We start from the raw sequence: 57,438 nt of genomic DNA on the forward strand, positions 1-57,438 counted from the left end.
CCGGTGACCTCGTCGGTCGGCATGGGGCTGCCGGCGTGGTTGGCGCTGGTCACCACGAGGGGGCGGCGCAGCGCGTCGAGGAGGAGGTGATGCAGAGGCGTGTACGGCCGGAGGACCCCGATGTCCGGCATGCCGAGGCAGACGTCGGGCGACAGCACGCCGTGCCGTCGCGGAGCCAGCACGATGGGCGCGGACGGGCCGGTGAGCAGGGCGCGATCGGCGTCGGAGAGATCCGCCAGCGCGTCGGCCATGATCGTGTCGCGCACCATGACCGCCAGCGGCTTGCCGTCGCCCGCCTTGATCTCGCGCAGCCTGGAGACCGACGCGTCGTTGATCGCGTCACAGACCAGGTGGAAGCCGCCCAGCCCTTTGACGGCCACGACACCGCCGTCCGCGATGGCCGCCGCGGCCGCCCGGAGCGCGGCGTCCCCGGTCACGGCCCGCCAGCGCAGCCGGGGGCCGCAGGACCGGCAGGCGATCGGCTCGGCGTGGAAACGCCGGTTGGCCGGGTCGTGGTACTCGGCGGCGCAGGCCGGGCACATGGCGAAGCCGCGCATCGACGTGCGTTCCCGGTCGTAGGGCAGGCTCTCGATGATGGTGGCCCGGGGTCCGCACGCCGCGCAGATGATGAACGGGTAGCGGTGACGCCGGTTGGCCGGGTCGAACAGCTCCCGCAGGCAGTCGCCGCAGGTGGCCAGGTCGGGCGGGATCTCCACGTCGCGGGGGTGCGCGGCGCCGGGCTGCCGGGTTCGCAGACCGGCGACCGAAGCCTTCAGCGCGTGCGGGCGGCCGGTCAGGGTGGTCGCGAGCCGCTTCACGGCGGCCACGAGATCGGCGGATGACGCGTCCTTCGACCCGGTTACGACGACCCGCCCCATGACGACCACCTCGCTTCCACGTCCCCCCACGCTCCCGTACGGCGGCCGGCGCGGTCAGCGGCGAACGTCCCCGATGTGCGGGCCGTAGGTCCCGGAGGGGCGGCCCGCGGGTGAGCCGCCGGCCGTGATGCCTGCGAGTTCCTCCCGCAGGAGGGCGGCGAGCGCGTCCAGGTCGGGCACGTTGTCGGGATCGGCGATGAGCGTGATGACGATCGTGCCGTCGTACGAGAGGATCTCGAAGCTCACGGTCACGTTGCCGCTCTCGGCGACCGCCACGGGGATGATCTCCCGGATGGCGGCGTCCGCGAAGGTCAATGTCCGGTCCGGGCCGCGTACGTTGCTGACCAGGGTGTGGATGCGTAGCTGGCGGCGCAGATACCGGCGGTACAGCCCGAGTGCGGCCAGCAGCCGGAACAACGGGCCGAACAGGTTGGCGGCGGACGCTTGCCCGGCCGCCTTCTTGCGTTCGGCGAGCAAGGAGGCGATCCGCCTCATCCGCTGCCCGGCGTCGCCGACGACGGGCAGGGCGGCGATCAGCACGCCGAACCGGTTGCCGAGTTCGCCGGAGGTGGTCGTGCTCCTCGCCGACACGGGCACGGAGACCGACAGGGCCTCGACGTGCTCGCCTCGTCGTCGCAGCAGCTCGCGCAGCGCTCCGGTGACGGCCGTCAGGAGGGCGTCGTTGACGGTGCAGCCCTCGCGATGAGCGGCGTCCCGTACGGCCACCAGGTCGGCCCGGACGACGGCGAACGTCCGGCGCGGCCCGGTCGGCCGCAGCAGCGAGCACCGCGCGACGGGAGCCGGGCGCAGTCCGCCCGAGGCGGTGAGAGCCGTCCTCGCGTCCTGCCAGTACGCCCGGACGCGGCCGAGCGCGCGCAGCCGCTCGGCGAAGGCGTCGGCGGCCAGGCGCGGCAGGGACGGCGGAGGCTGGGGGAAGCCGCCCGGCTCCGGCCGTCGACCGGGGTCGGCCAGGGCCGCGAGCAGCGCGAGACCGCCGATCCCGTCGGCCAGCACATGGTCCAGCACGACGATCAGCGCCACCGCGCCGTCGCTCAATCCGGTGACGAAGACCGCCGCCCACCGCGACGGCGGCGACGGGCCGACCAGCACGGCCGCGGCCACGTCGAGCAGCGCGCGCTCGTCGCCCGGCGCGGGGCAGGCCATCTCCCGTACATGCAGGCGGACGTCGAAGCCCGGGTCGTCCACCCACACCGGGCGTCCGCACCCGAACGGCACGCGCACCAGCCGCCGTCGCAGTCTCGGCACGGAGCGGATCCACGCGGCCAGGAGTCGTGACGCCCGCGCCACCTCGAAGCCCGGCCGCGGCTCCAGCAGCAGGATGGCGCCGGCCCGCTGCGCCAGGGAGCCGCGCGTCCCCATGGCGAGCATGGCGACGTCCGAGGGGCCGGCCCGGTCGATCACCGTCGCTCGCACTGGCTGCGTGGCACGATGCGCGCGTCCGGCCCGGGGAAGACGAGACTCTGCCGCCCGTCGTCAAGCCAGCGAACGAGATAGGGCGGCGTGCCGTCGGTGTGTTCGACCTGCACGACGAGGCCTTCCCTCCGGTTCCCGGGGCCGTACGTGCCCTCCACGATCAGCCGATCGCCCACGGTCGCTCTCATGATGAGCTCCTCGCCTCGTCTCCGCTGCGCGGGATGGCTCTCATCCCGCCTCCAGACTCCGGCCACCGGCTCGGGGACGGCAGTGCCGGAGGTCTTCCAAGAGGCGGGACGTTCGTCACCCCATCCCCTGAATTCAGCTCAAATAAATGATCTTCATTGATTTTCACCAGAGCAGTTGACGTCCCACAAAGCGCAGTTATGTTCACTTCACTGCTATCAACTCATATAAATCCAAGAAGGAGCACCGAAGCGGTATGCGCAAAGTCAGCAAGGGGATGCGGGCCTTGGTCTCAGCCGGCGTCATGACAGCCACCATCAGCGCCGTGCTCGCCACGGCTCCTCCGGCGTTCGCATCCGTCTCCGGGTGCCAGATCAGCGGCAGTGACATCGCCTGCCAGACCGCCACCCTCTACGCGAACCCAGGTCACTGGATCAGGTTCTCGGTGTACGTGCCGCGCAGGGGAACCGTGACCTGCCGGGTGCACGACGCGGTCAACGGAAGCACGGTCGGCCAGGCCAGCCGCAGCTGGACCAACGCGTCCGGCACGGGCAAGACGATCAACGGTCTCTACGGACGCTACTTCCTCGTCTGCGTCAACAGCAGCCACTCCGGCGGCGGGGAGATCGCGAACTAGCCAGAACGCCCATGACCATCCCAACGCCGCGCGAGCGGCCGTTCTCTGGAGTATCAGCATGCGCAAGTCAGCCCGAGGAATGGTGATCGCGAGCGCGGCAGTGCTCGCCACCAGCACCGCACTGATGCTGGCGCCGCCGGCGTCGGCCTCTTCGACGCACTGCTCGATCACCTCTCCGTCCACCAGTTGCCAGACCGGGACGCTGGGCGCCTCCAGCGGGCACTGGATCAAGCTCAGGGTCAACGTGCCGTTGTACGGCACCGTGACGTGCCGGGTGCACGACGCCGCCAACGGCGTCACCGTGGGAACCGCCAGCCGCAAGTCTTCACTGCCGAGCTGGGCCTACACGGAAATCACGATCAACGGTCTGTACGGCAGCTACTTCGCCGTCTGCATCAACAGCAGCAAAACAGGACGGGGGACCATCAGGAATTCCTGACACCGACACCGGAGACGAGCGTCCCCCGCCCCTCGCCGGGATCGCCTCCTCAAGATCTCCCGGCCACTCCGGCCGTCCCGTGGTCCATGGTGGCGTCCACCGGAACCTCCTCGCCGGCGTCCGGGATTCGTCATCCGCGCCGAAGAGTCCGCGAGAAGGGGACGTTCGCCCGTGTCACACGGCGATGAACGGGCGCACAGTGGGATCAGGAGCACTCACGGGGAAAGAGATGATCATCATGCTCCCGATCCGCCCCCTCGTCGCCACCGCGATGGTGGCCACCACCACCGGCCTGCTCGCCGTACCGGCGCAGGCCACCGTTCAGCACGTCGGCCCGCCGGTCCTGACCGGCATCCGGGCCGCCCACCACCGGGGACTCGATCGGCTGGTCTTCGAGTTCCGCGGCCGCGTGCCGGCCCAGCGCGACGTCCGTTACGTGTCCCGCCTGCTGGCCGACGGGTCCGGTCGAACCGTGGACGTGGCGGGCGGCGCCCTGCTGCGCGTGCGCTTCGACCGGACCGACGGCCATGACCAGCGGGGCCGCGTCACCTACGGGCCGACGCGCAGGACCTACGCGCTGCCAGGGGTCATCCAGGTCGTCAACGCCGGCGACTTCGAGGCGACGCTGACCTTCGGCGTCGGGCTGGCCAGGCGCGCGCCCTACCGGGTCTACACACTCAGCCGCCCCAGCCGGGTGGTCGTCGACATCGCCACCCCGTACCGAACCGTGCCGGTGCGCGCCTGCTTCCTCGACACCACCGCCTACACGACCGGCCGCACCCCGTACATCAGGGCCGTGCGTCGGCCCGTGATCCCGCCGGCCACCGCCCACGGCGCGCTGCAGCGCCTGTTCGCCGGTCCCACCCAGGCCGAGAAGGCCCGGGGCCTGCGCTTCGTCTCCTCCAAGGCCACCGGCTTCAGCAAGCTCACCATCAAGAAGGGCATCGCCAGGGTCTACCTGACGGGCCGGCTCACCAGCGCGGGATCGACCTTCACCGTCGCCGACCAGATCATCCCGACCCTCAAGCAGTTCCCCACCGTCAGCTGGGTCAAGATCTACGACGCCCGCGGGCACACCCAGCAGCCCCACGGCCCGTCCGACTCCGTCCCGGCCGGCCTGGAGCCGTGACGACGTCATCTCACAGGGACACCGATCGGTTCACCGGAGCCGCACCCGGCCGAAGCCACCGGGTGCGGCTCTTCGTCGCGCAGGAGCATTTCTGCGGACATTTTCCATGAAGGGTATATACATATCTGTACGTGTCATCGCCCGCCACTTTCGAGCCGAATCGGAACACAACCAGACAAAGGTCTGCCCCAGAAGTCGTTCCCCTCGATCGACTCGGCGACCATGTCATCCCGCACAAGGGCTTTGTGCTGCGATTCCCGGTCCTCGGCGGCGATCAAGCCGTATACCTGAAGGGCGACTGGGACGACACCGCCGAACATTCGAGCCATCACTGCTATCGTTCTCGATATAGGGTCTACAGACCCTCGGAAGGATTATGCTGTGACCACCCCAAAGCCACCGATTCGTCTCACGTTGGCTACCTGTCGTGTCCTGGACCTGTTGCTGGAAGCGGACTCCGAAGACCCCCACTGGGGTTACCGTATCTGCGATCAGGCCGAACTCGGGCCAGGCACAGTTTATCCGATCTTGGAACGACTCGAGGAAGTCGGGTGGATCACCGGAGAATGGGAGCAGATGACGCCCGCGAACAGACCACGCCGCCGCGTATACACAATCTCCGACACCGGATGTCGGGAATACAGCAAAGCTCTGGCCCGCAAAAAGAATCGCGGGATCTTTCCCGCTCGACTTCGCACGGCGGGAGACACCTAGTGAGGTTCAGTGACGAGGCAAGAATCCTACTCCCGCAGGATGCGCCGCCAATGGATAGTGGCTGTTATCTCCATCATCGCAGGCCTGATCCTCATGGGCGCAGGCGTCTTGAGCCTCGTGCTCACCGATGCCGACCCCTTCGCGTTCATCATCGCCCTGCTGCTGGGCCCCAGCGGGCTGGCCATCAGCCTGACCGGCTTCCTCGCCGCTAATCACGCCCGGCACATCTCGTGGCACGAGCGCCACTGGGAGATCGCGGCGCCTGCCCGCGACCGGCGTACCCCTGGAAAGAAGGTCAAGAAAAAGAGAAAGAAGACCAACCCCCGGCACGCGCAGAACGACTGGATCATCACTGACCTCATCCACATCGCGGCCGTCATCAGCGGCCCGTCCCGGAATTTCCGCTCCCGGGAGTGGAAAACCGACCTGCACGGCAACCCCGAGAACATCCGTTACGCTCTCGGCCTGATACAAGCGGCACTCGCGTTCCGCATCAAAGACCTGGGCAGGCTCCACTGGCGGGCCGCCTGCTGGGTCCTGGCCAGCGACCGTCGCACCTGGATTCCCATCCTGGGCGTCCTGTTCTGGTGCGGCCTGGTATCGAGCCGGTCCATCGGACTCGAACCCACGATCGTCGGAGTGATCGGAGCAGGAGGAGCAGCCAACGGCCTCGTAGAAATGCTACGAAAGCGCTGGGGCGTGACAGTCGGCCCCAAAGAAGACCCTGTGCGCAAGTAGGACGACCACTTACATACCACTCGACACCCCCGGTGAAGGACAAGCGCGCGGTGCGGCAGCCGCGCGCTTCATTAATGTCCCCTTCTTCTCGGTCGGGTCGCCGTCCCCTCAGGCCTCTCTCGGTCGAGGCCGGACCACGGCGACCGAGCAGACCGCGTGCTGCAGCACCGTACGGCTCACCGAGCCGAGCACCGCGGAGGCGAACCCACCCAGACCGCGCGAGCCCACGACCACCAGATCGGCCGTTTCAGCGGCCTTGACCAGCGTCTCCGCCGGATGACTGATGACTTGCTCGCCCTCGATCGCGATGTCCGGGTTCTTCTCGCGCCACGCCGACAGACGTTCGGTCGCCCTGCGAAGGTCCTGCTCGCAGAAGCTCGCGCGCACCGCTCTGTATCCCGCCGGGTGCGACACCGTCACCGGCATCTGCCAGGTGTACGTGACGTGCAGGGGCACGCCGCGGGCACGGGCCTGCTCCGCGGCGTAAGCCACGGCGAGCTGAGCGCATGGGGAGCCGTCGTCGCCGACGACCACCCGGCCGTGCGGTGCGCGGGAGGACCCGCGCACGATCACCACCGGACAGCTTGCATGGCCGGCGGCGCCCATGCTCACCGACCCGATCATGAGCCTCGCGAAGCCGCCGAGCCCCCGGCTACCCAGCACCATGCTGTCCGCGACGGCCGACTCGCCGACCAAGGCATCGATCACCTTGCCGGTCAGCAGCTCGGTGGTGACCTGAACGCCGTCCGTCAGAGCACGCACCCGATCATGGGCCGCCTCCAGCGTCTCGGCACAGGCGTCCGTTACCTCACGGCCGAAACCCGCCTGCTCGCACACATGCACGAGCCGCAGGCCCAGCCCTCTCCGCTGCGCATCGGCGACCGCCCATTCCAACGCCTCCATCGACGATGCGGAGCCATCCACACCGACCACTACAGATTTGACCATCACGCAACCTCCCCCGCGTCTTCCATCCATACCCGGAGGATCATCCGTAGATCAGGCGAAACGTTCCAGGCATGGGCCAAGAGCGCGCCATGCTTGGTAGATCCCGGTCTTGGTCCGCTCAGCGTCCGTCCGGTCCCTGATGGCGCGGCCGCCTCGGCGTCGGCCATATATCTGGAAAAGATAAGTCAATTCCCGGTCATCGGCGTGCGAGAGGCCGGCGTTAGGCGATGAATCCAGGAGGGTAGGCACGTCATCAGCCGGTGCCGTTTCCAGCAAATCACGGCATTGTTGTGACTCGCGGCGTTCACGCGAAGCCCGCCGTACGAGGCGGCCGCCGTTCCCCGTTCACGGGAGCGGAAGCGTCGGTGAACACACGCGGAAGAACGAACCGGGGGATGACGTGAAAGCGTTTGTGATGAGGGAGATCGGGCGTGTCGGTTTCATGGAGAAACCGGTCCCGGAACCGGGCCCGCTCGATGCCGTCGTGCAGACGACAGCGGCCCTGATCTGCACGTCCGACTCTCATACCGTCGCGGGCGGCATCGGTCCCCGGGAGAATCTGACCCTCGGGCACGAGGCGGTCGGCGTGGTGCGCGACGTGGGAAGCGAGGTGAAGGAATTCCGGCCCGGTGATCGCGTATTGGTGGGCGCGATCACTCCTGATTGGGGCGACCTCGCCTCGCAGAGCGGGCATCCTTCCCAGTCGGGCGGGCCACTGGGCGGATTCAAGTTCGCCAACTCCAAGGACGGGGTATTCGCCGAATATTTCCATGTGAACGACGCCGACGCCAATCTGGCGAAAATCCCCGACGCGGTTCCCGATGACCTGGCGGTCTACTGTGCCGACATGCTCTCGACCGGATTCATGGGAGCGGAGAACGGGGACATCCCGATCGGCGGTACCGTGGCCGTGCTCGCCCAGGGCCCGGTAGGGCTCATGGCCACCGCGGGGGCCAGACTCCGCGGCGCCGGCCTGGTCATCGGTGTCGAATCAGTCCCCAGCCGGCAGCATCTCGCACGCATGTATGGCGCCGACGAAATCGTGGACTTCACCGCCGTGGACGTCGTCGAACGGGTCCACGCGCTGACCCAGGGGCAGGGCGTGGACACCGCCATCGAGGCCCTCGGCGCGGACGCGACCTTCCAGACAGCCATCAAGATCACTAAGCCGGGAGGAACGATCTCCAACACCGGCTATTACGGGAAAGGCGAATTCGTGCACATTCCCCGCGTCGAATGGGGCGTGGGAATGGCCGACAAGACGATCACCACCGGCCTGTGCCCAGGAGGGCGACTGCGCATGGAACGGTTGCTGCGCATGCTCGTGACGGCACGGCTCGACCCCACCCACATGACGACCCATACCTTCCGCTTCGACGAGATGGAGCGAGCCTTCGAGGTCGCGGACAAGAAGCTCGAAGATGTCGTGAAGGTATTGATCACCTTCTAGAGCGACGGCGCGGAGTTCACCTCAAAGGAGCAGCGCCTCGGCCGGCGCTCTTGCAGAAAGAGTTCAGCGATGCTCGATACCGATCCGCCCTCTCGCCCCGTCCGCCGTCAGGAGGGCTATCTGCCGTTGGAGGACCTGGGCCTCATCGGAGACGGCGAGACAGCGGCGCTGGTCGGCCTGGACGGTTCGATTCCATGGCTGTGCCTGCCCCGCTTCGACAGCGAGCCGCTGGTGTGCGGTCTGCTGGACCACGAGCGGGGCGGGCACTTCACGCTCACGGTGGAAGACCTGCAGGAGGCGCGCCACTTCTACGAGCCCGACACCGCCGTGCTCGTGACCGAACTGCGCGGCCCGACCGGCTTGGTCAGGATCACCGACGCGCTGGCCCTGCGCGCCGGGGCAGACCTCAGCGATGACGCGGGGGCGGGCAGGTCCGAACTCGTCCGTTCCGCCGTCGTTCTGCACGGCACCGTGCGCCTGCGGGCGGAGCTGGAGCCGCGCGGCGGCGGACAGGCCCGGGCCCTCGGCAGCGGCCTGGAAGTACGGGCTCTGCGGCGGCCGGATCTGCGTCTGCATCTGCGCTCCAACCGAGTCCTGACCGGTCTGCGCACCGTACATGATCTGGAACAGGGCGATCGGCTCGATCTGGTGCTGTCCTGGGGGCGGATCCACCGCCACCATCGGTTCGCCCCCGAGGCGATGCTGGAGGAGACCGCCGACGCGTGGCGCCGCTGGATGACGAAGTGCGGCTACGACGGTCCGGAGGCGGCACTGGTCAGGCGTGCCGTGATCACCTTGAAACTGTGCGACGACTGGGTGAACGGGTCGCTGGTCGCCGCCCCCACCTCATCGTTGCCCGCGCCGATCGGCGGTGTCCGCAACTGGGACTACCGCTACACCTGGATCCGGGACGCGGCTTACGCCGTGTTCGCGCTGCGTCGCGTCGGTTTCGGCGAGGAGGCCGACGCCTTCCTCGGCTGGGTCCTGGACGCCTTCGAGCAAAGCCGTAGCCCCTGCATCATGTACACCCTCGGTGGCGACCCCGTACCCGAGGAGATTCAGGACTCCGGGTTGGAGGGCTACCGGGGCTCGGCTCCGGTCCGATGGGGCAACGGCGCGGCCGATCAGCGCCAGCACGACGTGTACGGCGAGGTGCTGGACTGCGCCGACCAGTGGCTGCGGGCCGGCCGTGACCTCCAGCCCGCGTTGTGGTCCCGTCTGGCGGAGCTGGCCGACACCGCCGTGAGCGCGTGGCGGCAACCGGACCAGGGCATCTGGGAAGTACGCAGTGAAGGCAGGGTCTTCACCTACTCTGCGGGAATGTGCCAGGTCGCCCTGGATCGGGCTGCGGCGATCAGCGAACGGCTCGGCATACCAGGACAGACTGCGAGGTGGCGGGAAGAAGCCGAGAAGCTGCGCCGGATGATCCTCGACCGGTCCTGGAACGAGAAGGCGCGGTGTCTGAGCGAGGATCTCGACGGCGGTGGCAGTCTCGACGCCAGCCTGCTCGCGCTCCCGCTGCGCAAGGTCATCCCGGCCGACCACCCTCGGATGGCCGCCACCACCGCCGCCATCAGCGAACGCCTGTCCGCCGGTGACGGCCTGCTCTACCGGTACCTGCACGATCGCTCCCCCGACGGCCTGCCCGGCGACGAAGGAGCCTTCCTGCTGTGCAGCTTCTGGCTGGTCGACAACCTGGTCCTGCAAGGCGAGATCGGACGAGCCGAGGACCTGTACACGTCACTGTGCGCCCGCGCCAGCCCGCTCGGACTGCTGCCGGAGCAGATCGATCCGTCGACGGGCGCGTTCATGGGCAACTTCCCCCAGGCGTTCAGCCACATCGGGATCATCGTCAGCGGCGTCAACCTCGCACGAGCGAAAGCGGATACCAGAACATGATCAACCGGCTCGTCGTCCTCGGCGCCACAGGCGACCTCAACGGCCGCTACCTCCTGCCGGCCCTGGCCGCCCTGCGCGCGGCCGGACATCTCGGCGACAGGTTCGAACTCACCTGCGCCGACCGGGGGGACAGGACCGACGAGGAGTTCCGCCGCTGGGTGTCCGACCGGCTCGACCAGCACGCCGCGACGGAGCCCGCCGACGTCAGGAAAGCGATCGCCGCATCCGCCCGGTACCGGCGGGTGGACGCCACCGACGCCGCCGACATCGGCTCGCTCGTCGCCGGTGACGGGCCCGTCGCCGTCTACCTCGCCCTCCCGCCGGTGATCTTCCCCGCCGTGGTCGCCGCACTCGGCGCCGCGAACCTGCCGCCCGGCAGCCGGATCGTGCTGGAGAAGCCGTTCGGCGAGGACCTCGACAGCGCGGTGGAGCTGAACCGGCTCCTGACGGGGGTCGTGCCCGAGCAGGCGGTGTTCCGCGTCGACCACTTCCTGGCCATGACGACCGTCCAGAACGTGCTCGGCAGCCGGCTGGCGAACCGCGTCCTGGAGCCCATCTGGAACAGCGCCCACATCTCCGACGTGGAGATCGTCTGGGACGAGACCCTGGCCCTGGAAGGCCGGGCCGGCTACTACGACGGGGTCGGGGCGCTCAAGGACATGCTGCAGAACCACCTGCTCCAGGTGCTGTGCCTGGTAGCCATGGAACCACCGCTCAGCCTCGGCGAGCGCGACCTGCGGGACCGGAAGGTCGACGTGCTGCGCTCGGTACGCCCGCTCACCGACGACGACGTCGTACGCCGCACCCGCCGTGCCCGCTACCTGGCCGGCCGGATCGGCGATCGCGACGTTCCCGCGTACGCCGAGGAGGACGGCGTGGACCCGCGCCGCCGCACCGAGACCTTCGCCGAAGTAGAGCTGGAGCTCGAAAGCTGGCGCTGGTTCGGCACGACCTTCCGGCTCCGCACCGGCAAGGCGCTCGGCCATGACCGCAAAGAGGTCGCGGTACGTTTCCGGCCCGTACCGCACCTGCCCTTCGGCTTCGAGGAGGAAGCCGCGACCAACGTCCTGCGCTTCGGGCTGGAGCCGGAGAGCATGACCTTGGCGCTGACCGGCATCGGCACCGGCACGCGCACCCTCGCCCCGATGACCCTCACCGCGCAGCCGGCGCCCCCCGAACTGCCTGCCTACGGCCGGCTGCTGCTGGACGTGCTGCACGGGAACGCCGCCCTGTCCATCCGCGGCGACGAGGCCGAAGAGTCCTGGCGGGTCCTCGCACCGGTCATGTCGGCCTGGTCCAGGAACCTGGTGCCGCTGGACGAATACCCCGCCGGATCCGACGGACCCGCCTCCGTGAGGAGCAGCCGATGATGCCACCGACGGAGCGGGCCGGCGGGCTGCGCAGCCAGGCCTGGTGGGACAACGCGGAAAATCCGGCGATGACGGCTCTCTATCTCGAACGCTTTCTCAATTTCGGACTGACCCCGGCCGAACTCCAGTCCGGCCGGCCGATCATCGGCATCGCCCAGACCGGGAGCGACCTCGTACCCTGCAACCGCCATCACCTCGCCCTGGCCGACCGGATCAGGGACGGGATCCGCGACGGTGGTGGCATACCGCTCGAGTTTCCCGTCCATCCGCTCCAGGAGACCGGTAAACGCCCGACTGCCGCGCTGGATCGCAACCTCGCCTACCTAGGGCTGGTCGAGGTGCTCTACGGATATCCCCTCGACGGAGTCGTGCTGACGACGGGCTGTGACAAGACCACGCCCGCGTGCCTGGCCGCGGCGGCGACGGTGAACATCCCGGCGATCGTCCTGTCCGGAGGGCCGATGCTCAACGGCTATCACCAGGGCGAGCGGATGGGCGCGTCGGGCTCGGGCCTGGTGATCTGGCAGTCGAAGCGCCTGCTGGCCGCCGGGGAGATCGACTACACCGAGTTCCTGGCACGCGTGGCCGCTTCCGCGCCCAGCATCGGCCACTGCAACACGATGGGCACCGCCCTGTCGATGAACAGCCTGGCCGAGGCGCTGGGCATGTCCCTGCCCTGCTGCGCGGCGATCCCGGCCCCCTACCGCCGGCGAGCGCAGATGGCCTACGACACAGGCTGCCGAGCGGTGGACCTCGTCCGTGAGGACCTCACCCCGCGCAAGATCATGACCTTGCGGGCCTTCGAGAACGCGATCGTGGTCGCCTCGGCCATCGCCGCCTCCACCAACGTGCCCATCCACATCAATGCCATCGCGCGCCACGTCGGGGTCCCCCTGTCCATCCAGGACTGGCAACGCGTCGGAGCCGACATCCCGATCCTGGCGAACGTCGCGCCCGCGGGCGAGTTCCTCGGCGAGGACTTCTACCGCGCCGGCGGAGTGCCCGCCGTCATGCGGTCGTTGCTGACCGCCGGGCGCCTGCACGGAGACGCCGTGACCGTCTCCGGCCGTACCGTGGCCGAGAACCTGGCCGACGCCCCGCCCGCCGACCCCACGGTGATCCGCCCGTTCGACGACCCTCTCGCCGAGCGCGGCGGGCTTCTTGTCATGACGGGCAACCTGTTCGACTCCGCGGTCATGAAGACATCGGTCCTCGCCGGCGACCTCCGCGCGGTGTCGGAGTATCGCGCCGTCGTCTTCGACGGACCCGAGGACTACCACGCCCGCATCGACGATCCCGACCTGGGCCTGGACGAGGGCTGCATCCTCGTCATCCGCTACACCGGGCCGATCGGCTATCCGGGATCGGCCGAGGTCGTGAACATGGAGGTCCCCGCCGCGCTGATCCCGAGAGGCATCACCACGCTGCCCACGCTCGGCGACGGCCGCCAGAGCGGCACCTCGGACGCCCCGTCCATCCTGAACGCCAGCCCCGAGGCCGCGGCCGGCGGCAATCTCGCGATCCTGCGCACCGGCGACCGCATTCGCGTCGACCTGGACAACGCGCGCGTCGACGTCCTGCTGCCCGATGAGGAGATCGCCGCGCGGTGGGCCCGCTACACACCGCCGGCGTTCGACAACCAGACGCCCTGGCAGGAGATCTACCGCGCCACGGTCGGGCAACTGGACAGCGGAGGCTGCCTGGAGCTCGCCCTGCACTACCAGGATCTCGTCCACACGAAGGGGATTCCCCGTGACTCGCACTGACGCCAGAGGCACGATCATGATCGCCGACTCCGACTTCGGCGACGTGGACATCGAACGTGCGATCATCGAGGGCGCCGGATTCGAGCTCCTCGCCGCCCAGTGCAAGAGCGAGGACGAGGTGATCGAGAAGGGCCGGGACGTCGACGGCGTGCTGACCCAGTACGCCAGGGTCGGGTCCCGCGCCATCGACGCGTTCACCCGCTGCCGGGTGATCGCCCGCTACGGCACGGGCGTCGACATCGTCGACGTCGACGCCGCGACCCGGCGGGGCATCCAGGTCACGAACGCGCCGAACGACTGGTGCGCCGACGAGGTCGCCGACCACGCCGTCGCGCTCTGGCTCGCCGCCGCCCGCAAGATCTGCACGTACGACCAGGCGACCCGGCAGGGCGACTGGCGGTGGCAGAGCGGGGAGCCGATCTTGCGGCTGCGGGGACGAGTGTTCGGGCTGCTGTCCTTCGGCGTCATCGCCCAGCTCATCGCCGAACGCGCCAGAGCGTTCGGCGTCGAGGTCTGGGCGCACGACCCGTTCCTCGACGAGTCCGAGATCCGATCGCGCAAGGTGCTGCCGGTGTCCTTCGACCGCCTCGTGGAAGGGGCGGACTACCTCGCGATCCAGGCGCCGCTCACCCCCCAGACCCACCACACCTTCGACCGTACGACGCTCCGCAGGATGAAGCCGACCGCCGTCCTCATCAACACCGCTCGTGGCCCGATCGTCCAGGACGAGGCGCTCCACCAGGCACTCACCGAGGGATGGATCGCCGGCGCGGCGCTGGACGACCTGGAGGAGGAGCCCGCGAAGCAGCGCGACTGGCACCCCCGCAACCCGTTGTTCACCCTGCCCAACGTGATCATCACCCCTCATGCCGCCTACTACTCCGAGCAGGCCGTCGCCACAGTGCGGCGCATCGCCGCAGAGGAGGCCGTACGGGTCCTGACCGGGCAAGCTGCCCGTAGCCCGGTCAACGACGTGACGGCCGCCCTTCCCTGAGGACCAGCTCGGTGAACGTCGGCCGCGGGCAGGACGCCCTGGACGCAGCACCAGCGCCGTTCACGCGAGCGCAGCGCACACCGCCGAGCCGCCATCGGTAGGTCCCGCGGGCGGGTGGTCACCCATTCCTTCTTCCTGATCGCGGGCACCCCGCACCCAGGGCTGCAGCGGGCGCGTACCGATGAGTTTCTGCTCGGTCGACAGTCATAGCCGGCAACGGTCGGTCCGGACTCGGCAGAGGAGCAGCACATGGTGATCGTCGCGGGGCATATCGTCGTCGACCCGCAGCAGCGCGAGCGCTATCTCGCGGACTGCGTGGGCGTCATCGAGCCGGCCCGCCGCGCACCCGGCTGCCTTGACTTCGCCATCAGTGCGGACCCGGTGGATGTCCGCCGTATCAACATCTTCGAGCGCTGGGAGTCGCAGGCGGCCGTCGAGGCGTTCCGCGCCGGCGGCCCCAGCGACACCCAGCGCGCTGCGATTCTCGCCGCCTCGGTGGCCGAGTACGACGTCGCGGACATGCGCTCGCTGACCTGAACCTGGTGCGGGCGCCAAGCTAGCGCTGTGACCGGGGGTAGGGATCTCAGGCTGCCGGTGTGAGGGGTCGGCGACCTCCCCAGCGGCTGCTCGGCGTTCGGGCGGAGCGGCGCCCTGGACTTCTGGGCCAGGCGCACGGGGACGGACGATCCTGCCCAGATCTGCTCCGCCGGGCCGGGGCGGCCGTGGGGTGGGCCGCCCTGATCCTGGCCATCGCCCTGGAAGTCGGCGTGGTGAGCGACGCGTTCTTCATGATCTCCCCGTTCGCCCCCGTCCACTACTCCACGCTGGCCGACCCGGGTCCGGGCTCACGCTGGTGGCGTCCGGCCTGGCCGCCGTGGGCCTGTACGGGCTGCGCCGCCGCGACCTGACCCTGTAAACCCTGACGCAGGACCAGAGCCGAACCCGCCCCTGGTGGCGCCCATCCCGCGCTGCTACGGTCTTGGCGGAGCGCCGGGAAGCCTGGTCGGCATCGTCACATCCGTCGAATTCAGCGGAGGTGCCCATGCCGGGCGATCCAGCGGTGCTCATCAGCGGTTTGACCAAGCGTTTCGGCCGCGTCCACGCCCTGGACGGGCTGGATCTGGAGGTCCGCGCCGGGGAGACGCACGGCTTCCTAGGCCCCAACGGCGCGGGCAAGACCACCACCCTGCGCGTCCTGCTGGGGCTGCTGCGCGCCGACTCCGGTCACGCCGAGCTGCTCGGCGGCCATCCCTGGCACGACGCGGTCGAGCTGCACCGCAGGCTCGCGTACGTGCCTGGCGACGTCGTGCTGTGGCCGAACCTCACCGGCGGAGAGACGATCGACCTGCTCGGCCGGCTGCGCGGCGGGCTCGACCGGCGACGCGGGGCGGAGCTGATCGATCGGTTCGCCCTCGACCCGTCAAAGAAGGCCCGCGCCTACTCCAAGGGCAACCGGCAGAAGGTCGCCCTCATCGCCGCCCTCGCCGCCGACGTGGAGTTACTGCTGCTGGACGAGCCCACCGCCGGGCTCGACCCGCTCATGGAGGCCGTCTTCCGCGCGTGCGTCGCCGAGCAGCGGCGCGAGGGCCGCACCGTACTGCTGTCCAGCCACATCCTGGCCGAGGTCGAGGCCCTGTGCGACCGCGTCACCATCATCCGCGACGGCCGGGCGGTCGAGAGCGGCACGCTCGACGAACTGCGCCACCTCCAGCGCACCACGGTCGAGGCTCGGCTCGCGCGTCCCCACGTTGGGCTGGACGCCCTCCCGGGCGTGCACGACCTGGAGGTGAACGGCACGCGGGTCCGTTTCGAGGTGGACCCCGACCGGCTGGACCCGGTCCTCCGGGCGCTCGCCGAAGCCGGGGTACGCGGCCTGACCTGCCACCCGCCCACGCTGGAGGAGCTGTTCCTGCGCCACTACCAGGACGGCCCGCGATGAGCGCCGGCACCGGCACGCTGGTGCGGCTGGCGCTGCGCCGCGACCGGCTGCTGCTACCGGTCTGGATCGTGCTGGTCGCGGGCGTGGTCGTCGCCACCGCCTCGGCGATCGCCGAGCTGTACCCGTCGCTGCCCGGACGGCGCGAGCTCGGCGTCATGATCAGCGCGAACCCGGCGCTGCGGGCGCTCACCGGGCCGGTCCTCGACCCCGAGTCGGTGGGCGGCCTGACCGCCTGGCGGGTGACGACGATCGCCTCCGTCCTGACCGCCTTGATGAGCGTCTTCCTCGTCACCCGGCACACCCGGGCCGAGGAGGAGTCCGGAAGGGCCGAACTTCTCGGCGCGGGCCCGACTGGCCGCCACGCCCCGGCCACGGCCGCGCTGCTGGTCGCCGCCCTGGCCAACACCGGCATCGGCGCGCTCGTCGCGCTCGGCCTGGCCGGGCAGGGGCTCGCGGTGCCCGGCTCGCTCGCGCTCGGCGCCGCGATCGCCCTGACCGGGTGGCTGTTCGCCACGCTCACGCTCGCGATCGCCCAGCTCACCGAGTACGCGCGCGCCGCCAACGCCGGCGCCGGCGCCCTGCTCGGCCTGTCCTTCCTCGTCCGCGCGGCCGGGGACGCCACCGACGCCGAGGCGCTGTCTTGGGCCTCGCCGCTCGGCTGGGCGCCGCGGGTGCGCCCGTTCGCGGGCGAGCGGTGGTGGGTGCTCGCCCTGATGGCCGCCGTCTCCGTGATCGCCGTGCTCGCGACGGTGCTGCTGGTACGCAACCGCGACCTCGGCTCCGGCATGCTTGCGCGCCGGGCGGGTCGCGCGACGGCGGCGCCGTACCTGCGTGGCCCGCTCGGCCTGGCCTGGCGTCAGCAACGCGGCGCTCTGCTGGGCTGGACAGCCGGCTTCGTCGTCGCCGGGGCGTTGTTCGGCACCCTGGCCGAGAGCGTCGCCGACATGGTGGCCGCCAACCGGCAGATCGCCGATCTGATCGCCCGGATGGGAGGCGGGGACGCCCAGGTGGACGCCTTCATCGCCACCGCGATGGGCATGCTCGCCCTGGTGGCCGGCGGCTACGCGGTGCAGGCCGCCTCGCGCCCGCACGGTGAAGAGGCCGCCACACGCGCCGAACCGGTGCTGGCCGCGGCGGTGCCGCGCCGGCGCTGGCTGGCCGGACACCTGGTGTGGGCGCTGACCGGCAGCGCCCTGCTGATGGCCGTGGCCGGGCTGGCCGCCGGGCTCGCGCACGGATGGCGCGCCGGGGAACCGCTCGCCCAGGCCGCCCGGGTCCTGGCCGCCGCCCTCGTCCAGGTCCCGGCCGTGTGGGTGCTCGTGGGCCTGGCGGCGTTCCTGTTCGGGGTGCTGCCCCGGCTGGTGGCGCTGGCCTGGGCGGCGCTGGTGGCCTTCGTGCTGCTCGGTCAGCTGGGCCAGTTGCTGCGGATCGATCAGCGCGTACGGGATCTGTCGCCGTTCGCCCACCTGCCGCAGGTGCCCGGCGACGACATCACCCCGGCGCCCTTCCTGTGGCTGCTCGGCGTCACGGCCGCGCTCCTGCTGGCGGGAACCGTCGCCTTTCAGCGCCGGGACCTGCGTACCGAGTGAAGAATGAGACGATTGCCCCGATGTATCCCTACGGAGATGACCTATGGCGCTGCTGACGGCATTCGCGTGTCTGCTGCTGCTGGCGGTGCTGCTGTCCAGCCTCGCCCACCGCACGATTCTGTCCACGGCCGCGCTGTTCCTGGTGGCCGGGTTCGTGCTCGGCGACGGCGTGCTCGGCGTCGTGTCGATCACGGCCGAGGACGAGCTGGTGGGCACGCTGGCGGAGCTTGCGCTGTTCGCGGTGCTGTTCACCGATGGCATGCGGGTCGGCTGGCAAGATCTGCGCTCGGCGTGGCGGCTGCCGGGGCGCGCGCTCGGCTGGGGGCTGCCGCTCACCCTCGCGGTCACCGCACTGGGCGCCCACTACCTGCTCGGCCTGGGCTGGATCGAATCACTGCTGATCGGCGCCATCCTGGCGCCCACCGACCCGGTGTTCGCCGCGGCCCTGGTGGGCAACGAGAAGGTGCCGCCCCGGCTGCGGCACCTGCTGAACGTGGAGTCGGGCGTCAACGACGGGCTCGCGCTGCCGTTCGTCATGGTGTTCCTGGCCATCGCGGCCGGCTCGGGCGACCTGCACCTCGGCGATCTGGCGCTGGAGCTGGGGCTCGGGGTGCTGATCGGCGTCGCGGTGCCGTGGCTGGCGATCAAACTGGAGCGCACCCGGTTCTTCGCCGCCTCCACCCAGTACGAGTCGCTCAACGCCTTCGCCATCGGCCTGCTCGTACTGGCCCTGGGCAAGGTCACGCACGGCAACCTGTTCCTGGCCGCGTTCTCCGCCGGCATCACGGTGGCCACCTTCGGGCCGCGCCAGCGCGAGTCGTTCGAGCACTTCGGCGAGCTCATCGCGGAGCTGTTCAAACTGGCGGCGCTGCTGGTGTTCGGCGCGCTGATCACGCCTGCCCTGCTGGGCTCGGTCGGCTGGACGGGATGGCTGTTCGCGATCTTGGCGCTGGTGCTGGCCCGGCCGCTGGCGATCTGGATCTCCTTCCTGGGCGCCGGATTGTCGGTGCGAGAGCAGGCCGCGGTCGCCTGGTTCGGGCCGAAGGGGTTCGCCTCGGTGGTGTATGGGCTGATCGTGCTCGCCTCCGGCATCGCCGCCTCCCAGCAGATCTTCCAGCTGGTGGCGGTGACGATCGTGGCCTCGATCCTGCTGCACTCCTCCACGGACGTGCCGGTGGCCCGTTGGTTCGACGACGAGCGCGACGTACCCGCCTGGTATGGCCGAGCCCGCCGGCTCCGCGACCGCGTCCGACCGCCGTCCGACACCTCCACGCCGCCGATCGCCCCAGAAGCTGATCACCATAGTCGCTGACGGCTCCCGCTGGCGACGCCGGACAGCAGGTGCCGAGCATGCAGACCGCTTCGTACCGTCGCAAACGCGCGGATGGACACGTACGCAACCCCCGATGTTCAGTAGGCAGAGGAGGCCGACCACGGGCCCCGGCATCACCTACGTGGCCATCTACCGGCGGTGTAGGTGCGACAAGGCATCGGCCATGATCAACAGCTCCGTGGCCTTCAGTGTTTGCGGGCCACACCGCCCAAACCCGCACCCGCCCCGGGGTGAAGTCATCGGCGAGGCCGTCCGGTTGCCGGCGCTGCACGTCCACCAGGCCCGGCGGCAGCAGGTCCCGGTCCGGCTGGTCGAAGAAGAGAGCGATCTCCTCCGCCGTCCGGTACGTGATCGGGTTGCTGAGGTTGTCGGCGTTGGCCGCCAACAAGATCTTGTACAGCTCAGGATCCACATCGGTCCTGCTGACGTGGGAGAGCAGGTAACTGCCCGCCGGCGCCGCCTCCATCAGCCGATACACCGCCCCGTACGGATCGTCGGTGTCGGCTGACCGAGGAGGCGTCGCTGCGGCTGGGCGAGCCGGAGGTCACCCCCATGCTGGTGCACGCCCGCTCGTCGAACTTCGACCTCACCCTTCAGGTGGAGCGGCTACTGGACGGGGCGTTGTCGGCGGAGCCGGAGTACGCGACGGCGGTGTTCGACGAATCTACCGCGCGGACGATCCCGCGCCGGTACGTGCGGCTGCTGCGTGAGGTGTGCACCCGCGACAGGGCCTTGTTCTGATTCCCTTTCTCCGGCTCCGGAGCGCCCCGTCCCGCGATTGCCCGCGGAAAGGTGGCGAATAGCGGCATCGTGATGCTGAGGAGGAGAGCCTCCTCGAGCAAAGGTGCGCAGTCATGGCGATCACCAGCACGGCACCCGGTCCCGCTGTCGACGCGCGCCGGCCCACCGGTCCGGCCACGCGGATCTTATCCAGGGCAGTGATCAATCGCCCGTACCCTCCCAGAGGGCCGTCCGCTTTCACCGCGGGTGGCCTTCTCGCATGCGGGCACAGAGACCGCGCCCTCACCAGCGCGCCAGTGCTGTCAGCAGCGGTGAGGAAGAACGGGTGCGGCCCAGCCCCACCGAGATGTTCGCCGAGGGCTGGGCCGATATCCGGTCGTGAGGTCACGCGCTAGTGCAGGTGTGTCCGGATGGCAGGGCCGTGTCGCCGTTGGGGCGGCTGGCCTGGAAGCCGAAGGTGGTGGTGGCTCCGGGGGCCAGCGTGCCGTTGTAGTTCACATTCTTGGCCGTGACGGTCTGCCCGCTGGTGGTGATGGTGGCGTTCCACGAGCCGGTCAGTGTGTGCCCGGCCGGGAGCGTGAAGGTGACCGTCCAATTGGTGATCGTCGAGGTGCTGGTATTGGTGATGGTCAGCGGCTGGATCACATAGCCGGTGCTCCACTGGGTCTGCACGGTCGGCGTCGCCGAGCAGGTTTCGGTGGTGGTGCCGCTGGTGGTGACCTGGACGGTGTCGGACACCGGCGAGAGGTTGCCGGCGGCGTCCCGCGCGCGGACCTGGTAGCGGTAGGTGGTGTTCGGGGTCAGGCCCGTGTCGCTGTACGAGGTCGTGGCCGAGGTGCCGACCTGGGTGAAGGTGCCGCCGGTAGCCCCGGGTGCGCGCAGGATGTCGTAGCCGGCGACCCCCACGTTGTCAGTGGAAGCGGCCCAGGACAGGTTGGTGCCGCTGGCGGTGGTGCCGGAGGCCGCCAGTCCGCCCGGGGCGGTGGGTGGCGTGGTGTCGTCACCGGTCGAGGTCGTGGTGAACGTGACGGACGCGGAGTTGGCCGACAGGTTGCCCGCGCCGTCGCGTGCTCGTACGTAGACCTGGTATTCGGTGTCGGCGCTCAGCCCGGTCAGGGTGATCGAGTTGGTGGTGGACTGGCCGAGCTGCGGGTCGGTGGCGCCCTGCTCCCGGTAGACGGTGTAACCCGCCAGGCCGGAGCCGCCCTGGTCGGTGGATGCCGTCCAGGTCAGGGTTGCGCTGGTGGCGGTCACGCCGGAGGCGGCGGGAGTGCCCGGAGTGGTCGGCGGGGTGGTGTCGTCCGTGCTCTGGAACTGGTTGAAGAAGTTCCACACCACTTGCTTGGTCCAGGTCCGTGCGCCGTCCTCGGCGGTGGTCCCGTCCACTGGGCCAGGGGTGTGCCCCCCGTCGAACGCCGCCCACACGACCGGGTATCCAGATCGGCATCCCGAGTAGGCGGTGACGACGTGCGACAGGCTGCCCTGTGCCGGCTCGGGCGGATTCTGGGCGGTGCACCCGTTGTTCCTGACGAACGTGTCGCGCAGCGACCGGCCCTGCGAGATGTTGAGCACGTTGTCCCTGAGACCGTGGAGCCCGATGTAGGCGATGGGCTGGGTGCCGCCGCTGCATCCGCTGAGCTGTGCGCCGGCGTAGACCGCGACCGCGCGGAACACCGTCGCCCGGGCGCAGGCCAGGGCGTAGCTCATGCCGCCGCCGTAGCTGAAGCCTCCGGCGAACCGCTGCGTGGTGTCGACGCACAGGTCTGCTTCGATCAGGCTGATCATGTTGTCGACGAAGGTCAGGTCTTGCCCGCCGGAATTGGCCCAGCCGTTGTTCAGGCCCTGGGGGGCGACGAAGATCGCGGTGTTGTTCGCCAGTTGCCTGAGCCCGTAGTAAGACCAGGTGAATCCGCTGCTCCCGCCTGAGTCGACGTCGTTGGCGGTGCCGCCCAGCCAATGGAACCCGAAGATCAACCGGTAGGGGTTGGTGTTGTCGTAGTTGTCGGGAATTCTCAGGATGAAGGAGCGAGTCTGGCCGCCGCTCTGGATCGTATGGGTGCCGCTTCTGAGCGTTGGAGTCTTGCCGCATCCTGGCGTCGTGGCGGCGGCGGCGCTCGCCGCGCGGGACGTGGTCTCGCTGCTGCCCAGCGCCGTACCACCGGTGGCCATTGCGAGAAGCGCCGCCGCGATGACAGCGGCGAGGACGGATTTACGCCGTATCATCACTCACCTGCCTGTGGCACCACTGGGAGGTACGGTGCCAGGGCGTCAGTTAGCGTTAACATGAGCGAATCAGTCCTCTCATCTGTGCGGAGCCGGCGTGATGGGAGGACACGGCGGAGGAACCGTGTCATCGTTCACATTGCTTTGCCGCGCCCCGTTCCTGCCGATGGGTGGTGGTGCGACGGAGCAAATACGAGGCATGCGGGTACCGTCAAGGCGCGGCTCGCTCCCCTGAAGGGACGGGGCGGCGCCCCCATGCCGTTTTACTGGCACGTGTCGCGTCGTTCAGTCTGAAAACAGATTGAAAATTTCAGGGCAAGGCTCCCAGGAAGCCATAGGGCCGAATTCCACCCTTCCCTGCCCTTGGCCGCGCTGCTTCCGAAGCCCTGAACGAGAAAGCGGCTCGGCTCGTCGGCCTTCGGCGACGCGTGGAACTCCTTGTCTCCGGATCCCCATCATCCGGTGCTCAAGGTGTCCACACCTCGGGGGAGGTTCCTGTCATCGATGTGCGGCACAACGCGGGCAGGAGCCGATAGGCGCTCCCCACCGCGTGTGCGGTGGATCACATATCAGGGATCGTGTCACTTTCGCAGCCTCGCGCCTTCCCAAGGGTCACGGGAACACGTCCCCGGCTTTCTCGTCGGTACGGCGGAGCAGATCGCCGACAAGCTCCGGCAGAACCGCGAGCGCTACAGGTCCAGCTACGTCACGCTTATCCAGGGAGTGGTGGGAGACGGCATGCGTGCCATGAAGCCCGTCATCGAACTGCTCCGCTGACCTGCCCGTATCCCGGCCGTCGAGCTCGACGCCCTCCACCACCCCGCCCTGCCCCCGGCCTGAACCGCACGGGCCGCGGCCGGCCCGCGAGGTCCGTCAGCGTCCGGCGCCCGCGCGGGTGTGGCGCCGGGCGAAGACGATCCAGGCCGCGACGGCCGCCAGCGCCGCGAGGACGATGATGCCGATCTTGAAGGGCATCCCCGTCGCGCCGTCGTCGTCCCTCTCGGTCGTCGCCGCGGCGGCCGTCGCCTGGCTCGTCGTCCGGTCCTGTGCGGGGAGGGCCGCGACGGCGGGCGGGGCGGCGACCACGCCCGCCTTCACCCGTACCGTCTTCTTCGCCTTGGACGGTTCGGTCGCGGTCACGGTGACCCGCCACTCCCCGTCCGGCAGCGGCTCGGCGGAGTGGTAGAGGTTCTGGCCCTCGGGCGCCGACCTGAGCGGCACCGGCCCGAAGGACCGGCCGTCGGCCGAGGTCGCCTTCAGCGTCGCCTCCACGATCTCCGTGACGGGATGGCCGTCCTTCTTGTACGTCACCAGCACGTTGACGTTGTCGGCGCCGTCTCCCGTCACCTCCAGCTTGATCGGCCCGCCGTGGGCCGCGGCGGCCGGTGCGCCGAGCACCAGCGCGAGCCCGGCCAGCAGGACGGTGAGGACGTATGCCGGTGCCTTTTTCACTGGTGGTGACTCCCCTCGGGTTCGGTGTCGGGGGTGAGCGCCCCTTCGCCGGGTGATGTGGGCAGGAACACATGCTGGTGGCCGTTGCCTGCGTCGACGTTCACGGCGTCGAGCGCGGTGGCCCCGATCGACCAGGCGAAGAGCGCGTCGGCGCGTTGCCGTGCGGCCAGGTCGAGGGCGGCGGCGCGGGCCGGTCCCGTGAGGTCCCGCGCCATCGTGTAGGTGTCGACGGCCGTGGCGAACTGCCGCACGGCGGAGGCGAGACTCGACCGCGCCACGTTGGTGGCGGTCTCGCCGGACGGCGGGTCGGCGAAGCCCTGGACGGCCGCGTCGGCGGCCTGCCGCCACGCCTCGACGTCGGCGGCGGTCACCGCGACGGGTCCCGCGGGGCCGTCGCCGGGCAGGGCCGGGGCGAGCCCGTCGAGCACGGGGAGGAGCCGGGTCCGCGTGTCGCGGGCCAGCTCCGTCAGGGTCCTGATCTGTGTCCGGTCGCGCAGCGCGGACTCGGCGCGGAGGCGGTCGGCCGCCTGCTCGATCGAGCTCGGCCGGGTCACGCCGAACACCACTCCGCCGGCGACGAGCGCGCCGAGCGCGAACGCGAGGGCGAGGGCGAGCACGCGGCCCCGCGTCGCGGGCCGGGCCGGGGCCGACTGCCCGAGCCGGGTCGAGGCCGGCTGCTGGGGTCGGGTCGGGGCCGGCTGCTTGGGTCGGATCGGGGCCGGCTGCTTGGGTCGGGTCGGGGCCGGCTGCTTGGGTCGGTTGATGGTGGTCACCTCCTGGGAGCGGTTGCCGGGAGCGCTCACGCCTCCGCAGACGCTTCCTGGCGGGCGAGCATGATCAGCTTTTCGATGCGCCTGCGGCGCCTGGCGGCGTTCAGCCGGATGGCGAAGAAGGCGAGGACGAGGAGGGCGAGGGAGCCGAGCTGCGGCCAGGGCAGCGCCCACACCGTGGTGCCGACCGCCGCCCGCCGGACGGCGACGCCGGGAAGCTGCTCCCCCGCGGGCGAGGGGACCGCCGTGACGGTCGTGCCGATGGGTCCCAGCGGCCACGCGCCGGGCACCCGGGCGACGAACGTGCGGCTGCCGCCCGGCATGAGCTCCCTGGCCCTGGCCGCGGACGGGTCGTTCCAGCCGCCCTCCCCCACGAGCGTGGACGTCAGCACGTGGTTGTCCGTGACCAGCCGGACGTTGCCTTCGTTGGCCACGGTGTAGGTCACCTCGACGGATCCGGCGGCGAACGGGTTCCACGAGCCCACGTACTCGGCCCGTACGCCGGTCACGGCCAGCTTGGCCACGTAGTCGCCGGTGACGCGGATGTTCAGGCGGACGCCCACCCGGTTCTGGACCCGTACCTGGCCGGAGACGGTTTCCAGGGAAGCGGTCACACCCGCGGGGTGGTCCCCCGGCGTCGCGTTCCGGGGGATCGACACCGTCACGGGAACGACGGAGGTGGCCCCGGCGGCGATGGTCACCTTCTCGGGGACCGTGATCCAGGCACCGCCGTCGGCGGGCTCGGCGTCGGAGGGCCGCATGTCGAAATAGCCCTTGGCGGTCAGGTAGCCGTCGTTGGCGTCGATCGCGAAGTCCACCGGCTCGGTGGAGCGGTTGATGACCGCCACGTGCTCGACGACCTGCTGGCCGCCGGCGAGTTCGAGGTCGATGACGCTGCGGCCGTCGGGACCGCCGGCGTTGGCCGGCACGACCGACCAGGTGGTGTCGGCGCCGGACGGGGTGGCGAACGCCACCATGGCGGCCAGCAGCGCGACGCCGAGAGCGGGGAGGACGGCGAGGCGGGCGGGGACGTCTCGCGGGCGGCTTGCGGTCAACAGAGGTCTCCAGTCTCGTCGTGGCCGTCCGGGGCCCGCGCCGGGCGGGCGCGGGCCCCGGACGGCCGGAGCGGGCGATGGCGTCCTGCCTCCGGTTCAGGACCAGGTGAACGTTCGGGACCGGTTGCCGTTCAGGACTGGTTGAACAGGGAGAGCGTGAGGGTCGAGTGGTATTCGCCGGCGGTGACGTCGGTGGGGGTACGCAGCATGAGGTCGGCGTTGACCTGCCAGGTGCCGATCTCGTCGGCGGAGTTCGCCGTCGAGACCAGCAGTTCCTGGCCTTGCAGACCGACGGCCGGCGCTCCCGAGCCGTCCGAGATGACACTGGAGACGGGCTCGCCGGCCTCTACCGCCCCGGAGGAGGAGTCGGTCAGCAGGCGCGGCCGCCAGCCCAGGTACTGCGGGCCGATGGGCGGCGCGGAGCCGCTCGTCGCGGTGAACTCGCCGGCCTGGCCGACGACCGCCCAGAAGTCGCCGGCGGGGATCTCCTCGGGCCGGCGGGTGTCGGTCACTGTGACCGTCGGCAGGGTGCCGACGAACTGGCGGGCGGCGGCGTTGGAGCCGTCCTCCTGAAGGGACACGCCGCCGTTGTCGGCGACGGTCATGGACACCTGGCCCGGGGTGCCGGGCTCGATCGTCACCGTGACGTCGATGCCCTCCTCGGGGTCGTCGGCCGCCACCGCGGGACCGGCCACGCCGACGCCCGCGAGCGCGACGCCGAGCACCGCCGCGGCGAGCAGTTGCGTGGTCCTGTTGATTCTCATGTCTTCGCTCCATCGCTGGGGGGTGGGGCCGGCCGGCCGATCGGCCGGCCGGCCCCGGTTCTGCTGGGGGCGGTGACTGCGGTCGCGCGGACCGTGGTCACCGCCGGTGCGGTCAGCCGCAGCTGAGCGCCGGGTAGTCGGCGTCGTACGACGAGGTGACCTGCTCGCCGCCGATCGTCGCGACTCCCTTCACGGTCACCGTGCCGGCGTCGATCTGCCCGGCCCGGCTGTTGAAGGACTGGTACGCCTGCTTGCCCGGGGTCACGTCGGCCACGGTCTTCGAGCCGAACGGGGTGGTCAGCGTCACCGTCACCGGCACGTCGGAGCCGTTGACGGCCGTGAGCGCCACGTACGCCGAGGTGCCGATGCAGCGGGACGAGGCGGAGACCGCCAGGTCGACGGCCGCCGCCTTGGCGAGGCGGAAGTAGTCGAACGTGACCTTCTTCGACGCCGACTGATTGGTGCCGATCGTGTAGACGCCGACCTTGGCGTCGGTGGCCACCGCGCTGTTCTGCACCGCGGCGGACAGGTCCGTCCAGGTCTCCCCGTCGGCGGAGTAGGAACCGGAGTAGGTGTCGCCCTCCTTCTTGAGGCGCAGCCACCAGATGCCGGTGGTGAGGTTGTTCACCTGCGGCTGCGGGTTCTGCACGGTGCCGCCGACCTCGCTGCGCAGCTCGATGCTCCGCGCCGCTGTCGACCCGGCCGCGTTGGTGGTGAGGAAGTCGAGCTTCACGTAGTCGTCGTCGCCGGTGTACACCATGAGGCCGCCCTGCTGGTACCGCTCGTTGAGTGCCGAGGCGTCCACCTTGGTCTCCAGCGTCCAGTCGCCGTTCGGGGCCGGCTGCAGGATGAGGTTCTTCGGGCCGGTGTTGTCGGTCCCGTAGATGTCACCGGTCGTGGTGTCGAGCTCCAGCTTGCCGTCGCTCACGCGCACCGCCGTGGCGTCGGGGCGCACGATCGCGGTCCAGCGGCAGGCGTCGAGCGCGGTGCCGTCGAACTCGTCGTCCGGGTCCGCCCCGGTCGCGCTGTCGTCCGGCGTGATGTGGAACCAGTCGAAGGACGCGTCCACCACCGGGTGGTCGGCCCCCGCCAGGGAGATCATGCCGATCTTCGGGTCGGTGATCCCGGCGAGCGGCTTGGTCTGCGGCATCGCGGTGAACGTGGTGCCGTCGGCGGAGTAGTGGGCGGTGATGTTCGTTCCGTCGCTGATGAACCGCACGTACACCGTGTCGGGGTAGGCGTCCCCGAGAGTGGCCGTGTTGCTCTGCGACACCTCGTTGGGGCTGCCGTTCTCCTCCCGGATGAACTGGAAGATGCGGTCGGCGTGGTTCGGACCCGAGGTGGAGCGCGCCTGCAGCACCATCTTGGCGTAGTTGTCGTCGTCGCCGTAGATGATCAAGCCCGCCTGCTGGTACGCGTCCCTCGCGTCCAGCGTGAGTTTGGCGGTGGCGGTCCAGGCGCCCGACGGCGCCGGCTGCACCACGATGTTCGGCGTGTTGCCGCCCGTGCTGTAGATGTCGGTGGTCGAGGTCGGGATCACCAGCTTGCCGTCGGCGACCCTGAGGTCCTGGTTCTCCCTGATGACCGACCAGCGGTCCCGGTCGAGCTGGCCGCCCAGGAAGTCGTCGGAACGTCCGGTGAAGCACACCGCGGCCGGCGCGTCCACCTTGACCTGGACCTCCGCGGTGGCCGACGCGCCCTTGTCGTCGGACACGGTCACCACGGCCGTGTAGTTGCCCGGCGCGGTGTAGGTGTGGCTCGCCTCGGCCGTGGTGGGCTCCGGCGCGCCGGTCACGCCGAAGTTCCACTTGTAGGTGATCGGGTCGCCTTCCGGGTCGGTGGCCGTCGCCTCGAAGTCGACCGTCAGCGGGGCGACGCCCGTCACCGGCGTCGCCGTCGCGGTCACGACCGGACGCTGGTTGTCCGTGGCGCCCTGGCCGACGAAGTCGACCCAGTTGAAGTTCGCCAGGTCGGCGTCGTTCGCCGCGCTCGCCGGCTTGCGTACGACGAAGTACAGCGGTCCGCTCTCCGCCGGCGCGCCGTTCACGTCGAGCGTGACGTCGGTGAACGTCTGCCAGCCGCCGGTGGGCGTCACCTCGGCCGAGCCGATCAGCGTGCCGGTCTCGGGGTCACCCGCCCTGACCTGGACGGTGCCGCCGGGGCCGCCCGAGGAGGCGCGTAACCGGATCGCGGTGAGGTTCGACAGGTTCACCGGGTCGAACGACCACCAGTCGCCGTCCTGGACGGACCCGATGTGCTGATTGCCGCCCTGCGGGTCGCTCGTGGCCTCGGCCTCGACACCCGCGGCGTCGGTGCCCACGCCGTCGGCCACCCGGCCTGTCTGCGTGAAGTGCTCGGCCTGCTTGCGCTTGGGCTGCAGGAGCGTCTCGCCCCGCCCGGTCAGGGCCTTGGCGCCGTTGGCCCCCTCGTCGGTGTAGCTGGCCTCGATCACGTAGAAGAGGTTGTCGTACTCACCGTGGCCGGCCTGCTGGGTCTGCAGGGTGCCCTCACAGCCCGTGTGCTGGTCGAGCGGGTGGCCGTGGCTCTCGTGACCGAGGATCGCCTGGATCTGCACCTTGTCGCAGTCGATCGTGCCGTCCTCGGGGTCGGTGGCGGTCACCTTGAACTTCACCTGGTCGCCGAACTCGAAGAAGGCGCCGTTCGGCGGGAGGTCCACCGTGACGGTGGGACGGGTGTTGCCCGCGTTGATCTCGACACTGGCGGTGGCGGTCTTGCCGCCGGGGGTCGTGACGGTCAGGACCACGTTGTAGTCGCCGCCCTCCTCGTAGGTGTAGGAGGGGTTGGGGTCGGTGGAGTCGGTGTCGCCGTCGCCGTCGAGGTCCCACGCGAACGTGAGCGGCTCGCCGTCCGGGTCCCGGCTGCCCTCGCTGGAGAACGTGACGGCCAGGGGCAGCGGCCCGTCCGTCTTGTCCGCCGTGGCGCGGGCGATCGGCGGCCGGGTGCCCTTGATGTAGTCGATCCGGTAGATGCCGGAGTCGGCGTTGTCGCCGCCGAAGCCGGAGCCCCACTCGATCATGTACAGCGCGCCGTCGGGGCCGAACTTCATGTCCATCGGCTTCTTGAACGACAGGGAGCCGAGGATGCGGTTCATCTCCACGAGCTCGGTGCCGCTCTCGTCGAGCTGGAACGACCACACCTGGTCGTTGTTCCACTCGCCGAACACGGCCTTGCCGTCCCAGTACTCCGGCCACTTCACGTCCGACTGCAGGTCCGGGTCGGCGCGGTAGACCGGGCCGCCCATCGGCGCGCCGCCCCTCAGCTCCGGGAAGTTCTGCGGGTCGGCCGCGTAGTGGTACCAGACCGTCGCGGGCACCATCGTGGGCAGGTCGGTGAGGCCGTCGTTGTTCGGGGAGTCGTTGACCGGCGCGGTGCAGTTGAACGGCGCCCCCGACTGCTGGGTGGCGAAGTCGTAGTTGATGTACGGGGTGTTGTTGCCGACGCAGTAGGGCCAGCCGTAGTTGCCCGGCTCGGAGACGAGGTTCCACTCGACCGTGTTCTGCGGGCCCCGGGTGGCGCTCGCCGAGTTGGCGTCAGGGCCGTACTCGCCGAGCATGATGTGGCCCGTCTTCGGGTCGAGGCCGATGCGGAACGGATTGCGGAAGCCCATGCCGTAGATCTCCGGCTTGGTCTTCTCCGTGCCCGGCGGGAAGAGGTTGCCGGACGGGATGGTGTAGGTGCCGTCGGGCTCGGGGTGGATCCGCAGCAGCTTGCCGCTCAGGCTGTTGGTGTTGCCCGAGGTGCGCTGGGCGTCCCAGCCGGCGCGGCCGGACCGCTCGTCGATCGGCGTGTAGCCGTCGGAGGCGAACGGGTTGGTGTTGTCGCCCGTGCCCAGCCACAGATCGCCGGTCCTGGGGTCCATCACCATGCCGCCGCCGTGGTGGCAGCACTCGGCCCGCTGGACCGGGACGTCGAGGATCCGCGTCTCGCTCGCCAGGTCCAGGGTGTCGCCGGTGACGGTGAACCTGCTCAGCCGGTCGACGTTCGTCCCGGTGGGCGAGTAGAACAGGTACACCCAGTGGTTGGTGTCGAAGCCGGGGTCGAGCGTGAGCCCGAGCAGGCCGCTCTCGTTGGCGGTGAAGACGTCCAGCTGCGCCGCCGTCACCGTGCCGCCGGACGGCTTGATGATCTTGACATCGCCGAGCCGGTCGATGTAGAAGACCCGGCCGTCCTTGGCGACGTCCACCATCATCGGGTTCGAGGTGTTGTCGTCGAGCGTGACCTTCTCGAAGCTGCTGCTCTGCGAGGCCGAGCAGTCGGCCCTGACCGCGCCGGCGGCGGTCTGGATGCCGCCGAGGAGCAGCTTCAGGAAGTTGGGCTCGCTGTAGTTCTCCTTGAGGTGGCCGAGCCCGGTGTACCAGGAACGGCCGCCGTCGTAGTCGTGGCACCAGGTGTTCGGGTGGTCGGCGCCCATCGTGGCGCCGGTGTAGGACTTCTCGTCCATCGACGTCAGCACGTGGACCTTGCTGCGCGGGTTGGCCTGGTAGTCGTACCACTCGTCGGTACGGGTCCAGGTCGCCGGCAGGTCCTTCGTGGACGGGTGCGCCGGATCCTCGACCTTGACCGTGGCCTGCTGGATCGCCGGGTGCGACTTGAAGTACGCCCCGACCAGCTCGCCGTACCAGGCCCAGTCATAGCCGCTGTCGGCGGCGGCGTGGACGCCGACGAAGCCGCCGCCGTTCTGGATGTAGCGCTCGAAGGCGTCCTTCTGGTCCTGCGTGCCCAGCGGGTCACCGGTCGTGGACATGAAGACCACGGCCTGGTACTGGGCCAGGTTCTGGTCCGTGAACTGCGCGCTGTCCTCGGTGGTGTCGACCGCGAAGTTGTTCTCCTGGCCGAGTTGCTGCACGGCCGCGATGCCCTCGGGGATCGAGTCGTGCCGGAAGCCTGTCGTCTTCGAGAAGACGAGCACCTTGAACGCGGGCTCGGCCGCCGTGGCGGCCTCGGCGCTCACGGGCGCCGCGAGGAGGGTGACGAAGGGGGCGACGAGGGCCAAGGCCATCGTCGTAGCGGTCCGGCGCCTCGGGCGCCGTCCGCGTGCTGGCAGGACCGCGTTGAGCAGCCTGGCCCACGTTCGATGACGTGGTGACATGGAAAACCCTTCCTGACCGGGGGGACGTCAGGCAAGGCGCGCGCCGCCGCGCTGTTGCCACTGGGTGGTAGCGGATGGTGCGGGGTGCTGGAGGGTGCCGTCTCCAGGCATGTGGGGCCGTCAGTGAGGTACCGGCCGGGGCGGTGAATCAATGATCGTCGTCGGGTCGTCGAGGGTGTCGCTGACCACCATGCTGGCGGCGCCGCGGGAGGCGGCGCCGAAGCCGAGAGTGGAGGCGACGAACCGGCACTGGGCGGCGGGAGCGGCCACCATGAGCCGTTGCAGCTGATCCTGCGCATGCGGCAGCAGCCACTGCGCCAGCGAGGCGAAGTAGCCGCCGATGACGATCACGCGCGGGTTGAACAGGTTGGCCAGGATCGAGCCGCCGAGCCCGAGCCACTTGCCGACCTGCGCCACCGCCGTCGTCATGCGCCGGTCGCCGGAGGCCAGGCCCCTGGCGAGGTCGGCCACCCGTTCGCCGGGGTCGGGCACCGGCATGCCGGGCAGCCCGTAGGCCTGCTCGGGCATGGCCGCGCGGACGAGCGCGGCCAGGCCGACCTTGGTCTCCCAGCACCCGATGCGGCCGCAGCCGCACTGGGCGCCGTTCGGGTCCACCTGCAGATGCCCGACCTCGCCGGAGAATCCGTCCGCGCCGCGCAGGAGCTCGCCGCCCAGGATGATGCCGCCGCCGACCCCGACCTCGCCGGTGAGGTACACCAGGTACGGCGTGCCGGCGGCGACGCCGGAGGTGTACTCGGCCAGCGCGGCGAGGTTCGCGTCGTTGTCCACCCGCACGGGCACGCGCAGCGGGCCCAGCAGGGAGCTCAGCTGCTCGGCCAGGGGCAGGTCGTGCCAGTAGAGGTTCGGCGCGAGCGTCACGACGCCGCGTGCCACGTCCACGAGCCCGGGGACCGCCACCACGATGCCGGCCGGCGACGCTCCGGCCCGCCGCATAGCCTCCACGGCCTCCTTGGCCACGAGCCCGAGCCGGCGCACGGCGCTGTCCGGGCCGCTGCCCATGGCGTCGTAGACGACCCGGCGCTCGACCAGGATCCGGCCGCTGAGATCGGTGCCGTGGACCGCGATGTAGTCGACGTTGATCTCCATGCCGAGGGCGCCGACGTGCGCGCCGTGCAGCGCGACCGCCCGTCTGGGGCGGCCGACCGCGCCGACGTGCTCGACGCCGACCTCGCGTACCAGACGCCGTTCGAGGAGCTCGGCCATGAGGTTGGACACGGTGGCCCGGTGCAGCCCGGTCGCCTCGGCGATGTGGGCGCGGGACAGGGACTTGTGGTCGCGCAGCTCGCGCAGCACCAGGGAGAGGTTCGCCCGGCGCAGCGCGGCGGGACCCGCCGGCGGAGCGCCGCCCGAAGCACCGTTGGGCGGCTTGTACGTCATGGGTACCACCCGCCCCTTTGTTTATCTTTGAGATCAATTAATGGCAGTTGTAACACGGGGATGCACGAATGTGCACCCCTCACATTCGTAACGAGTTGGCATCGCCGAAATCGCCGCATTTCAGCGACCACTCCGGCGCCAGTTACCGGAACGTTACCTAAATTGCAACCGGTTTCCCCCTTGTGCCCTCAGAGGTCGGCACCTTTAATTCGGTGAGCCATCCGCACTGATCGAGGAGGAGCGTGGACCACAACCCGGCCGACGGCCACGCGACCGACTCGGCGAGTCGCGACGGACCCGCGGGAGCCCCCGCGGACCAGGCCACCGTGCACCCCGACCGCGTCCTCGTGCCGCGTCATGTGAGCGCGAACATCCCGTGCTCCCGGCCGGCCGTCACCGTCGCGACCGGGTCGAACGGGCATCCTCGACCTGGCCTGCCTCACCGCCGAGGTGGGCGTCGGTGGCGTCGTCAACTCCGTCCGAACGTCTCCGGCCGTCGGAGTCATCGGGAGAACCCCGACCGTCCGCTCGCCCTGACCCGCCTCCGTCCCCCGCCCCTTCCACCCGCCTGATCGCTGTTCCGCACCTTCCGCGTGCTGCGGCCACGGCGCGTGCCGTCCGGCGGACGGACGCCGCTGTGTCCCCGCCCACCGGGCCTTCCGTGCCCTTGTGCCCCAGAACGTCCCCGCCCGCCTGATCGGCCGCCAGAGCCGCAGCGGCACCGTCGACGCCGACCTCGGTGCCATCGCGGCGGTGCCAACCGGTGCCGCCAGGCGGGCGGGGCACGGCCCCACCGAACCGGCGGCCGTCGAGCAGAGCGCGGCTGAGGCAGCCGCTTGACGATGTGGAGGATTCATGACGAGACCGATCACGCTGTTCACCGGGCAGTGGGCGGACCTGCCGTTCGAGGAGGTCTGCCGGCTGGCTTCCGCATGGGGCTACGACGGCCTGGAGATCGCCTGCTGGGGCGACCACTTCGAGGTCGACAAGGCTGTCGCGGACGACTCCTACGTCGAACGCAAGAAGGAGACCCTGGACAAGTACAACCTCGGCGTGTGGACGATCTCCAACCACCTGGTCGGCCAGGCCGTCTGCGACCACCCCGTCGACGAGCGCCACCAGGGCATCCTGCCCGCCCGCATCTGGGGCGACGGCGAGCCTGAAGGCGTGCGGCGGCGCGCCGCCGAGGAGATGAGGAACACCGCCAGGGCCGCCCGCGCGCTCGGCGTCGACACCGTCGTCGGCTTCACCGGCTCGTCGATCTGGCACACGCTGGCGATGTTCCCACCGGTGCCGCCGTCCATGATCGAGGCGGGGTACGCCGACTTCGCCGACCGCTGGAACCCGATCCTCGACGTCTTCGACGAGGCCGGCGTGCGCTTCGCCCACGAGGTGCACCCCAGCGAGATCGCCTACGACTACCACACGACGGTGCGCACGCTGGAGGCCATCGGGCACCGGCCGGCCTTCGGCCTGAACTGGGACCCCTCGCACATGGTGTGGCAGGACCTGGACCCGGCGAACTTCATCCTCGACTTCGCCGACCGCATCTACCACGTGGACTGCAAGGACGCCCGCGTCGCCACCCGCGACGGACGGCGCGGCCGCCTGTCCTCCCACCTGGCCTGGGCCGACCCCAGGCGCGGCTGGGACTTCGTGTCCACCGGCCGGGGCGACGTGCCGTGGGAGGCGTGCTTCCGGGCGCTCAACCACATCGGCTACGACGGCCCGATCTCCATCGAGTGGGAGGACGCGGGCATGGACCGGCTGCACGGCGCGCCGGAATCCCTCGCCTACATCCGCTCGCTCAACGCCATCACCCCGCCGGCCGCCTCCTTCGACGCCGCCTTCTCCTCCGAGTGACGCCGTTCCGCCGGGGCGGGCGCGGGCGGCCGCCCCGGCGGAACCACCGCGTTCGGCACGCCTGCCGGTGGGCTACGTCTGCCTGATGGCCGCAAGACCGGAATCTCCGCGGCCGATTTTCGGGCACCTATATGTCATAAGCGAAATAAGCCGGTGACTTTACAGCCGGGGCATGCGGCCGTACACCATGCCGGTGAATGGGCGGATCCCATTAAGGCATAGCTGACAATTCCCGATATTTCAGATTAAAGGCCTGTCACTATTTATCCCTCCGGAATCAGGACGTGCCGGGTTCGGTCCCCGAGCCAGGCCGCTTCGAGGATCGCGGTCAGGCTCGCGGTGTCGGTCGGGCCTGGATGGTTCTGGATCAAGCGGGTGACACCACTGGCCATCTCCGCGAAGCGCGGGAGGTCGGCGCGTGCCACGCCGATGTCCGCCAAGGTCGTGGGGATGCCGATGTCGGCCAGGAGCCCGTCGAGCCAGGTGAGGAACATGTCCGCGGCCTCGGCGTCCGAGGCGTCGGTCACATCGAGCCCGCACACCTCGGCGAGGACGGCCAACCGGTCGCCGATGGCATCCCTGGCCGCGTCCAGCGCGTAGGGCAGCAGCAGCCCGACGCCCAGGCCGTGCGGTGTGTGGGTGGCCGCGCCGATGGGGTACTGGAGGGCGTGCGGAGCCGCGTTGCCCGCGTGCGAGAACGCGAGCCCGGCCAGCATGGACCCATAGGACATGTCCGCGCGCGCGTCCTTGTCGCCTCCGTCCCTGACGACATGGGGCAAGCTGCGGGCGATCCGCTTCGCGGCCAGGAGCGCGTAGTGATCGGTGATCGAGTTGCGGCCGAGGAAGACCTGCTCCACCGGGTCGCGCGGTCCGTGGGCCCGGGGCCGCGCGGTGTAGCTCTCCACCGCGTGACAGAACGCGTCGATGCCGGAGTGGGCGGTGACGGTCGCAGGGCAGGTGTAGGTGAGCTCGGGGTCGACGATGGCGAAGTCAGGCACGATGTGAACGCTGGAGACCCCCACCTTCAGCTCGCGGTCAGGGTCGGTCAACACCGAGACGGGCGTGAGCTCGGAGCCGGTGCCCGACGTCGTCGGGACCGCGACGAGAGGAATCGTCGGCCCCGGCACCTTCGACTCGCCGTAGAAGTCGCGCGGCGTCCCACCATGGCACCGGATGACGCCGACGATCTTGGCGAGGTCGATCACCGTGCCACCGCCGATGGCGAGAATGACGTCGGCGTCCACGTCCGCGGCGACCGAGACAGCCAGAGCGACATCGGCGAGTGGCACGTCCGGGGTCGCGTCGGCGAACACTTCGACGACTTGGACCCTCTCCCGCACGGTGGCCACGATCTCGGCCACGCCCGGCTGCCCCAGAAGAACCCGGTCGGTCACGACGAGGACTCGCGAGCCACACTCGGCCACCACGCGTGGGATGTTCTGCGCGACCCCTTCGCCCACTATCAGCTGGCGTGGTCCGCGGACGGTCTCAAGCATGTCAGTGCCTCTCTGGAACGTCGGCGGTGTTGTGCTGGACGGCGTCCGCCGGCGGATCCGTGCCGGTCACGGTAGGTCGATCGCCGCGTAGGTGAGGTCGAGGTACTCACGGATGCCCTCGTGCGACCCCTCCTTGCCGATCCCGGACTGCTTCACGCCTCCGAACGGAGCTGACGGGTCCGAGATCAGACCACGGTTGATGCCGACCATCCCCGCCTCCAGCCCCTCGGTGAACCGGAGCGCCCGCTGGAGGTCACGGGTGAAGACGTATCCGACGAGGCCGTGCTCGGTGTCGTTGGCCTTCGCCAGCACCTCGTCGTCGGACGTGAACGAGATGATCGGCGCCACCGGGCCGAAGATCTCCGTCTCCAGCATCCGCGCGTCCTCGGGCACGTCGGCGAGGACCGTGGGCGGGTAGAAGTAGCCCGGCCCGTCCGGACGCTCGCCGCCCACCAAGACGCGGGCGCCGCGATCGACCGCGTCGGCGACGAGCTCGTCGAGCTTGGTGACCGACGCCTCGTCGATCATCGCCCCGACGTCCACGCCGTCGTCGAGACCATGGCCCACCGAGAGCGCGCCCATCCGCTCGGCGAAGCGCGCCGTGAACTCCTCGCGTACCGGCTCCTCGACGTAGATGCGGTTGGCCGCGATGCAGGATTCCCCGATGTTGCGCATCTTGGCCACCATGGCACCGTCGAGCGCGACGTCCAGGTCCGCGTCGGCACACACGATCAAGGCCGCGTTGCCGCCCAGCTCCATGGAGGTGCGCAGCACGTTGTCCGCCGCCTGCCGGAGGAGCACGCGCCCGACCTCGGTCGACCCGGTGAACGAGAGCTTGCGGGTCCGACGGTCGGCCAGCAGTGCTGAGACCACCTCACCGGCACGCTTGGTCGTCACGACGTTGACGACGCCCGGGGGGACCCCGACCTCTTCCATGATGCGGGCCAGGAACAGCATGGTGAGCGGCGTCTGGGCCGCCGGCTTGGTGATCGTCGTGCAGCCCGCCGCCAGCGCGGGAGCGATCTTGCGGGCGCCCATGGCCAGCGGGAAGTTCCAGGGCGTCACGAAGACGCATGGTCCGACCGGTTTCGGCACGGTGAGAATGCGATATCCACCGGCGGGGGCGGTGTTGTAGCGCCCCTCGACGCGCACCGCCTCCTCGGCGAACCAGCGGAAGAACTCGGCGCCGTAGGCCACCTCTCCCCGGGCCTCGGCGAGCGGCTTGCCCATCTCGAGCGTGATCAGCCGGGCGACCTCCTCGGATCGCTCGGTCAGTGCCCGGTACGTGGCGGTCAGCAGTTCTGACCGTCTTCGCGGCGGGGTCGCCGCCCACTCCGCCATCGCCTTGCTCGCCGCGTCCAGAGCGGCGAGCCCGTCGGCGACGCCGGCGTCCGCCACCTCGGCGATGGTCTTGCCGGTGGCCGGGTCCTCGACGGCGAAGGTGGCTCCGCCGGCGGCGTCGCGCCAGGCGTCGCCGATCCGGAGCCGCCGGTGCTCGGGGGCCAGGACGTTCATCGGGTCACTCATCGCGCCGCCTCCTGTGATGTTCTCGGTGCGCCACCGATCACCTTCCGGCCTCGGACAGCGCCAGCCCGGTGCCCGCGTCGAACAGGTGCGCGCGGTCCAGGTCGACCGTGACACGCACCCGCTCGCCCGGCGTACCGGTGACGGTGGCTCGTGCCTTGACCTTGAGGATCTCCGTCCCCACCCGGACGTCGACCACCGTCCGGTCACCGAGCGGCTCGAGGCCGTAGAGCTCACCTGACAACGACGCGTCCCCACGCTGCTCGACGGACAGGTCCTCCGCGCGCAGGCCCAGCAGCAGCGGACGGCCGTCCTCGGCCGTGGCCCAGCGGGGCCGCGGCAGGGTCCAGCCTTCCGCCCCAAGCAGACGATCTCCTTCGGCGTGGCAGGGAAGCAGGCTGATCGGCGGGCTCCCCACGAATCCCGCGACCCACTGATTGGCCGGGCGCTCGTACACCTCGGTCGGCGTTCCGGCCTGTTGCACCTTCCCTTCCTTGAGTACGGCGACCTGGTCGGCCATGGACAGGGCCTCGACCTGGTCGTTGGTCACGTACACGAAGGTCGCTCCGAGGCTCCGGTGGATGCGGGCGAGCTCGGTGCGCATCTCGACCCGGAGCTTGAGATCGAGGTTCGTCAGCGGCTCGTCCATGAGAAACGCGCGCGGACGGCGGACCAGCGCCCGGGCCAGGGCGACACGCTGCATCTCACCGCCCGACAACTGCGCCGGACGACGCTGCAGCAGCCGTTCGATGTGCAGCAGGCCCGAGATCCGATCCACCTCGGCGGCGATCTCGCTCGCGGGACGGCGGCGTGCCCGCAGCGGCGAGGCGATGTTCTCGTACGCCGTGTGCCGCGGGTAGAGGGCGTAGTTCTGGAAGACCATGGCCAGGTCGCGCTCGGCCGGGGAGTCACCGGTCGCGTCCCTCCCGTCCAGGTGCACCGACCCGGCGTCGAGCTTCTCCAGGCCGGCGATCGCTCGCAGGGTCGTCGTCTTGCCCGCCCCGGAGGGTCCGAGCACCACGAAGAACGATCCGTCCGGCACGTCCAGCGTCACCCCGTCCAGGGCCTGGACCTTGCCGAAGGACTTGCGCAGCCCGTGCGCTGCCACGGTTCCCATCAGGCCACCAGCTCTTCCGTGCGCACGTCATAGACCGCCGGGCTTCCGCCGATGTGCCGCAGCCCGACCGGTGCGTCAGCGGCGAACCGGACAGTCGGCGGCATCCGAACCCGTACGTCCTGCCGGCCGCCGTGGTCGACCACGTAGATGATCTCGTCGCCGAGCCACTCCGCCGAGATCAGGCGGGCCGGGACCGAACGTTCCGCCCCTGGTTCTGTGACTTCCAGCGCCTCCGGCCGGACGCCCGCGACCAGGCGGCGGTCGCGCGGCAGGCCTGGCGGTGGGGGGAAGACCAGTCCGTCCTTGCTGCGCAGCTTCCCGTCGGCCACCTCCACCTCGATCAGGTTCATCGGCGGGGAGCCGATGAACGCGGCGCAGAAGAGACTCGCCGGACGGTCGTAGACCTCCAGCGGCGTGCCGATCTGCTCGACGCGGCCCTTGTTGAGTATGGCGATCCTGTGGCCGAGCGACATGGCCTCGACCTGGTCATGGGTGACGTAGACCATCGTCGTCCCCAGTTCCCCCTGCAGGTGCTTGATCTCCGTGCGCATGTCCGCCCTCAGCTCCGCGTCCAGATTGGTGAGAGGTTCGTCCATGAGGAACGCGCGCGGCCGTCGCACCAGGGCGCGGGCGAGCGCGACGCGCTGCTGCTCCCCGCCGGACAGCCGGCGCGGCCGCCGGTCCAGGAGCGGGCCGAGCCGCATCAGCCGGGCGGCCTCCTCGACCCGCTCGCGTACCTCCGCCTTGGGCAGTCCCTCGGCCCGCAGGGGGAACGCCAGGTTGTCGCGGGTTCTCAGATGCGGGTAGAGAGCGTAGAACTGGAACACCATGGCGATGTCGCGCTCGGCGGGCGGCAGGTCGTTGACCAGCGTGTCTCCGATGCGGATGTCGCCCGTCGTCTGCCTCTCCAGGCCGGCTACGGCCCGCAGCGTGGTGGTCTTGCCGCAGCCCGAAGGGCCGAGCATCACGAACAGCTCGCCGTCGCGGATGGACAGGTCCACGTGATCGACCGCGACCGTCCCGTCCGGGTAGCGCTTGTGCAGGGCGGTCACCTCGATGCCCGCCATCAGCGTCGCACCGCCCCGAGCGTCACACCGGCGACGAGGTGCTTGCGCACCAGGTAGGCGAAGACGAGCACCGGCAGGGCGAACACCACGGAGGCGGCGGCCACCAGACCCCAGTCCACGGTGGTTCCGCCGATGAGGCCGGCGATGGCGGGCGGGGCCGTCCGCACACTGTCGCTGGAGGTGAGGAAGATGGCGAACACGAACTCGTTCCAGGAGAAGATGAGGGCGAAGACCGCCGTCGCGGCGATGCCGGGCACGAGCAGGGGAAGGGTGAAGCGCCAGAACGCCTGCAATCGGGTGTAGCCGTCGAGCATGGCGGCGTCCTCGTACTCCGCGGGCACCTCGTCGACGAACCCCTTCATCATCCAGATCGTGAACGGGACGTTGAACGCGGCGTAGATGAGGATCAGGCCGAGCTTGGTGTCGATGAGCCCGACCTGGCGGTACATGAGGAAGATCGGGATCACGACCACCACGGGCGGCATGAAGCGGGTGGACAGGATGAAGAACAGCTGGTCCTTCTTGGCCTTCACCGCGAAGCGTGAGTAGGCCCAGGCCGCCGGGACGCCCAGCACGGTGGCCAGCGCCGTGGAGGCTCCGGCGACCACGACGGAGTTGAGGAACGCGGCGGACAAGGTCGAGCGACCGCCGCCGGAGGCGACGAACACGTCCTTGAAATGGTCCAGGGTGACCTGGAAGTCGAAGAACTTGGCCGGGATGGCGTAGACGTCCCGGTTCTCCTTGATGGACGTCTCGATCATCCACAGCACCGGGAAGAGCATCACGACGGCCAGCACGGTCAGCAGCGCGACCTCCAGCACGGCGCGGCCCCGCCCGCCGAAGCGGCGCGTGGGCGTGCGATCCCGGGCAGGACGCGTGGACACGGCCTCGTCGACGGAGACTGCCATCAGTCCTCCTTGAGCTTGTTCAAGTACCGCAGGTAGAGCTGCGTGAGGACGATGACGACGAGGACCATCAGGATCCCGTACGCGGAGGCGGTTCCGGTGTTGAAGCCCAGGAACGCGACCTTGTAGACGTGGAACGACAACGTCTCGGTGGAGACCCCCGGGCCTCCGCTGGTGAGGATGTAGACGAGGTCGAACAGCCGGAAGGCCTCGATGGCCCTGAACAGCACGGCGATGAGGAGCAGCGGCCACACCAGCGGAAGGGTGATGGTGCGGAACCGGAACCACTCGGACGCCCGATCGATCGAGGCGGCCTCGTACAGGTACTTGGGAACCGCGGTGAGGCCCGCGAGCGCGATGAGCATGATGAACGGCGTCCATTGCCAGGTGTCGACCAGGATCAGGGAGATCAGCGCCGTTCGCTGCCCGGTGAGCCACTCCACCTGCCCCAGGCCGAGCGAGCCGAGCATGCTGTTGATCACGCCGAACTGCGCGTCGAGCATGAATCGCCAGAACAGCCCGACCACGACCGGCGACAGCATCATCGGAACCAGGAACAGCGTGGTCAGCAGTCCTCGCCCGTGCGTGCGCCGTGAGATGAGGTAGGCGATGGCGAAACCGAGCACGGTCTGCAGGGTGACCGCGCCGACCACGTAGATCAACGTCGTCAAGGCCCTCAGGTGGACCTGCTCCGAGGTCAGGATGGCGGTGTAGTTCCCGAACCCGACGAAATCGGCCGGCCCCCCGCGGGTGGCGGAGTAGTCGGTGAAAGACAAGTACAACGCCCACAGCAACGGGAACACCGACATCGCGAGCAACAGCAGCAGCGCGGGCGAGGTGAAGGCCACGGCGAGCCCGCGGTCGCTCAGGCGGCTGGACCGACCCGGTGCAGGCGGCGTCGCGGACGCCACCTGCCCGGGGTGGTCGGTCGTCAGGGGGGCGGGGTCACTCACAGCCCGCCGCCGCCCTTGCCGCTGCTGGAGTCGAGCACGCTCTGCTGCTCCTTGGCGATGTCGTCGAGCGCCTCCTTCGGCGTCTTCGCGCCGTTCAGAGCCGCGTTCACGTTGGTGTTCTCAATGTCGACGAGGCGCGCGTACTCCGGCACATTCCACATGTCCCGCATCCGCGGCACCGAGTCGGTGTACACCTGGTTGAACGGCGCGGCGTTGAGGAACTCGGGCGACTCCAGGGCGTCCGTACGCGACGGCACGCCACCGGCCGCGGCCCACTTCTTCTGGATGTCGGCCTGCTCGAACCACTTCATGAAGTTCAGGGCCTCCATCTGGTTCGCCTCGGGGGAATAGGCCGACACGTGCATCCCCATGCCGCCGAGAGGCACCAGGTTCGTCTTCTGACTCGGCAGGGCGGCGAAGCCCAGCTTGTCGAGGATCTCCTCCCGCGTGGTGCCGAGCGTCGACTGCTTCGGGTCGAGCAGGCCGCCGCTCGCGGCGATCCAGTTGAACGCGATGCATGCCTTGCCCTGGGCGACCGCCGCGTTCACCTCGTCGATGAACCAGTTGCCGGAGCCCTTGGCGGTCAGCGGCTTCATCTTGTTGACCAGGACGTTCATCGCCTCCTGGCCCGCGGCGTCGTTGAGGACGCCGTCGATCTTGCGGGTCTTGGGGTCCCACAGGTTGCCGCCGTAGACGCCGTTGACCGTGTTGTAGGTGACGGCCGCGGCGTCGGAGCCGTTGGCCTGGTGGAAAGCCAGCCCGCTGACGCCGGGGTTGTCCGTCTGGCACTTCTCGGCGACCGAGATCATCTCGTCCCAGGTCTGCGGTGGCTTGTCACCGATCAAGTCCTTGCGGTAGATCATCGTCCAGGTGTCGCCGAGCAGCGGCAGTCCGTACAGGCTGGCGTTCTCGTCGCGCTTCCCGGTCTCCGCCTGGGGGAACTGGCCGTAGGCCGCCAGCAGGTACGGGTTGTACGCCTGGACGTCGATGTTCTTCTTGACGAAGTCGGTGATGTCCAGGATGTTGCCGTTCGTCACGGCCTCGCCGATGTGTTGCGAATCCAGGATCGGGATGTCGAAGTCGGTCTTGTGCGCGGCGAACTGGGTGAACATCGCGTCGTGCCAGTTCGCGTTCGGCACGGTCTTGACCTTGACGGTCACGTTCGGCCGCTCCTTGGCGTACTCCGCGTTCGCGAAGTCTTCCAGCGCGTGGGCGGGGGGCCAGTCGAACCAGATGAAGCTGAGGGTCAGCGGATCCTTGGTGAGCTCCGGGATGGTCGCCGGCGCCTTGGGGGCGCTGTCGTTCTGCCCGCCGCCGCAAGCCACCGCGGTCGTGACCAGTAGCATGGCCGCCGTCGCCAGCCCCACCTTCCGGCCGGTAACGGACAGTCGTCCTCTTCGCTGGGGATACCGCATCTTCTTGCCTGCTTTCTGGGCGGAGACTTCGGGAGCCTTGCTGCGTGCTTCGCCGAGCGGTTGCTGGGTGGTTCAGTCGTGTCGCCGGCTGTCGCAGGGGCTGACCCGCAGACCGGCGTCACGCGTACGCCGCGGCGTGATGGGACTTTGAGCAGGCGAGAAGTCCTTCGGCCCTTGTGCGGCCCGGCGGCGAACCGAGCAGGACGTCGAGCATGCTCATGGAAGCTCCAACTGATCGAAGCGGAGCGATGGCGGACGGTTCCCCGATGAGTGACGGATGGCTGACATCCGCCACCTTTCCTATACGATCCGATCGGGAGCGTCAACATCCCGCAGTACGGCGACGGATGTCAACATGGTCCCGAAGACGCAAGAAAGGACCTCACGTCACGATGGACGACGAAGCGGTGATCGCTGGGCGCCGTGAGGACATGCCGGGCGGGACGCCGCCGGGAAGATCTCGCGGCCGCCTTGCCGACGAGGTGTACGAAGCGCTGCTCGGACAGATGATGTCGCTACGGATAGAGCCTGACTCCCGCGTCACGATCGACGCCCTGGCACGAGAGCTGGGGGTCTCACAGACGCCGATCCGAGACGCCCTGAACCGCATGGAGGCCGAGGGCCTGGTCGTGCGCGTGCCCCATGCCGGCTATCGCATTCCTCCCCAGATCACCCGTCACCGATTCGAGGACATGCTCGAGATCCGCCTGCTCCTCGAGCCCGCGGCGGCGCGCAGATCCGCCGAACGCGCATCCCCGGAGCAGGTGGCCGGCATGCGAAGCATGCTGGAGGACATGGCGGAGCTGGAGGGGGGCAAGGGCCCCATGGCCTATGGCGCCTTCGGGCTGCGCGACGCCGCTTTCCACGATCTCGTCGCCTTGAGCGCGGAGAACCAGGTCATCCGCGAAGCGCTCGCCCGCCTGCACACGCACGTGCACCTGTTCCGGCTGCACCACGACGCCCAAGTCACTCACTTGGCCATGGCCGAGCACGAGGAAGTTCTGGCCGCGATCGCCGCGCGCGACCCCGACGCCGCCGCCTACGCCATGCGCCGGCACATCCTGCGGTCCGGCGAGCGGTTCCGGCGGCTGTTCGACGAGGCGGAGGCCGCGGAAGGAATGGCCGAAAAGTCTTGACGGGCGGACCGGCCCGAGGAATGCTAGCTCAAATCCGATCGGATCGGATCGGATTGGATCCACCTCACCCGCCCCGGATGCGAGGAGAAGCAGGTGCCCAGAGCGCTGCTCCTGACCGGCGACGCCGCCGAGGAGCTCGACACCATGTATCCCTACTATCGTGTGCAGGAGGGCGGCTGGGACGTCGATGTCTCGTCACGCACGATGCGTGACGTTCAGCTGGTCATCCACGAGTTCGACCCCAACTCCGACGCCTACGTGGAGAAGAACGGCCGGAAGTTGCCGGTCGACGTGCCCTGGGCCGAGGTCGACGTCGAGCGCTATGACGCCCTCATCATCCCCGGGGGACGTGCCCCCGAGTGGATCCGGGTCGACGCCGACGTCAGGCGCATCACCGAGCACTTCTTCGCGCGCAACCTCCCGATCGCGCTGGTGTGCCACGGCGCGCAGGTGCCGGCTGTGTACGGACTGCTGAAGGGTCGCAAGACGGCGTGCTTCCCTCCCATCACCGGTGACATGGAGAACGCGGGCGCGACGGTCATCGACGCTCCCGACGTCGTGGACGGCAACCTCGTCTCCTGCCGGGGATGGCCCGACATGCCGCAGTTCGGCAGGGCGATGATGGAGGTCTTCTCGAAGTCCGTCAACTCCGCATCGGCATGAGCACACCCGGCCTGTCCCGGTGACGGCATCTCGGACCGTCACGGTCGACGGCTCCCCCGTCCACGTCCTGGAGAGCGGCGCCGGGCCCGCGGTGCTGATGCTGCACGGCTCAGGACCAGGTACGACCGGATCCGGAGCCTGGGCGTCGACGGCACAGGCGCTCGGCACGTCCTGGCGCCTGGTGGCTCCCGACCAGGCAGGGTTCGGCCGTACACCCATCCCGGCGGGCTCCAGGGGCGGGCTCCGGCTGTGGACGGAACAGGCCGCGGGTCTGATGGACGCTCTCGGTGTCGAGCACTACGCCGTGGTGGGCCACTCCATGGGCGGTGCCGTGGCGCTGGCGTTGGCCGCCGCGCGTCCCCGGCAGGTCACCCAGGTCGTGGCGGTCGCGACGATGGGCGCCCCCGGGGCGCCGCTGTCCGCCGAACTCGACGCGATCTGGGCCGCCCCCGCCGGTCCGCTCGGGGCACGAGACATGTTGAGTCGCCTCGTCCACGACCAAGCGCTCGTGACCGAGTCGGCCGTCGCTGTCCGTGCGGCCGCGATGCGAGCGGGGGCGGCCGCATTCGCGCCGTTGTTCCCTCCACCCAGGGCGCGCTGGGCCGATGACCTCGCCCTCTCGGCGCAGACGCTGGCAGGGATCCGCGCGCCCGTGCTGCTCGTCCACGGCGCCGAGGACCGAGTAACCCCGCTCGGGACGGCAGCCCTGCCCCTGCTCGCACACCTGGCCGATGTCCGTCTGCACGTGCTCGGCCGGTGCGGGCACGTGCCGGCGCTCGAACACCCGCACGACTTCAGGCAACTCCTGTCGTGCTTCCTCAGCCGCGAACGAGGCCCCTGATCGCCGCGACAGGCCCGCAGCCCGTACGCAAGCGCCGTTGTCGCTTCTGACGGAACATGACACTCAACCGGCCTTCCCGCCCGGCGGCCTGAGGCGGGGAACGTTCAGCGAACCGGCAGGCCGGTGACCGCGCGGCCGATGATCAGCCGCTGGATCTCCGACGTCCCCTCGAAGATGGTGTAGATCTTGGCGTCGCGGTGGAAGCGTTCCACCGGGTGCTCCCGGGTGTACCCGGCGCCGCCCAGGATCTGGATGGCCTGCTCCGTCACCCACACCGCCGTCTCTCCCGCGACCAGCTTCGACATCGAGCCCTCGGCCTGCTCGAAGCGCTTGCCCTGGCGGGCCATCCAGGCGGCGCGCCAGGTCATGAGGCGGGCGATGTCGACCCGGGTGGCCATGTCCGCCAGCAGGAAGGCGATGGCCTGGTTCTCGCCGATCTTGCGGCCGAACTGCTCGCGCTCGCGGGCGTAGTCGCGGGCGTACTCGTAGGCGGCGCGGGCGATGCCGACGGCCATGGCGGCGACCGTGGGGCGGGTGGTCTCGAAGGTGCGCAGCGCCGCCTGCTCGCCGGCCCGCTCGCCGTTGCGGACGCGGGCCAGGCGCGCGTCGAGCTTCTCCTCGCCGCCCAGCACGCACGAGGCGGGTACGCGGACGTCCTCCAGGACGACCTCGGCCGTGTGGGAGGCGCGGATGCCGTGCTTCTTGAACTTCTGGCCCATGGACAGGCCGGGGGTGCCGGGCGGGATGATGAAGGACGCCTGACCGCGGGTGCCGAGGTCGGGGTCCACGGAGGCGACGACGATGTGCACGTCGGCGATGCCGCCGTTGGTGGCCCAGGTCTTGACGCCGTTGATGACCCAGTCGCCGCCGTCGCGCACGGCCCTGGTGCGGATGGCGCCGACGTCGGAGCCGGCGTCGGGCTCGGAGGCGCAGAAGGCGCCCAGCTTGACGTCGTTCTCCGTGCCGAACATCTCGGGCAGCCAGAGGCCCGCCTGCTCGGGGGTGCCGTTGCCGGAGAGCGCGGCGGCGGCCAGGCAGCTGCCGACGATCGACAGGCCGATGCCGGCGTCGCCCCAGAACAGTTCCTCGAACACGACGGGCAGCGCCAGGCCGCTGTCTTCGAGCCACTGGGTGGCGAAGAAGTCCAGCGAGTACAGCCCGATCTTGGCGGCCTCCTGGATGACCGGCCAGGGGGTCTCCTCGCGCTCGTCCCATTCGGCCCCGGCGGGGCGGATCACGTCGCGGGCGAAGGCGTGCACCCAGTCGCGGACCTCGATCACGTCCTCGTTGAGGTCCAGGCTGAAGCCGCTCATGTGGTCGCTCCCTGATTTCTCCTGATGAAGCCTGCTGAACCGGCTCCCGCCGCCAGCATGCTACCGGCCAGTAGCCTCGGTCAGGAAGCACCCCCGCCGCGTCGGACGCGGGCGGGTCGCGGCTCCTCCCCCAGATGTTCGGGCCCCGTGTACGCACTTGTGCGTATACCGGCGGACGTCGGCGAGCGGAACCTTGGGGAGGGGCGACGGGCCCGCCGTACGGGGAGGGGACACGTGATGAGAGCTTTGCGCAGCTTGGCGCGGCATGCCTGGCTGCTGGCCGCGGTGGGGGCAGCGGCAGCGTGCGGGGCTCCGGCGAACGCCGGGGCGGCCGGTCCCGGGTTCGAGGTGGTCACGGCGCAGAGTCCGGCCGACAGCGGTACGGCCAAGAGCGCCCGGGCCGTGTGCCCGGACGGCAAGCGGGTGGTCGGCACCGGAGGCGGCGTCGGGGCGTTCGTCCCCGGTCTGATCATGACGCGGGTGGTCCCCGACACGACGCTGACCTCGGTCACGGTCACCGGCCGGGAGGACGGGCACGGCACCCCGGCGCAGTGGGCGGCGCGCGCCTACGCGGTCTGCGCCACCCCGCTCCCCGGCCTGGTCCTGGTCAGCCGCTCGGCGCCGTTCGACCGGCGGCCCGCCAAGAGCCTGTTCGTGGCGTGCCCGTCCGGGACGAGGGCGCTCAGCGCGGGCGGCTGGATCGAGGGCGCCGAGGGCGAGGTGCTGCTGAACACCCTCGGGGTGCGGCCGTCGAGCCGGAAGCACCCGGAGCGCGCCGTCATCGCGGCGAGCGCGGCCGGCACCGGCGTCACCGAGGCCTGGCGGCTGCACGTGTTCGGCATCTGCGCCGCCCCGCCCGCCGGTTACGCGGTCGTCCAGCGGCAGAGCGCGCCCGGCTCTCCTCCCGTCCAGCCGGTCAGCGGGCCTTCCTGCCCGGCCGGGCGGCACGTCGTGAGCGTGGGCGGTTACGTCGTCTTCGAGGAGAGCCAGGTGTCGTTGCGCCATCTCGTCCCGGCCACGTCGTCGGTGTCGGTCTTCGCGATGGAGGACCGCGACGGCGCGCCCGGCGACTGGGTGGTGAGCGCCCACGCGGTCTGCGCCTGACGAGCCGACCGGCCCGGGCGTCACCGCGGGGCGGCGGGGCGGGGCAGCAGGCGCCCGGGTCCATGGCTCTGGCCGAGAGGACGTGCTCATGCCCGGAGTGTTCATCAGCCGCTGCTCGCCGGGAATCGTCCGAAAGCTCTAAAAGGTTTTCGGCCAGCCTCCACGAGGCCGGGTGCCCGGCCCGCTTCTCACAGCCTTCGGAACGCGCTCGGCAGCACGTCCTTACGAAAACCTTTCCCTAAGCACTGACCTGGCCTTTCACTTGATGATCGAAAAATAGGTCTTGACGCTTTTCCAGGTGCCGCAAACACTCGGGGCAACCAGAACCGCACCTGCCTTCCGAGGCGACCGTGATGTTAGCGCTAACACATCCGCCTCACGAACCCCCCAGGTAGGAGGACCCGTCCATGTCCCGATTAAGAGCCCTGGCCGCGCTGTTCGCGGTCGCCCTGCTCCCCGCCCTCGCCTCGCCCGCCTCCGCGGCGGCCCCGATCACCACCTCGATCTACACCGCCGACCCGGCCGCCCTCGTCGCCGGCGACACCCTCTACCTCTACACCGGGCGTGACGAGGCCCCGGCCGGCGGCACCAACTTCGTCATGCGCGACTGGCATGTCTTCAGCTCCACCGACGGCGCGTCCTTCACCGGCCACGGCGCCCGCCTCTCGGTCTCCAGCTTCCCCTGGGCCGGCGCGGACGCCTGGGCGAGCGAGGTCGAGCGCGGCCCCGACGGCCGCTACTACTGGTACGTGTCCGTCAACGGCAACGGGCCGGGCTGGATGAACATCGGCGTGGCCGTCGGCGACACGCCGCTCGGGCCGTTCACCGACGCCAAGGGCGGGCCGCTGATCAGCGACAGCACCCCCAACTCGTCCCCGCTGAACATCGACCCGACCGTGTTCACCGACGACGACGGCCAGATCTACCTGTACTGGGGCTCCTACTACGGGCTGCGCGCGGCCAAGCTCAAGCCGGACATGATCACCCTGGACGGCCCGGTCGTCACCCCGCAGGGCGTGTCGAACTTCTGGGAGGCGCCCTGGATGTTCAAGCGCGACGGCACCTACTATCTCGCCTACGCGGCCAACGACTCCGGGTGCTCGGCGCCGAACCACGCCTGCGTCAGGTATGCCACGGCGAGCAACCCGCTGGGCCCGTGGACGCACCGCGGGGTCGTGCTCGACCAGGTGAGCTCGACGACCAACCACCCGGCGATCATCGAGTTCAAGGGCGAGTGGTACATGGTCTACCACAACGCCGGCGCGCCCGGCGGCGGGAACTTCCGCCGCTCCGTCACCCTCGACAAGCTCTACTGGAACGCCGACGGCACGATGCGGAAGGTCGTGCAGACGACCGGGCCGGGAGGCTCGCAGAACCTGGCGCTGTCGGCGACGCCGTCCACCTCCCACGTCTCGGCCTGGGAGACGCTCGGCGCGATCAAGGACGGGTTCACCCCCACCGGCTCGGCCGACCACAGCCACGGGGCCTACGGCAACTGGCCGCAGCAGGGCACCCAGTGGATCGAGTACCAGTGGCCGGCGGCCCAGAACGTCAGCCGCGTCGAGACGTACTGGTTCGACGACGACCTCGGCATCGACCTGCCCGCCTCCTGTCAGGTGCAGTACTGGAACGGCGGCGCGTACGTGAACGTGCCCGGCCAGTCGGCGTGCGGCGTCGCCCCGCACACCTTCAACGTCACCACGTTCAACGCGGTCAGCACCACCCGGCTGCGGCTGAACATCACCTCGAAGACCGGCTACTCGACCGGCGTCCTGGAATGGAGGGCGCTGTCATGAGACGGATCCTCACCGCACTGCTGCTGGTCGCAGCCACCCTCGTGGCCGGCGCGCCCGCGCGGGCGGACCAGACCATCGGCTATCCCGCCTTCAGCGGGCCTGCCGTCCCCGCCCCGCCCGTGGGGTACACCCCGGGCGACATGATGCGGGCGATCTACGACGCCGAGAGCTCGGGCACCGACTTCTGGATGGACCGGCTGCTGGCCAGGCCCGGCAACGACCCGGCCGGCACCTGGCTGATGACCCGGGGACGCGCCCTGTTCATGAAGACGCACACCCCGTCGGTCATCGGGTTCGGCGGGCAGGTCGCGTACTGGGAGAGCATCAGCAACCAGAACGCCTACAGCATCGCGCTCGGCTCCGGCAGCTGGGCCGAGCAGCCGGGGCAGCGCTGGCAGGCGCCCAGCCACTGGAAGAGCGTGCACACCAGCGGCTCGCTGGTGGCCGACGTCACCAAGTTCATCACCCACGAGAACGTCGCGGTCACCAACGTGGCCATCACCAACAACGGCGGCTCGCCGGCGACGCTGGCCCTGCGCGCCACCTCGCCCTACGCCGCCTCCGGCAGCGGGAGCGAGCTGACCGGGCAGGTCAACGCCTACAACAACCTGACCACGATCTACCCGCGGCTGTCCGGGGACGGGTTCACGGTCGGCTCCGGCGGGCTGAACCGGTCGGTCACCGTGGCCGCCGGGCAGACCGTGACGGTCAAGGTGCAGATGGGGTTCGTCACCGACGAGCTGCCCGGCTCGCTGACCGAGTACAACGCCTACCGCGGCCACACCCCCGCCACCGCGTTCGCCACCCACGTGCGCGCGTACAACCGGTGGTGGGCGGAGAACGTGCCCTACATCGACGTGCCCGAGCCGGCGATCAAGAAGAACGTCTACTACCGCTGGTGGCTCATGCGCTACAACCACCTCGACGCGGACATCCCCGGGCAGACCTTCCAGTTCCCGACGTCGATGGAGGGGGTGCTGGGCTACAACAACGCGATCGTGCTGACCCAGCCGATGCACATCGACGACCTGAAGTACCTGCGCAACCCCGAGTGGTCGTACGGGCCGTGGCTGTCGATCGGGCAGACCTCCAGGAGCGGCCGGTTCGCCGACAACCCGGGCGACCCGGAGAACTGGTCCAACAGCTACACCCAGTACGTCGCCGAGGCGGCGTGGAAGAGCTACCAGATCCACGGCGGCCAGCCCGGCATCGTGGCCAACCTGGCCCGCTACGCCGAGCAGGACGTCAAGGGCCAGCTCTCCTTCTACGACCACGACGGCGACAAGGTCATCGAGTACGACTGGGGCGCGCTGACCGGCAACGACGCCGACGCGGTCTCCTTCCACTGGCGTTCCGGCTGGCTGGACCGGGCGGAGGGCGCCTACCAGTACAGCGGGGCCAGGGCCGCGGCCCAGGCGTACGGGCTGCTCGGCAACACCGCCAAGGCCAACGAGCTGAACACGCTGGCCACCGACATCGGCAACGCGCTGGTCAACGTGCTGTGGAACCCGAACCGCCAGTTGTTCGAGCACCGGCACGTCTCCACCGACGACTGGGTGCCGTGGAAGGAGATCAACAACTACTACCCGTTCGCGGTCGGCGCCGTGCCGGACACCGCCACGTACAAGCAGGCGCTGCGGCTGTTCGACGACCCGGCCGAGTATCCGATCTTCCCGTTCTACACGGCCAACCAGCGTGACAAGGCGGCCTCGGGCACCGGCAGCAACAACTTCTCCACGATCAACTCGACGGTGCAGTTCCGGCTGCTGTCCTCGGTGCTGCGGAACTACCCGAACGAGTGGATCGACGCCACCTGGTACAAGAAGCTGCTCTACTGGAACGCCTGGGCGCAGTACGTCGGCGGCAACACGCAGTGGCCCGACGCCAACGAGTTCTGGGCCGACTGGAACGGCAGCAGCATCCAGTACCGCTCCTGGATCCACCACAACATCCTCGGCAGCAGCAACTGGACCGTGATCGAGGACGTCGCGGGCCTGCGCCCGCGCACCGACGCGCAGGTGGAGCTGAGCCCGATCGACATCGGCTGGTCCCACTTCACGGTCAACAACCTGCGCTACCGCAACAGCGACCTGACCATCGTCTGGGACGACCCGGCCGACGGCGTCACCCGGTACGCCGGGATCCCGCAGGGCTACTCGATCTACGTGAACGGGGTCCGGCGGGCGACGATCGACGATCTCGCGCCGATGACCTACAACCCGGCCACGGGCGCGGTCACCACCTCGGCGAACGTCCTCTACAGCAGCGCCGCCACCGGCATGCAGGCGCCCGCGCAGGTCGCCCACACCGGCGCCCGCATGGTCGACCTGCTGGCCAAGGCCGGCGTCGACCTGACGGCGAACCTCACCAACCTGGCCGCCATGGGGACCGCCACCGCCTCCCACACCGGCTCGGGCACCAGCGTGGCCGGGGCGCGCGACGGCCTGCCGACCAACGAGCCGTTCTGGGGAGCGGGCGGCTCGCCCAACAGCCAGGACTGGTACGAGATCAACTTCGGCTCGGCGCATACCTTCAACGAGGTCTGGCTGCACTTCCGCGACAGCCGCCCGGCGAGCGGCACCTATCGGGCTCCCGCTTCCTACGACGTCCAGTACTGGAACGGCAGCTCCTGGGTCACCGCGGGAAACCAGGCCAAGGCGCCCGCCAGCCCCCGCGCCAACCTCAACAAGGTCACCTTCACCCCGGTCACGGCGCAGCGGGTGCGGGTGCTCGCCACCAACGCCTCCGGCGCGAAGACCGGGCTCACCGAGATCAAGGTGTACAACCGGGGCGGCGTCCAGCCTCCGGCGAACCGGGCGCCGTCGGCCACGCCGTCGTGCTCGTACACCTCGGCGTGGGAGAGCTGCGCGGCCGTCAACAACGGCGACGAGCCGGTCAGTTCCGACATTCCCGGCCCCAACCAGGGCACCCGCTGGGGCACCTGGCCGGAGACGGGGCAGCACTGGGCGGACCTCACCTGGTCCTCGGCCCAGTCGCTCACCCGGGCGGACGTCTACTTCTTCGACGACGACCAGGGGATCGACATGCCGGCGTCGTGGAAGCTGCAGTACTGGAACGGCAGCGCGTACGCGGACGTGCCGGGCGCGAGCGCGTACGGCCTGGCGAAGAACCAGTACAACACCGTCACGTTCCCGGCGCTGAGCACCACCCGCCTTCGGGTGCTGCTGACCGGCAACGGCTCGTCCTCCGTCGGGCTCCTGGAGGTGAAGGCCTTCTGAAGACCTAGACCGGGCGTGCTGCCCCGGCCAGGGTCACCATCGGGGGTCGTTCGGCGATGGAGACGTCGCTGCTGACGATCCGGTGACCGCTCGGCTCCCGGCGGAACTGGTCGAGGCAGCACGACAGGTCGTGGCAGCGGCCCAGCTTGCCCTGGCGCAGGAGCCGGGAGTAGGCGGCCATCATGATCTGGGCCGCCATGCCGCCCAGGGCCTCGGTGGTCTGCGGCGCGTGCTCGCGGGAACCGAGGTCCACCTGGGCGAAGGCGTCCAGGCCGGCCAGGTCGAGCAGGTCGACGAGGAGCCCGAGCTCGACCCCGTACCGGGTGAGGAAGGGCACCCGCTCCAGCGCGGTGCGGCGGCCGGCGTACTCGCCGGCGAGCGGCTGGACGAAGCCGGCCAGCTCGGGCCAGTGGAGGTTGATGATCGGGCGGGCGACCAGTTCGGTGACGCGGCCGCCGCCGTTGGCGGCGCCGTCGAGCGGGCGGTCGTAGCAGCCTTTGGCGTAGGCGACGCTGTCGTCGGTGAGCAGCGGGCCGAGCAGGCCGCTCACCAGGGTGGAGCGGAAGCCCCGGATGTCGGCGTCGACGAACGCCACGATGTCGCCGCTGGTGACGGCGAGCGACTTCCACAGCGCCTCGCCCTTGCCGTCGAGCGGGCTCAGCTCGGGGAGGATCGCGTCCTGGGCGTGCACATCGGCGCCGGCCCGGGCGGCGACGGCGGCGGTGTCGTCGGTGGAGCAGGAGTCGATGACGACGACCTCGTCCACCACGTCGGCGAGCTCGCGGAGGATGACGCCGACGATGTGGCCGACGGTGTCGCGTTCGTCACGCGCCGGAAGGACGACGCTGACGGACGTCCGCCCCTTCGCCTCGGCCAGCTCGGGTACCGGCCAGTCGGCGGCGCTCGAGGTACGGCGCCGGAACCAGCTCTGAACTTCAGGCAGCATGCGACCACCCCCGTTCATCCTCTGGTTCCTGCCCCGGGCGGGTCAGCCTGTGACGGCGTGGCGCTCCAAGAATGTGTAAACATCCGCCTCGTCCACGCCCGGGAACGAGCCGGGTGGCAGCGCGGCCAGGACGTGCGAGTTGGCGCGCGCCGACGGCCAGGCGTAGCCCTCCCAGCGCTCGGCCAGCTGGGTGGGCGGGCGGCGGCAGCAGTCGCCGCTGGGGCAGGTGGACTTGGTGCGGTTGGTGGTCTCGCGGCCGCGGAACCACCGCGACTCCCTGAACGGCACGCCGAGCGTGATCGCGAAGTCGCGCTCGCGTGACGGGTCGACGTGCGCGACGCAGAAGTACGTGCCGGTCGGCGAGTCCGAGTACTGGTAGTAGATGGAGAACCGGTCGGGCGAGGCGAACACCTGGCGGCCCGACCACTGCAGGCACATCCGCTGGCCCTCGATGGCGCCCTGCTCGTCGGCGGGGAAGACGATGCCGTCGTTCTCGTACGCCTTGTAGATGATGCCGCCGGCGTCGTTGCGGACGAAGTGGCAGACCAGGTCGAGGTGGTGGGTGGCGAGGTTGGTGAAGCGGTGCGCGGCCATCTCGTACGAGACCGCGAACACGTCGCGCAGGTCCTCCACCGACAGCGCCCGGTCGGCCTTGGCCTCCCGCAGGTAGACGGCGGCGGCCTTCTCGGGGACGAGCACGGCGGCGGCGAAGTAGTTGGCCTCGGTGCGCTGGCGCAGGAAGTCGGCGAAGTCGCGGGGCTTGTTGTGGCCGAGCGCGAGATGGCCGAGCGTCTGCAGCAGGATGGTGCGCGGGGTGTGCATGCCCAGCTGCTCGTGCTTGACGTAGATGCGCCGGTTGCGCATGTCGGTGATGGAGCGCACCGATCGGGGCAGGTCCTGGGCGGTGTGCACGGTGTAGCCGAAGTGTGTGACCAGGCTCTGGATCATGCTCTGCGACAGCGCGCCGGCGCGGTAGCCGACGGCGGCGAGCGCCTCGGCGGCGGCCTGCTCGATCTCGGGGAAGTAGTTGCCCAGCTCCCGCTGGCGGCGGCGCAGCTCGGCGTTGGCGACCCTGGCCTCCTCGGGGGTGGCGGTGCCGCGGGCCTCGCGGGCGCGCAGCTCGCCGTAGAGGCCGAGGATGTGCTCCAGCACGTCGTTGGGCACGCGGGCGGAGACCTTGAGACGGGGCAGGCCGAGGCTGGTGTAGATCGGGTCGCGCTGGGCCTCTTCGAGTGCGATCTCCAGCTGGGCGCGGCGGTTGGGCGGCTGGCGGCGCAGCAGCTCCTCGACCGGGACGTTGAGCGCCGAGGCGAGCGACTTCAGCAGGGAGAGCTTGGGCTCGCGCTTGCCGTTCTCCAGCAGGGAGAGCTGGCTGGGCGCCCGGCTGACGCGCTCGCCGAGGTCGGAGAGGGTGAGACCGCGCTGTTTGCGCAGGTGGCGCAGGCGTTGCCCGAACGCGATGAGATCGAGCTCATGCGTCAAAGTCAGCGGTTCTTCACCTAGCAAGGACGCCATGCACGCATCTTAGTCAGAAATTCGGCCCATCTTCTAGCCGATCGGGGAGCCGATGGCGCCGCCTGGGACGGTTGTGCACCCCCTCTGACCAGTGGTCTAGTCCATAGGGAAAACTCGGTATTTCTTCTCATGCGAATACCGGCTGGTAGTTCCACTACCGAGAAGAATCGTCATTCTTCTTCTGCTGGCTGGCTGTTGCCGAGGGTTGCCGGGGCAGAGACTCGACACAAGCCCCAGGGGACGAAAAGGAGTGAACGATGAACGATCGCCTCAAGGGAGCCGCTGAGCAGCTGCGGGACGAGTGGGAGAACGACCCGCGCTGGGCCGGCATCGAGCGCACGTACAGCGCCGAGGACGTGATCCGGTTGCGTGGCAGCGTCCAGGAGGAGCACACGCTCGCCCGGCTCGGCGCCGAGCGGCTGTGGAGCCTGCTGCACACCGAGGACTACGTGAACTCCCTCGGCGCGCTGACCGGCAACCAGGCCGTGCAGCAGGTGAAGGCCGGTCTGAAGGCCATCTACCTGTCCGGCTGGCAGGTCGCCGCCGATGCGAACCTCGGGGCGCAGACCTACCCCGACCAGAGCCTCTACCCGGCCAACTCCGTGCCGGCCGTCGTGCGCCGCATCAACAACGCGCTGCTGCGCGCCGACCAGATCACCTGGTCGGAGGGCCAGCAGGACGCGCCGCACTGGCTGGCGCCGATCGTGGCCGACGCCGAGGCCGGGTTCGGCGGCGTGCTCAACGCCTTCGAGCTCATGAAGGGCATGATCGCCGCCGGTGCCGCCGGGGTGCACTGGGAGGACCAGCTCGCCTCCGAGAAGAAGTGCGGCCACCTCGGCGGGAAGGTGCTCATCCCGACCGGCCAGCACATCAAGACCCTCAACGCCGCCCGCCTCGCCGCGGACGTCGCCGGAGTCCCCAGCCTCGTCATCGCGCGGACCGACGCCCAGGCCGCGACGCTCCTGACCAGCGACGTGGACCCGCGCGACCAGGAGTTCTGCACCGGCGAGCGCACGGCGGAAGGCTTCTACCGGGTGCGCAACGGCATCGAGGCGTGCGTCGCCCGCGGCCTGGCCTACGCCCCGTACTCCGACCTGCTCTGGATGGAGACCGGCACGCCCGACCTGGACGTGGCCCGCGAGTTCGCCGAGGCGATCAAGGCCCAGTACCCGGACCAGATGCTCGCCTACAACTGCTCGCCTTCCTTCAACTGGAAGCAGCACCTGGACGACTCGACCATCGCCAAGTTCCAGCGCGAGCTGGGACACATGGGGTACAAGTTCCAGTTCATCACCCTCGCCGGGTTCCACTCGCTGAACTACTCCATGTTCAACCTCGCCCAGGGGTACGCCAGCGACGGCATGACCGCGTACGTCGACCTGCAGGAGGCGGAGTTCGCCGCCGAGGCGCGCGGCTACACCGCCACCCGTCACCAGCGCGAGGTCGGCACCGGCTACTTCGACCTGGTCAGCACGGCCATCTCGCCCGACTCCTCGACCACCGCGCTCCGCGGCTCCACCGAGGAGGAGCAGTTCGCCCACTGACCACGCAAGCTCGCCGGTGACCTCCAGGGCATGGGTGGTTCCCCC

General features: G+C 69.9%; 46 protein-coding genes and 1 pseudogene. 24 read left to right on the forward strand and 23 right to left on the reverse strand.

The features are described 5' to 3' along the window. The 3 genes from ACGFI7_RS14535 to ACGFI7_RS14545 form a co-directional block, all read right to left on the reverse strand. A partial coding sequence (locus ACGFI7_RS14535) for a Sua5/YciO/YrdC/YwlC family protein (protein WP_393403938.1) occupies positions 1–878 on the reverse strand: 878 nt, incomplete at its 3' end. 54 nt (positions 879–932) lie between these two features. After that, positions 933–2,300, reverse strand: a complete 1,368-nt coding sequence (locus ACGFI7_RS14540) for a wax ester/triacylglycerol synthase domain-containing protein (RefSeq protein WP_393403940.1) — start codon at positions 2,298–2,300, stop codon at positions 933–935. After that, on the reverse strand, positions 2,297–2,500 hold the full coding sequence (locus ACGFI7_RS14545; RefSeq protein WP_393403943.1) for a DUF1918 domain-containing protein: 204 nt from the start codon (positions 2,498–2,500) through the stop codon (positions 2,297–2,299). Before ACGFI7_RS14545 ends, ACGFI7_RS14540 begins: the two co-directional genes overlap by 4 nt. A gap of 254 nt (positions 2,501–2,754) precedes the next feature. Between ACGFI7_RS14545 and ACGFI7_RS14550 the strand changes: the two genes are divergently transcribed. From ACGFI7_RS14550 to ACGFI7_RS14570, 5 genes are all read left to right on the forward strand, one after another. After that, positions 2,755–3,135, forward strand: coding sequence for a hypothetical protein (locus ACGFI7_RS14550; RefSeq protein ID WP_393403945.1), 381 nt, complete (start codon positions 2,755–2,757; stop codon positions 3,133–3,135). Positions 3,136–3,193: 58 nt separating this feature from the next. Then, positions 3,194–3,574 (forward strand): hypothetical protein, encoded by a 381-nt coding sequence (locus ACGFI7_RS14555; RefSeq protein WP_393403947.1) that lies wholly within the window; start codon positions 3,194–3,196, stop codon positions 3,572–3,574. A gap of 229 nt (positions 3,575–3,803) precedes the next feature. Then, entirely contained in the window at positions 3,804–4,703 is a 900-nt protein-coding gene (locus ACGFI7_RS14560) for a GerMN domain-containing protein (protein WP_393403950.1), read from the forward strand. 381 nt (positions 4,704–5,084) lie between these two features. Then, positions 5,085–5,417, forward strand: a complete 333-nt coding sequence (locus tag ACGFI7_RS14565) for a PadR family transcriptional regulator (protein WP_393403952.1) — start codon at positions 5,085–5,087, stop codon at positions 5,415–5,417. 39 nt (positions 5,418–5,456) lie between these two features. Continuing rightward, entirely contained in the window at positions 5,457–6,155 is a 699-nt protein-coding gene (locus ACGFI7_RS14570; protein WP_393403955.1) for a hypothetical protein, read from the forward strand. 108 nt (positions 6,156–6,263) lie between these two features. On the opposite strand, the gene ACGFI7_RS14575 is transcribed toward ACGFI7_RS14570, so the two are convergent. Beyond that, positions 6,264–7,103 carry a universal stress protein gene (locus ACGFI7_RS14575; RefSeq protein ID WP_393405657.1) on the reverse strand — a complete coding sequence of 280 codons (840 nt, stop codon included), beginning with the start codon at positions 7,101–7,103 and terminating at the stop codon, positions 6,264–6,266. 400 nt (positions 7,104–7,503) lie between these two features. Here ACGFI7_RS14575 and ACGFI7_RS14580 point away from each other — a divergent pair, with 400 nt between their 5' ends. The 5 genes from ACGFI7_RS14580 to ACGFI7_RS14600 all read left to right on the forward strand — a co-directional run bounded on the left by ACGFI7_RS14580 (position 7,504) and on the right by ACGFI7_RS14600 (position 14,582). Then, a complete protein-coding gene (locus ACGFI7_RS14580) occupies positions 7,504–8,553 on the forward strand; it encodes an NAD(P)-dependent alcohol dehydrogenase (protein WP_393403958.1) in 1,050 nt (349 codons plus the stop codon). A 69-nt stretch (positions 8,554–8,622) separates the two neighbouring features. Then, complete coding sequence (locus ACGFI7_RS14585) at positions 8,623–10,452, forward strand: glycoside hydrolase family 15 protein (protein ID WP_393403961.1); 1,830 nt, start codon at positions 8,623–8,625, stop codon at positions 10,450–10,452. Next, positions 10,449–11,822, forward strand: coding sequence for a glucose-6-phosphate dehydrogenase (locus tag ACGFI7_RS14590; protein ID WP_393403964.1), 1,374 nt, complete (start codon positions 10,449–10,451; stop codon positions 11,820–11,822). Before ACGFI7_RS14585 ends, ACGFI7_RS14590 begins: the two co-directional genes overlap by 4 nt. Continuing rightward, the gene (locus tag ACGFI7_RS14595) at positions 11,819–13,588 is read left to right on the forward strand and encodes an IlvD/Edd family dehydratase (protein WP_393403966.1); all 1,770 of its coding nucleotides are present in this window, start codon (positions 11,819–11,821) and stop codon (positions 13,586–13,588) included. The genes ACGFI7_RS14590 and ACGFI7_RS14595 overlap by 4 nt, the downstream gene beginning before the upstream one ends. Continuing rightward, positions 13,575–14,582 carry a C-terminal binding protein gene (locus ACGFI7_RS14600; RefSeq protein ID WP_393403968.1) on the forward strand — a complete coding sequence of 336 codons (1,008 nt, stop codon included), beginning with the start codon at positions 13,575–13,577 and terminating at the stop codon, positions 14,580–14,582. The genes ACGFI7_RS14595 and ACGFI7_RS14600 overlap by 14 nt, the downstream gene beginning before the upstream one ends. Here ACGFI7_RS14600 and ACGFI7_RS14605 read toward each other — a convergent pair. Next, positions 14,465–14,833, reverse strand: coding sequence for a transposase family protein (locus ACGFI7_RS14605; protein ID WP_393403970.1), 369 nt, complete (start codon positions 14,831–14,833; stop codon positions 14,465–14,467). The two genes, ACGFI7_RS14600 and ACGFI7_RS14605, sit on opposite strands and share 118 nt — an antisense overlap. Between ACGFI7_RS14605 and ACGFI7_RS14610 the strand changes: the two genes are divergently transcribed. The 5 genes from ACGFI7_RS14610 (at position 14,832) to ACGFI7_RS14630 (ending at position 19,422) form a co-directional block, all read left to right on the forward strand. Beyond that, positions 14,832–15,119, forward strand: coding sequence for a putative quinol monooxygenase (locus ACGFI7_RS14610; RefSeq protein ID WP_393403972.1), 288 nt, complete (start codon positions 14,832–14,834; stop codon positions 15,117–15,119). The two genes, ACGFI7_RS14605 and ACGFI7_RS14610, sit on opposite strands and share 2 nt — an antisense overlap. A gap of 185 nt (positions 15,120–15,304) precedes the next feature. After that, complete coding sequence (locus ACGFI7_RS14615) at positions 15,305–15,490, forward strand: hypothetical protein (RefSeq protein WP_393403975.1); 186 nt, start codon at positions 15,305–15,307, stop codon at positions 15,488–15,490. A 134-nt stretch (positions 15,491–15,624) separates the two neighbouring features. Next, complete coding sequence (locus ACGFI7_RS14620; protein ID WP_393403977.1) at positions 15,625–16,521, forward strand: ATP-binding cassette domain-containing protein; 897 nt, start codon at positions 15,625–15,627, stop codon at positions 16,519–16,521. Beyond that, positions 16,518–18,110: an ABC transporter permease gene (locus ACGFI7_RS14625; protein ID WP_393403980.1), complete on the forward strand. Its 1,593-nt coding sequence runs from the start codon at positions 16,518–16,520 to the stop codon at positions 18,108–18,110. Before ACGFI7_RS14620 ends, ACGFI7_RS14625 begins: the two co-directional genes overlap by 4 nt. A gap of 43 nt (positions 18,111–18,153) precedes the next feature. Continuing rightward, positions 18,154–19,422 (forward strand): cation:proton antiporter, encoded by a 1,269-nt coding sequence (locus tag ACGFI7_RS14630; RefSeq protein ID WP_393403983.1) that lies wholly within the window; start codon positions 18,154–18,156, stop codon positions 19,420–19,422. Positions 19,423–19,663: 241 nt separating this feature from the next. Here ACGFI7_RS14630 and ACGFI7_RS14635 read toward each other — a convergent pair. Next, positions 19,664–19,936, reverse strand: a pseudogene (locus tag ACGFI7_RS14635) (SAM-dependent methyltransferase); the annotation flags it as partial. Positions 19,937–19,995: 59 nt separating this feature from the next. Here ACGFI7_RS14635 and ACGFI7_RS14640 point away from each other — a divergent pair. Next, positions 19,996–20,184, forward strand: coding sequence for a hypothetical protein (locus ACGFI7_RS14640; RefSeq protein WP_393403985.1), 189 nt, complete (start codon positions 19,996–19,998; stop codon positions 20,182–20,184). 384 nt (positions 20,185–20,568) lie between these two features. On the opposite strand, the gene ACGFI7_RS14645 is transcribed toward ACGFI7_RS14640, so the two are convergent. The 7 genes from ACGFI7_RS14645 to ACGFI7_RS14675 all read right to left on the reverse strand — a co-directional run bounded on the left by ACGFI7_RS14645 (position 20,569) and on the right by ACGFI7_RS14675 (position 32,956). Beyond that, positions 20,569–22,353 (reverse strand): cellulose binding domain-containing protein, encoded by a 1,785-nt coding sequence (locus tag ACGFI7_RS14645; RefSeq protein ID WP_393403987.1) that lies wholly within the window; start codon positions 22,351–22,353, stop codon positions 20,569–20,571. A 927-nt stretch (positions 22,354–23,280) separates the two neighbouring features. Further along, complete coding sequence (locus ACGFI7_RS14650; protein ID WP_393403989.1) at positions 23,281–23,859, reverse strand: hypothetical protein; 579 nt, start codon at positions 23,857–23,859, stop codon at positions 23,281–23,283. Further along, the gene (locus tag ACGFI7_RS14655; protein ID WP_393403992.1) at positions 23,856–24,662 is read right to left on the reverse strand and encodes a hypothetical protein; all 807 of its coding nucleotides are present in this window, start codon (positions 24,660–24,662) and stop codon (positions 23,856–23,858) included. Before ACGFI7_RS14655 ends, ACGFI7_RS14650 begins: the two co-directional genes overlap by 4 nt. Next, complete coding sequence (locus tag ACGFI7_RS14660; protein WP_393403994.1) at positions 24,659–25,684, reverse strand: hypothetical protein; 1,026 nt, start codon at positions 25,682–25,684, stop codon at positions 24,659–24,661. The genes ACGFI7_RS14655 and ACGFI7_RS14660 overlap by 4 nt, the downstream gene beginning before the upstream one ends. Positions 25,685–25,815: 131 nt before the next feature. Next, positions 25,816–26,448 (reverse strand): hypothetical protein, encoded by a 633-nt coding sequence (locus ACGFI7_RS14665; protein ID WP_393403996.1) that lies wholly within the window; start codon positions 26,446–26,448, stop codon positions 25,816–25,818. A gap of 112 nt (positions 26,449–26,560) precedes the next feature. Next, positions 26,561–31,468, reverse strand: a complete 4,908-nt coding sequence (locus ACGFI7_RS14670; protein ID WP_393403999.1) for a ThuA domain-containing protein — start codon at positions 31,466–31,468, stop codon at positions 26,561–26,563. A gap of 210 nt (positions 31,469–31,678) precedes the next feature. Further along, positions 31,679–32,956, reverse strand: coding sequence for an ROK family protein (locus ACGFI7_RS14675; RefSeq protein ID WP_393404001.1), 1,278 nt, complete (start codon positions 32,954–32,956; stop codon positions 31,679–31,681). Between the two features lie 855 nt (positions 32,957–33,811). Between ACGFI7_RS14675 and ACGFI7_RS14680 the strand changes: the two genes are divergently transcribed. After that, entirely contained in the window at positions 33,812–34,819 is a 1,008-nt protein-coding gene (locus tag ACGFI7_RS14680) for a sugar phosphate isomerase/epimerase family protein (RefSeq protein WP_393404004.1), read from the forward strand. Positions 34,820–35,082: 263 nt separating this feature from the next. On the opposite strand, the gene ACGFI7_RS14685 is transcribed toward ACGFI7_RS14680, so the two are convergent. The 7 genes from ACGFI7_RS14685 to ACGFI7_RS14715 all read right to left on the reverse strand — a co-directional run bounded on the left by ACGFI7_RS14685 (position 35,083) and on the right by ACGFI7_RS14715 (position 43,248). Continuing rightward, complete coding sequence (locus tag ACGFI7_RS14685; RefSeq protein WP_393404007.1) at positions 35,083–36,315, reverse strand: iron-containing alcohol dehydrogenase; 1,233 nt, start codon at positions 36,313–36,315, stop codon at positions 35,083–35,085. A 66-nt stretch (positions 36,316–36,381) separates the two neighbouring features. Further along, positions 36,382–37,842: an NAD-dependent succinate-semialdehyde dehydrogenase gene (locus ACGFI7_RS14690; protein ID WP_393404010.1), complete on the reverse strand. Its 1,461-nt coding sequence runs from the start codon at positions 37,840–37,842 to the stop codon at positions 36,382–36,384. 37 nt (positions 37,843–37,879) lie between these two features. Further along, positions 37,880–38,956 carry an ABC transporter ATP-binding protein gene (locus tag ACGFI7_RS14695; RefSeq protein WP_393404013.1) on the reverse strand — a complete coding sequence of 359 codons (1,077 nt, stop codon included), beginning with the start codon at positions 38,954–38,956 and terminating at the stop codon, positions 37,880–37,882. Next, positions 38,956–40,023, reverse strand: coding sequence for an ABC transporter ATP-binding protein (locus tag ACGFI7_RS14700; RefSeq protein WP_393404016.1), 1,068 nt, complete (start codon positions 40,021–40,023; stop codon positions 38,956–38,958). Before ACGFI7_RS14700 ends, ACGFI7_RS14695 begins: the two co-directional genes overlap by 1 nt. After that, a complete protein-coding gene (locus ACGFI7_RS14705) occupies positions 40,023–40,931 on the reverse strand; it encodes a carbohydrate ABC transporter permease (RefSeq protein ID WP_393404018.1) in 909 nt (302 codons plus the stop codon). The genes ACGFI7_RS14700 and ACGFI7_RS14705 overlap by 1 nt, the downstream gene beginning before the upstream one ends. After that, on the reverse strand, positions 40,931–41,881 hold the full coding sequence (locus ACGFI7_RS14710; RefSeq protein ID WP_393404020.1) for a carbohydrate ABC transporter permease: 951 nt from the start codon (positions 41,879–41,881) through the stop codon (positions 40,931–40,933). The genes ACGFI7_RS14705 and ACGFI7_RS14710 overlap by 1 nt, the downstream gene beginning before the upstream one ends. Then, positions 41,878–43,248 carry an extracellular solute-binding protein gene (locus ACGFI7_RS14715; protein WP_393404022.1) on the reverse strand — a complete coding sequence of 457 codons (1,371 nt, stop codon included), beginning with the start codon at positions 43,246–43,248 and terminating at the stop codon, positions 41,878–41,880. The genes ACGFI7_RS14710 and ACGFI7_RS14715 overlap by 4 nt, the downstream gene beginning before the upstream one ends. Positions 43,249–43,688: 440 nt before the next feature. Between ACGFI7_RS14715 and ACGFI7_RS14720 the strand changes: the two genes are divergently transcribed. The 3 genes from ACGFI7_RS14720 to ACGFI7_RS14730 all read left to right on the forward strand — a co-directional run bounded on the left by ACGFI7_RS14720 (position 43,689) and on the right by ACGFI7_RS14730 (position 45,936). After that, positions 43,689–44,432: a GntR family transcriptional regulator gene (locus ACGFI7_RS14720; protein WP_393404025.1), complete on the forward strand. Its 744-nt coding sequence runs from the start codon at positions 43,689–43,691 to the stop codon at positions 44,430–44,432. Between the two features lie 93 nt (positions 44,433–44,525). Continuing rightward, complete coding sequence (locus tag ACGFI7_RS14725; RefSeq protein ID WP_106242228.1) at positions 44,526–45,095, forward strand: DJ-1/PfpI family protein; 570 nt, start codon at positions 44,526–44,528, stop codon at positions 45,093–45,095. A 19-nt stretch (positions 45,096–45,114) separates the two neighbouring features. Continuing rightward, positions 45,115–45,936, forward strand: a complete 822-nt coding sequence (locus ACGFI7_RS14730) for an alpha/beta fold hydrolase (protein ID WP_393404027.1) — start codon at positions 45,115–45,117, stop codon at positions 45,934–45,936. Between the two features lie 104 nt (positions 45,937–46,040). Here ACGFI7_RS14730 and ACGFI7_RS14735 read toward each other — a convergent pair whose 3' ends face one another. Beyond that, positions 46,041–47,249 (reverse strand): acyl-CoA dehydrogenase family protein, encoded by a 1,209-nt coding sequence (locus ACGFI7_RS14735; RefSeq protein WP_393404029.1) that lies wholly within the window; start codon positions 47,247–47,249, stop codon positions 46,041–46,043. Between the two features lie 237 nt (positions 47,250–47,486). Between ACGFI7_RS14735 and ACGFI7_RS14740 the strand changes: the two genes are divergently transcribed. The 3 genes from ACGFI7_RS14740 to ACGFI7_RS14750 all read left to right on the forward strand — a co-directional run bounded on the left by ACGFI7_RS14740 (position 47,487) and on the right by ACGFI7_RS14750 (position 53,388). Beyond that, positions 47,487–48,353, forward strand: a complete 867-nt coding sequence (locus tag ACGFI7_RS14740) for a hypothetical protein (RefSeq protein ID WP_393404032.1) — start codon at positions 47,487–47,489, stop codon at positions 48,351–48,353. A gap of 407 nt (positions 48,354–48,760) precedes the next feature. After that, on the forward strand, positions 48,761–50,149 hold the full coding sequence (locus tag ACGFI7_RS14745) for a glycoside hydrolase family 43 protein (protein ID WP_393404034.1): 1,389 nt from the start codon (positions 48,761–48,763) through the stop codon (positions 50,147–50,149). Continuing rightward, positions 50,146–53,388, forward strand: coding sequence for a discoidin domain-containing protein (locus ACGFI7_RS14750; protein ID WP_393404037.1), 3,243 nt, complete (start codon positions 50,146–50,148; stop codon positions 53,386–53,388). Before ACGFI7_RS14745 ends, ACGFI7_RS14750 begins: the two co-directional genes overlap by 4 nt. 4 nt (positions 53,389–53,392) lie before the next feature. On the opposite strand, the gene ACGFI7_RS14755 is transcribed toward ACGFI7_RS14750, so the two are convergent. Further along, on the reverse strand, positions 53,393–54,334 hold the full coding sequence (locus ACGFI7_RS14755; RefSeq protein ID WP_393404040.1) for a glucosyl-3-phosphoglycerate synthase: 942 nt from the start codon (positions 54,332–54,334) through the stop codon (positions 53,393–53,395). 42 nt (positions 54,335–54,376) lie between these two features. Continuing rightward, positions 54,377–55,849, reverse strand: a complete 1,473-nt coding sequence (locus ACGFI7_RS14760) for a helix-turn-helix domain-containing protein (protein WP_393404043.1) — start codon at positions 55,847–55,849, stop codon at positions 54,377–54,379. A 257-nt stretch (positions 55,850–56,106) separates the two neighbouring features. On the opposite strand from ACGFI7_RS14760, the gene aceA reads away from it, so the two are divergent. Beyond that, complete coding sequence (aceA, locus tag ACGFI7_RS14765; protein ID WP_393404045.1) at positions 56,107–57,393, forward strand: isocitrate lyase; 1,287 nt, start codon at positions 56,107–56,109, stop codon at positions 57,391–57,393. The last annotated feature ends 45 nt before the right edge of the window (positions 57,394–57,438 follow it).

Source organism: Nonomuraea sp. NPDC048826 (genome assembly GCF_043198225.1).
In the GTDB taxonomy this organism is placed as follows: domain Bacteria; phylum Actinomycetota; class Actinomycetes; order Streptosporangiales; family Streptosporangiaceae; genus Nonomuraea.

What these genes read in the sequence shown, in the direction of transcription:
- ACGFI7_RS14545 (WP_393403943.1), bottom strand. Translation starts at nt 2,500, where the DNA reads ATGAGAGCGACCGTGGGCGATCGGCTGATCGTGGAGGGCACGTACGGC.
- ACGFI7_RS14550 (WP_393403945.1), top strand. Translation starts at nt 2,755, where the DNA reads ATGCGCAAAGTCAGCAAGGGGATGCGGGCCTTGGTCTCAGCCGGCGTC.
- ACGFI7_RS14555 (WP_393403947.1), top strand. Translation starts at nt 3,194, where the DNA reads ATGCGCAAGTCAGCCCGAGGAATGGTGATCGCGAGCGCGGCAGTGCTC.
- ACGFI7_RS14560 (WP_393403950.1), top strand. Translation starts at nt 3,804, where the DNA reads ATGATCATCATGCTCCCGATCCGCCCCCTCGTCGCCACCGCGATGGTG.
- ACGFI7_RS14570 (WP_393403955.1), top strand. Translation starts at nt 5,457, where the DNA reads ATGCGCCGCCAATGGATAGTGGCTGTTATCTCCATCATCGCAGGCCTG.
- ACGFI7_RS14575 (WP_393405657.1), bottom strand. Translation starts at nt 7,103, where the DNA reads ATGGTCAAATCTGTAGTGGTCGGTGTGGATGGCTCCGCATCGTCGATG.
- ACGFI7_RS14585 (WP_393403961.1), top strand. Translation starts at nt 8,623, where the DNA reads ATGCTCGATACCGATCCGCCCTCTCGCCCCGTCCGCCGTCAGGAGGGC.
- ACGFI7_RS14590 (WP_393403964.1), top strand. Translation starts at nt 10,449, where the DNA reads ATGATCAACCGGCTCGTCGTCCTCGGCGCCACAGGCGACCTCAACGGC.
- ACGFI7_RS14595 (WP_393403966.1), top strand. Translation starts at nt 11,819, where the DNA reads ATGATGCCACCGACGGAGCGGGCCGGCGGGCTGCGCAGCCAGGCCTGG.
- ACGFI7_RS14610 (WP_393403972.1), top strand. Translation starts at nt 14,832, where the DNA reads ATGGTGATCGTCGCGGGGCATATCGTCGTCGACCCGCAGCAGCGCGAG.
- ACGFI7_RS14605 (WP_393403970.1), bottom strand. Translation starts at nt 14,833, where the DNA reads ATGTGCTGCTCCTCTGCCGAGTCCGGACCGACCGTTGCCGGCTATGAC.
- ACGFI7_RS14620 (WP_393403977.1), top strand. Translation starts at nt 15,625, where the DNA reads ATGCCGGGCGATCCAGCGGTGCTCATCAGCGGTTTGACCAAGCGTTTC.
- ACGFI7_RS14625 (WP_393403980.1), top strand. Translation starts at nt 16,518, where the DNA reads ATGAGCGCCGGCACCGGCACGCTGGTGCGGCTGGCGCTGCGCCGCGAC.
- ACGFI7_RS14630 (WP_393403983.1), top strand. Translation starts at nt 18,154, where the DNA reads ATGGCGCTGCTGACGGCATTCGCGTGTCTGCTGCTGCTGGCGGTGCTG.
- ACGFI7_RS14640 (WP_393403985.1), top strand. Translation starts at nt 19,996, where the DNA reads ATGCTGGTGCACGCCCGCTCGTCGAACTTCGACCTCACCCTTCAGGTG.
- ACGFI7_RS14645 (WP_393403987.1), bottom strand. Translation starts at nt 22,353, where the DNA reads ATGGCCACCGGTGGTACGGCGCTGGGCAGCAGCGAGACCACGTCCCGC.
- ACGFI7_RS14665 (WP_393403996.1), bottom strand. Translation starts at nt 26,448, where the DNA reads ATGAGAATCAACAGGACCACGCAACTGCTCGCCGCGGCGGTGCTCGGC.
- ACGFI7_RS14670 (WP_393403999.1), bottom strand. Translation starts at nt 31,468, where the DNA reads ATGGCCTTGGCCCTCGTCGCCCCCTTCGTCACCCTCCTCGCGGCGCCC.
- ACGFI7_RS14675 (WP_393404001.1), bottom strand. Translation starts at nt 32,956, where the DNA reads ATGACGTACAAGCCGCCCAACGGTGCTTCGGGCGGCGCTCCGCCGGCG.
- ACGFI7_RS14680 (WP_393404004.1), top strand. Translation starts at nt 33,812, where the DNA reads ATGACGAGACCGATCACGCTGTTCACCGGGCAGTGGGCGGACCTGCCG.
- ACGFI7_RS14685 (WP_393404007.1), bottom strand. Translation starts at nt 36,315, where the DNA reads ATGCTTGAGACCGTCCGCGGACCACGCCAGCTGATAGTGGGCGAAGGG.
- ACGFI7_RS14690 (WP_393404010.1), bottom strand. Translation starts at nt 37,842, where the DNA reads ATGAGTGACCCGATGAACGTCCTGGCCCCCGAGCACCGGCGGCTCCGG.
- ACGFI7_RS14695 (WP_393404013.1), bottom strand. Translation starts at nt 38,956, where the DNA reads ATGGGAACCGTGGCAGCGCACGGGCTGCGCAAGTCCTTCGGCAAGGTC.
- ACGFI7_RS14700 (WP_393404016.1), bottom strand. Translation starts at nt 40,023, where the DNA reads ATGGCGGGCATCGAGGTGACCGCCCTGCACAAGCGCTACCCGGACGGG.
- ACGFI7_RS14705 (WP_393404018.1), bottom strand. Translation starts at nt 40,931, where the DNA reads ATGGCAGTCTCCGTCGACGAGGCCGTGTCCACGCGTCCTGCCCGGGAT.
- ACGFI7_RS14720 (WP_393404025.1), top strand. Translation starts at nt 43,689, where the DNA reads ATGGACGACGAAGCGGTGATCGCTGGGCGCCGTGAGGACATGCCGGGC.
- ACGFI7_RS14735 (WP_393404029.1), bottom strand. Translation starts at nt 47,249, where the DNA reads ATGAGCGGCTTCAGCCTGGACCTCAACGAGGACGTGATCGAGGTCCGC.
- ACGFI7_RS14740 (WP_393404032.1), top strand. Translation starts at nt 47,487, where the DNA reads ATGAGAGCTTTGCGCAGCTTGGCGCGGCATGCCTGGCTGCTGGCCGCG.
- ACGFI7_RS14745 (WP_393404034.1), top strand. Translation starts at nt 48,761, where the DNA reads ATGTCCCGATTAAGAGCCCTGGCCGCGCTGTTCGCGGTCGCCCTGCTC.
- ACGFI7_RS14750 (WP_393404037.1), top strand. Translation starts at nt 50,146, where the DNA reads ATGAGACGGATCCTCACCGCACTGCTGCTGGTCGCAGCCACCCTCGTG.
- ACGFI7_RS14755 (WP_393404040.1), bottom strand. Translation starts at nt 54,334, where the DNA reads ATGCTGCCTGAAGTTCAGAGCTGGTTCCGGCGCCGTACCTCGAGCGCC.
- ACGFI7_RS14760 (WP_393404043.1), bottom strand. Translation starts at nt 55,849, where the DNA reads ATGGCGTCCTTGCTAGGTGAAGAACCGCTGACTTTGACGCATGAGCTC.
- aceA (WP_393404045.1), top strand. Translation starts at nt 56,107, where the DNA reads ATGAACGATCGCCTCAAGGGAGCCGCTGAGCAGCTGCGGGACGAGTGG.